The following is a 57671-nucleotide window of genomic DNA, read 5'->3' on the forward strand; positions in this document are numbered from 1 at the left end:
GCCACCGGCTCGGTGACGCTGTCGCGCATGGGCGGCGCCTCGATCGCCATTTCCATCTACGGCGCCATCATCGCCTCTGAGCTCGGCAAGGTCGGCGTCTCCATTCCCGGCGTCGCCGATATCAAGCAGCTGACGCCGAAAATGATGGCCGCCCTTCCCGAAGCGAGCCGCCAGGCCGTCGCCGATACCTATGCCGCCGCTTTCTCGCCGCTGTTCATGACCTCCTGCGCCATTGCTTTGATCGGCCTTGCGGCCGCCATCATGCTGAAGCCTGTGCAACTGCCCCGCGCCGGCGAGACGACGAAGCCGCAACCGACGGCGGCGGAAGCTGCGGAATAGTCGAATCACGACAGCGAGAGAATGCTTCATCAGAAGGCGCTCCTTCTCTCGATGGACATATCACGGGTTGCAATTTTCCCGCAGGACCGTCGCTATCGAGCCGGTTGCTTCAATCGGGCCGTTCTTTTTCCGCGCCGCCGACGAATCTCCGCTTTGTGACGGAACTTTCGCCATAATTTCATCCGAGCGAAGGGAGGCCTTAATGCCTGAGGCTTGCCAAAATGCAACGGCGCCACATTTAAACAGAGTCTCGCTATGCAACCGATGCGTAAATCAGCTACAGCAAGGACTTGTATCGGCCGATTGTGCAGTGCGAGATCAGGGGTGCGCACCTGTTGAATTCCCTTTGCCATGGTCGGTCCGAATCTGCGGCAAACCGGCAAAACAGCGACATGATGCGGAGAAACAGACTGGACAGCTTGACGACGTGGAAATCGCCCGCGCTTTCCAGTGATGGCATCTCCGCGCCGCAGCGTTTCGCCCGTCGCCTGATGCTGCTTTCGGCCGTCGCAATGGCGCTGAACGGCTGCCAAACGCTGATCGATCAATCCTATCAGCCGAGTGTTTCGCCTTCTTCCAATCCGCAGATCGTCGACGAGGTGCAGAAGAACGATCCGCGCGCGGCGATGGGCGCTCGTGAGCATCCGCGCATCGTGGCAAGCTACGGCGGCGAATACAAGGACGCCAAGACCGAGCGTCTCGTCGCCCGCATCGCCGGCGCGCTGACGGCGGTGTCGGAAAATCCGAGCCAGTCCTACCGCATCACCATCCTGAATTCGCCGGCGATCAACGCCTTCGCGCTGCCGGGCGGTTATCTCTACGTCACCCGCGGCCTGCTCGCCCTTGCCAACGACGCCTCGGAAGTCGCCGCCGTGCTGTCGCACGAAATGGGCCACGTGACCGCAAACCACGGCATCGAGCGGCAGAAGCGCGAAGAGGCTGAGGTCATCGCCAGCCGCGTCGTCGCCGAAGTCCTTTCCAGCGACATCGCCGGCAAGCAGGCGCTTGCCCGCGGCAAGCTGCGGCTCGCCGCCTTCTCCCGCCAACAGGAATTGCAGGCCGATGTCATCGGTGTGCGCATGCTCGGCGAAGCCGGCTACGACCCCTATTCCGCCGCCCGTTTCCTCGATTCGATGGCCGCTTACAGTCGCTTCATGTCGGTTGATCCCGAAGCCGACCAGAGCCTCGACTTCCTGTCGAGCCATCCGAATTCGGCGCAACGCATAGAGCTTGCCCGCACCCACGCCCGCGCCTTCGGCCAGGAAGGCTCGGTCGGCGACAAGGGCCGTGATTATTATCTCGACGGCATAGACGGACTGCTCTACGGCGACAGCCCGGAAGAAGGCTATGTGCGCGGCCAGACCTTCCTGCATGGCGGCCTCGGCATCCGCTTCGACGTGCCGCCGGATTTCCACATCGACAACAAGGTCGAGGCCGTGATGGCCACCGGCCCGAACGACATCGCCGTCCGCTTCGACGGCGTCGCCGACAATCAGAACCAGAGCCTCACCAACTATATCTCCAGCGGCTGGGTGACCGGCCTCGACCCGTCGACCATCCAGCCGATCACCATCAACGGCATGGAAGCAGCCACCGCGCGCGCCAGCGCCGACCGCTGGGATTTCGATGTCACCGTGATCCGCAACAATTCGCAGATCTTCCGTTTCCTGACCGCCGTGCCGAAAGGCAGCGACGCCCTTGAGCCAACGGCCAATGTCTTGCGCGCGAGTTTCCGCCGCATGACGCCGGCAGAGGCAGCCTCACTGAAGCCGCTGCGCATCCGCGTGGTCACCGTCCGGCCGGGTGAGAACATCTCGACGCTCGCCGCCCGCATGATGGGCACAGACCGCAAGCTCGATCTCTTCAAGCTCATCAACGCCCTGCCCACGGGTGCAGCCGTTTCCACAGGCGATCGCGTCAAGATCATCGCAGAATAAAAAAGGCCCGGCTTGCGCCGGGCCAGTCTGTGCTGCTGGAGGGGATATGTCGCGCAAAACAGTGCAGCGGTTTTGCGATAACGACGCGCTTTAGGTCAGGCGTAGGCCGCCATATGCGGATCGGCGCTGACGAGCGCGCTGCGAAGCTTCTCCATCGCCCGGCTTTCGATCTGACGCACACGTTCCTTGGAAATACCGAGATCGGCACCGAGTTCTTCAAGCGTGGCGCCGTCTTCCGCCAGACGCCGGGCGCTGATGATCTTCATCTCGCGTTCGTTGAGATGTTTCAGCGCCGAGGCGAGCCAGACGCGGCGGCGCTCGCCGTCGATCATGTTGGACACCTGCTCGTCCGGCAGGGGATCGTCGCTGACGAGGAAGTCCATCTTCTCCGCGCTCTCGGCATCGCCGGAGACCGAAGGCGCCTGCAGCGAAGCGTCGTTGCCGGAAAGCCTGGCATCCATCGTTTGCACATCGGAGAGGCTGACGCCGAGGGCCGCGGCGATTTCCTGGTGAATGGATTGCAGCGTCAGCTGCGTGTCGCCCTTGGCGAGCTTGGCGCGAAGACGGCGCAGATTGAAGAACAGCGCCTTCTGCGCCGAACTCGTACCGCCGCGCACGATCGACCAGTTGCGCAAAATATAGTCCTGGATCGAAGCCCTGATCCACCAGCTTGCATAAGTCGAAAAGCGCACGTCGCGCTCCGGCTCGAAGCGAGCGGCCGCTTCCAGCAGGCCAACATAGCCCTCCTGCACCAGATCGCTCATCGGCAGGCCGAAATTGCGGAATTTGCCGGCCATGGATATGACGAGGCGCATATGGGCCATGGCGATCTGGTTGCGCGCGCCGCGGTCGTCGTGATCCTTCCAACGGGTGGCGAGATCGTGCTCTTCCTGACGGGCGAGATAAGGGGCGGCCATCGCGATTTTGATCATGCGCCGATCTGCAGACATGTTCTTCATTTCGATCTCCCGAAACAGGCCTCTCGCCCTGAAATGAACAATAAAACTCATCTTCCGGAACATCGCTGTCCGGATTGAATGGTGTTCTGAATGCATAAAAGCCTCGCCCCTGGACTTTTCAGGGGGAGGCCCTATTTCTCATCATGTGCCGGTAAGACGGCTGGGCTGGACCTGTTTCTTCACCTTGCCGGATGGGCAATATAGAAAAGGCATGATCCGCTCCTCATCGAACATTGACGGAATAGCAGTTCGCTCGCTGAGGCATTGCCCGACGAGCAGTCCGCAATTACGTGTGTTAAACGCGGCAGTCGGGAAAAAGTTCCAATAAAAAAACCCGGCGCGAAGGCCGGGTTTTTTGATAGATAAACAGGGTCGCTTTATGCAGCTTCGTCCTGTGAATCGTCTTCTTCGATCGCCTTGCCGCGCTTCGGACCCTTGTTGAGATTGGTCTCGACGAGGCGGACGGCTTCGGTTTCCGACATCTTGTTGACGGCGGCGATTTCGCGCGCCATGCGGTCGAGCGCAGCCTCATAAAGCTGGCGCTCGGAATAGGACTGTTCGGGCTGGTTCTCGGCACGATAGAGATCGCGCACGACTTCAGCGATGGAAATCAGGTCGCCGGAATTGATCTTGGCATCATATTCCTGGGCGCGGCGGGACCACATAGTGCGCTTGACGCGCGCCTTGCCCTGCACAACCTTCAAAGCACGCTCGACGAAATCCGTTTCCGAAAGCTTGCGCATACCGATGCTCATGGCCTTGGCGACCGGAACCTTGAGACGCATCTTGTCCTTCTCGAAATCGATAACGAAAAGTTCGAGCTTCATGCCGGCAACTTCTTGCTCTTCGATAGCGGTGATGGTACCGACGCCATGAGCGGGGTAGACGATCGATTCACCGGTCTTGAAGCCGTGACGTGCTGTAGAAGGCTTTTTCTGCTGAGTCGTCATTCTATTCAAAAACTCCCTGTTACGCTTCCGGCGGCGGCCGGAGCCGGGTCAGTCAGGCCCGGGTGAGACGGTAGTATCCGTCGGGTGACTTCACTCTGGTCCCATCGGGCAAAAGCAAAGACTTCTTGCGCTCGATCTTGGGACCCGGCGCTCAAAGCGTTGATATGTCACGGAAACCGTGTACGGATTTGTTTTGCTTTCGTGATGGTTTTGGGCATGCGTCATGCCACAAATGGAACAGTAGCCGAAACCTATCATAAAAATATGAGGAAATCAATAATTTGCTTCGCTTGAGTCATGCGGGCAACACATGTCACCCATATGCCTCACGCAGCTTTTAAAACGTTTTGACCTACGGTCGCCCGAATCCGGAGGCCGAATGTGGGCACTGTCTCAATCGCCGGAACCGGGTTTGTCGGAGAAATATTTCTCGAATTTTCCGGTCTCGCCATCCATTTCCTTGGCCTCAGGCAATGGGTCCTTCTTGACCGTGATATTCGGCCAGATCGTGGCATATTCGGTGTTGATCTTCAGCCATTTGTCGAGGCCCGGCTCGGTATCGGGCTTGATCGCCTCGGCGGGACATTCCGGTTCGCAGACGCCGCAATCGATGCATTCGTCAGGATGGATGACGAGGAAATTCTCGCCCTCGTAGAAGCAGTCGACAGGGCAGACTTCCACGCAATCGGTGTATTTGCACTTGATGCAATTGTCGGTCACGACATAGGTCATGAAGAACTCCAGGATTTCCATGCGGATGGGGCCGGGCAACCTGGAACGTCGCGCCTATCCCCGTGCCGGAGGAAAAGCGTGAGCAGGCTTGGGAGGCAAGCACGCTTCCGGCAGGTTGTCAGTGACGTATCGGCTTTAGCGCCGGATTTCAAGGATAAACGATCTGCAAAAACCGCCGCCGCAGACAGAGTTTTCTAATCCTCGTCCGACATCAGCCTGTCGATTGCACGTCTTTCCTTTTTGGTCGGACGGCCGGCGCCGGTCGCCCGGATCGCCTGCTCATAGGGCGTGAGACGTTTTGCCTCATCGGGCGGCGGGGATTGGTCGTCGTAGAGCAGGCGCGCCTCCTCGTAAGGCCCCCGCCGCTCGCCGGCAAGGCGCACGACGAGAACGACATCGCGCCGCTCCAGCTTGAGCTCGATACGGTCGCCCGGCTTGACCATCTGGCTCGGATGGTTGCAACGCTCGCCGTTGATGCGCACATGGCCCGATTGGATATGGCTCTGCGCCAACGAGCGCGACTTCGCCATGCGCGCGAAGAACAGCCACTTGTCGATGCGCTGGCGCGAACCGCTTGTCGGCTGTGTCTCCCCGCTCATGATTACTTCTTCATCTGCTCCTTGAGAGCTGCGAGCTTGGCGAAAGGCGAATCCGGATCGATCGGCTTCTCCTTGCGCGGCGGCTTAGCCTCGAAGCGCAGCGGCTGTGAGCCGCCACGATTGTTATTGCGGTCGTTACGATCGTTACGCTCGCCGCGATCCTTGCGATCGCCACGATCCTGCCGGTCACCGCGCGGCTGGTCACCCCGTGGTTGATTATTGCGATCGCCTCTTGCCTGCTGTGGTCGGCCGCCATCGCGACCGGCGCCGTCCTTGCCCCGGTTCTGGCGATTGTTGTCGCGGCCGTCGCCACCGCGATTGCCCTCGCCGCCTTCACCGCCGCCCGGCCGGCGATTGCGGTCGCCGCGCTCCTGGTTTTGACCGCGCTCCGGGCCCTGGCCGCCACGGCGTTCGCCATGCCCGCCGCGCGCCTGGCGCTGATTGTCGTTGCGACCGCCGAGACGCCACAGAAGAACCGGCTTCGGTTCTACCGGCTCGCCGGCTTCCGCTTCCTCGGGAGCCGATACCGCTTCCGCAGGAGCGGAGGTTTCTTCGGCAGCTGAGGCTTCCGCAGGAGTGGATGTCTCGATCGGTTCGGCCGGAGCGGCGGTTTCGACAGCTTCCGTCACGGGCGCATCGGCGACTGCCGAAGCCGCCTCGGTTGCGGATGGCTCGGCAGCAGTCTCTTCCGCGGCGCCGTCGGCATCGTCGTGGTCGGCCTTTTCGGCTGTCTCTTCCACGGGCGTTTGCGCGCTGGCGGCAGGCGTTGAGGCTGCATCCTGCGTCGCAAGATGGACTGATGCTTCTTCCGCCTTCACGGCATCGGCGCGATAGCCAAGACCCTTGAGGATTTCTTCCATGTCTTCGAGTGTCGCACCGAGGATCGACAGCATCGCCGTCGTCGTCGTGAAGCGACGGCCGTCATAGGCGCCCTCCGGACGGTTGTTTTGACCAGGCTTCCACTGCAGCAACGGACGGATGATATCGGCAAGCCGTTCCAGGATGTCGATGCGCACGGCACGCTTGCCGAGGAAACGGAAGCCGGCCAGCTTGTAGAACATCCGCTCGAAGCTCGGATCGGTGACCACGGAGGTGCGGCCAGCGGCAAGCACGGGAATGAGATCGCCGTAGCCCGGCTTGTCCAAACCGTCATTCTTCAACGCCCAGAGCAGCGTGATGAGCTCGGCCGGCGCCGGCTTCAGAAGTGCGGGAACGAAGATATGATAGGCGCCGAAACGCACGCCGTAGCGGCGCATGGAAGCACGGGCCTCCTGGTCCAGCGACTTCACCTCCTCGGTCACGTCGCGGCGGAAGAGCACCCCGAGGTTCTCGACGAGCTGGAAGGCAAGCCCCTTGGCGAGACCCTGCAGGTCCTCGGCGCGCGACAGGTCGTCGAGCGGCTTCAGCACCGTGCTGATATGATGATTGACGAAGCGCTCGATGCGGGCGGCGACGTGATCGCGGGCATTGCCCGTCAGTTGCTCGTCAGCCAGCAGGATCACGCGCGGACGCATGATGTGATCGCTGCCCGAAAGCCGCGCCACCGGATCGCCCAGCCACCGGATCAAACCATCCGAGCCGATCGCCAGATCGCTGTTGCCGGCGGCATGCATCCGGGCCGCGCGGGCTTCGAACTCGAGCCCGAGCGCCTTCTGCGACGCAGCCTGAACCGCCTTGGCATCCGGTCCGTCCGTTCCCGCCACCGGCGTGAAGCGGAATCCGCTCAATTGCCCTACATGATGTCCTTCAACGAAGACATCGCCATTCACACTGATTTCAGCTTCCAGCATCGCATTCTCTCTCAGGCGCTTCATGAGCACAGATGTCCTGCGATCAACAAAGCGTTTCGTCAACCTTTCATGTAACGCGTCGGACAATCGATCTTCGATTTCCCGCGTCTTTTCCTGCCAGTGTGTCGGATCGGCAAGCCAACCGGGCCGATTCGAAACGTAGGTCCAGGTCCTTATCTGCGCGATTCGCGCCGAAAGCGTGTCAATTTCGCCATCTGTTCGATCGGAGCGATGAACCTGCTCCGCGAGAAACTGCTCGTTCACCGTGCCATAGCGGACGAGATCGGAAAAGAGGGTCGAGATAAGATCGGCATGTTGTGCTGGGGTGATACGCCGATAGTCGGGAAGCGCGCAAGCCTCCCAGAGTTTTTCGACGCGCGCCGGCCTGTCAGCAAGATCGATGACCTCGGGATAACGCGAAAGCTGTTCCAGCGCCTGCTGGTCGACTGCAGGCAGCGCCCGTGTCAGCCCCGGCACGCGCGGTGCCGCCTCAAGGCTGGCGCGCAGCGATGCGATCGAGGAGAAGTCCATCTCCGTCGTCCGCCACTGCAAAACCTTGACGTTGTCGAATTCGTGCCCCTCGATGCGCTGCACCAGCTCCTCGTCAAAAGGCGAGACCTGTCCGGTGACGCCAAAGGTCCCGTCTCGCACGTGCCGCCCGGCACGCCCGGCGACCTGGCCGAGTTCGCCCGGATTGAGATTGCGGAACTGGTAACCGTCGAATTTCCGGTCCTGGGCAAAGGCGACGTGATCGACATCGAGGTTGAGGCCCATGCCGATCGCATCGGTCGCCACCAGATATTCGACGTCGCCCGCCTGATAGAGCGCCACCTGCGCATTGCGGGTGCGCGGGCTGAGTGCACCGAGCACGACGGCCGCGCCGCCGCGCTGCCGGCGAATGAGCTCGGCGATGGCATAGACCTCGTCGGCGGAGAAGGCGACGATGGCCGAGCGCTGCGGCAGTCGGGTGATCTTCTTCTGCCCGGCATAAAAAAGATGCGAAAGCCGCGGCCGCTCGACGATATTGATACCGGGCAGGAGCTGTTGCAGGATCGGCCGCATTGTCGCCGCGCCGAGCAACAGCGTTTCCTCGCGGCCGCGAAGATGCAGGATGCGGTCGGTGAAGATATGGCCACGCTCGAGATCGCCGGCGAGTTGCACCTCGTCGATCGCGACGAAGGCGGCCTTGGTCTCGCGCGGCATCGCTTCGACGGTGCAGACGGAAAAACGCGCATTGGGCGGCGAAATCTTTTCCTCGCCGGTGACCAGCGCCACATTTTGCGCGCCGACCTTCTCCACCACCCGCGTATAGACCTCGCGCGCCAGCAGCCTGAGCGGCAGGCCGATCACGCCCGTACCGTGCGCGACCATGCGCTCGATGGCATAATGGGTCTTGCCGGTATTGGTCGGCCCGAGCACCGCGGTCACACCGCGCCCGCTCAGAATCATCGGCTGCGAAGTCAGAGTCATGAGTCCATGCAAATGAGGCGGGTGGCCTCAGGAAAATCTTGCTTCCTGGATGGAAGCAGAGAACACATGGACAGCTGCCGCCGCAAACGCAAGGGCAGATTTCAAAATGCCTCGGGGATTACGACCTTTGCGAGTCGTGCGGAATGCCCGAATTTCCGATTCGGAACAGCGTGAGAACGAATCAGCGACGAATCGCTGACTCCCGCTGATTCAGCTTTTGTTCACGGCTAAGTATTGATTTTGAATCACTTTTTCCCACTAGATGCTGAATCGCGAGACTCTCTCCCGTTTGCATTTTCGAGGTCGCGGGTGACGATTCCAGCCCCCATGTTGAACGGGCGAAAATCCGCCCGAAATTAACCTCTCGACCAAAGCCGGAACGAATCGGAGACGAATCGCTGACTCCACCATTTTCACCTTTCGTTCACGGCCACATCTGGTAGCGGCTTCAGGTCCGGGTGCTAGATGCGGATCGATGGCAGATCCCTTTACCCTGCCTCGTCGCATCGGCATTAATCTTTCGAGAGCTGGATTCAGACGGCGTTAAGTCAATGCGGCCCATATTGGGGCTCCGATCAAACACGGAACGAATCGCTGACGAATCGGCGACATCTCGATTTTCCCTCTTTGTTCACCGCAACATATTGTATTTACATGTCTTTTTAACCATAGTGGAAATTTTCCGAAATGACGGAAATTAAACCCTGAATCAGGGCTCCTCACAATTCGGAGCTCAACCGGGAACAAAAATCGCCAATGCGTGTTTCTCGTCCATCCAAATTGCCGATGAAATGAAGGAAACACACCATGCTTGGCACAATACTACTTGTTATCCTCATTCTGCTCTTGATCGGAGCCTTGCCGAATTGGGGTTATAGCCGTGGCTGGGGCTATGGACCTTCTGGCGGTTTGGGGCTAGTTCTCGTGATTATCATTATCCTTGTACTGATGGGCCGCGTCTAAAGGCCAACTAACCTGGGGAGTTACGACATGATGAAGAAGATTGTTCTTATTGGTGCGCTCGTCGGCGCACTCGCATCTTGCACAGCGACCGAACAAGGCACGGCGATCGGCGCCGGCACCGGGGCGGTCATCGGCGGTGTCGTCACCAACAGCTGGGGCGGCGCAGCCGTCGGCGCTGTTGCCGGTGGCCTGACCGGCGCTCTGATCGGTCACTCGGTCGAACGCCGCGGCTACTGCGTCTATCGCGACCGCTACGGCCGCCGCTACGAGGCCCGCTGCTGATCGGCAAAAGCATCTCGGACTCCCAACGGGCGCTTCGGCGCCCGTTTTCTTTGCTGGCCCATTCGTCAACGTGACGTTGACAATCGGTTGCGAAAGTCAAATCTACCACCGCCCAACGGGCAGGCACATATTTCTTTCACGAGTGCAGCGGCAGGCACAGCCGCCGAGCGCAGTTGAAAGGAACGCCCCCAGTGACCCAGATTTTTCTTGAACTCTCTCATCGTCGTTCTCATCGCGTCGGCTTTCCTGACGACCGCGATATCAGCCCTCAGCAGCGAAGACCGTTCGCTGCGCAAAGTGCCGGCCAGAGTTCGGACACATCGACATCCGAACACCGACCGCCGCTCTTGATCTTCCCGAAAACGCACCACCACTTCGGCCACAAGATCGCCGCCGGCATCACCGGGAGACGTCGATAAACAGCAATGGCGCGTCCTGCCGGACGCGCCATTGCCTTGAATCTAATCCGTACTGTTCACTCGAAGAAGCAATGTCTAGGCGAAGAACTGTCCGCCATTGGCCGTCAGCGTCGAACCGGTGATGAAGCCGGCATCGTCGGAGACGAGGAAGGTAACGCAGCGCGCGATCTCTTCCGGTTCGCCGAGACGACCGACGGGGATCTGCGGAATGATGCGTTCGTTCAGCACCTTCTCCGGCACGGCAAGCACCATTTCCGTTCCGATGTAACCGGGGCAAATGGCGTTGACGGTGATGTTCTTGTTCGCGCCTTCCTGAGCCAGCGCCTTGGTGAAGCCGAGATCGCCTGCCTTGGCCGCCGAATAGTTCACCTGGCCCATCTGGCCCTTCTGCCCGTTGATCGATGAGATATTGACGATACGGCCGAAGCTGCGGTCACGCATGCCGGTCCAGACCTGATGCGTCATGTTGAACAGGCCGGTGAGGTTGGTATTGATCACCTCGTGCCACTGCTGCTGCGTCATCTTGTGGAACATCGCGTCGCGGGTGATGCCGGCATTGTTGACGAGGATTTCGACCGGCCCGATCTCGCTTTCGACCCTGGCAATTCCCTCGCCGCAGGCGAGGTAATCCGAAACATCCCATTTGAATACCGGAACGCCGGTAACGTCGTGGAAGGCATTGGCCTTCTCGTCGTTGCCCGCATAGCTGGCCGCGACCCTGTATCCGGCATTTTTCAGTGCCATGGATATTGCCGCGCCGATGCCCCGTGTGCCCCCAGTGACCAAAGCCACTCTGCTCATGTTCCGCTCCCCTTTTGTTTATCGCCCCGCCATATGGCGGGATTTTCAATCAATTATGGATCGTATGCTATTTAAAGCGATTCAAAGCACATGGCCACACCCATGCCGCCGCCGATGCAAAGCGTTGCGAGACCCTTCTTCGCGCCGCGGCGCTTCATTTCAAACAGCAGCGTGTTGAGAACGCGCGCGCCGGAGGCGCCGATCGGATGGCCGATCGCAATCGCCCCGCCGTTGACGTTGACGATCGACGGATCCCACCCGAGATCCTTGGTGACGGCGCAGGCTTGCGCCGCGAAGGCCTCGTTGGCTTCGACGAGATCGAGATCGTTCACCGACCAGCCGGCCTTCTCGAGCGCCTTGCGCGAAGCCGGGATTGGTCCAGTGCCCATGATCTGCGGATCGACACCCGCCGTTGCCCAGGAAACGATGCGGGCGAGCGGCTGGATGCCGCGCCGGACCGCCTCCGCTTCGCTCATCAGCACCGCCACAGCGGCGCCATCGTTGAGGCCGGACGCGTTCGCGGCCGTGACCGTGCCGTCCTTGTCGAAGGCCGGGCGCAATTTCCCCATCGCCTCCAGCGTAGCGCCGTGACGGATATATTCGTCGGCATCGACCGTAACGTCGCCCTTACGTGTCTTGATGACGTAGGGGATGATCTCGTCGACGAAGCGACCGGCCTTCTGCGCTGCCTCCGCCTTGTTCTGCGAGCTGACGGCGAATTTATCCTGGTCATCGCGCGAAAGCTGCCACTGGCGCGCAACATTCTCGGCGGTGATGCCCATGTGGTAGCCGTGGAAAGCGTCGGTCAAGCCGTCCTTGATCATCGTGTCGATCATCTTCATGTCGCCCATCTTGACGCCGCCGCGTAAGTGCGCGGCATGCGGGGCCATCGACATGGATTCCTGGCCGCCGGCAACGATGATCTTGGCGTCGCCGGTGGCGATCTGCTGCATGCCGAGCGCAACCGCGCGCAGGCCCGAGCCGCAGAGCTGATTGACGCCCCAGGCCGTCGCTTCCTTCGGAATGCCGGCCTTCATCGCCGCCTGGCGGGCCGGGTTCTGGCCCTCGCCGGCGGAAAGCACCTGGCCGAGGATCACCTCGTCCACCTCGCCGGGATCGACGCCGGCGCGCTCGAGCGCACCCTTGACGACGGCCGCCCCGAGCTCATGCGCGAGAACCGTCGCGAAAGCGCCATTGAAGGCGCCGACTGCTGTTCGCCCGGCGCTGGCGATGACGATGGATGGATTGCTCATGGGGACGCTCCTCGTTTTCGTCTCACTTACATAAGTGGAAACTGGCAAAGCTTGGAGCACAAGTCAAACGCGAAGACCGGCAGCCTTCCGCGAAAGCCCGATTCATCTGCTCTGTGAAAGGTTTGCCGCATCGCACAAAGAGATTGTCACCGGCCTTCTTTTGCGTTTACAGTCTCAAGTGGAGGAATATCCATAAATCAGACGGGGGTTCAGGAGACTGATATGGCGAAGCATGAGGGTCAGATCGTTATCAAGAAATACGCCAATCGCCGCCTATACAACACGGGCACCAGCACCTACGTGACGCTGGAAGACCTGGCGGAGATGGTGAAGAAGGGCGAAGAATTTACCGTACAAGATGCAAAAAGCGGAGATGACATCACCCATTCGGTGCTGACCCAGATCATCTTCGAACAGGAATCGAAGACCGGCAACACGTTGCTCCCGATCTCCTTCCTGCGCCAGCTCATCACCTATTACGGCGACCAGATGCAGATGGTCGTGCCGAGCTTTCTCGAACATTCGATGCGCTCCTTCACCGAACAGCAGGCCCAGATGCGCGAGCAGGTGACCCGGGCTTTCGGCGAAACGCCGCTCGGCAAGAACCTGCAATTACCGATGCAGATGGTCGAGGACCATGTTCGCCGCAACACAGAGCTGTTTCAGCAGGCGATGCAGATGTTCTCGCCCTTCATGACGCCGCCTGCCAAGGAAAGCCGCAAGGCCGAGGCCAAGGATATCGACGAGCTGAAGGAACAGCTCCGCGCTCTTCAGAACAAGCTCGACAACCTATAATCCGATCGAGACATCCCGCCCGGCGCTCCGGATCGACACGGCAAAACCGCCGATGACATCGATCAGAGCGATCGTCATCAAAATGAAGAACACCTGCGTCGCAGCATCCCGGACGAGCAAAAACTCAACCAGGAAGGCGATGAACACCAGCATCGACAGCATGTGGTTGACGAGATTGCCGGGACCGGTTCTGGTCGCTTTGAGGATTTCGAAAAACAGCACGACAAGTGCGATGACGATGAAAAGATCGCCGAGCGCCATGCTCCAGATGGCGCCCGAGATCATCGACAGTACGATGATATCATGTTGCAGTGCCGGAATGCCGCCATCGCCCATCAGGCCCAGCATCGCAAGATTGTAAAGAATAAACGGGATAATCATTAGGGGCATGGCGGCTATCATCTGCAATCTCCCAGCGCATCATGGAAGAATACTGCCGCAAACCGTTGCCTGACTGCAAGTCATTGCAAATATTATATCGTCGAAATGCAAAAGGCCGGCGTGACGCCGGCCTTAAAACTTTGATCGGACAAGCCGGATCGGGAAATTATGCGCTTTCCTTCGGCGTCAGAACCTGGCGGCCGCGATACATACCGGTCTTCAGGTCGATATGATGCGGGCGACGCAGTTCGCCGGAGTTCTTGTCTTCGACGTAGGTCGGAGCCTTCAGGGCGTCTGCCGAACGGCGCATACCGCGCTTGGACGGGCTTGTTTTTCTCTTCGGTACAGCCATTTCTCTTACTCCACTTGCGGGCAAAACATTCCCACGGCCACACTGGCGGCCGAAACGGACATGTCGCGATTTCGGAATTTGGCGCGCTTATACATGCAAGGGGTGGCCTTGACCAGTCCCCATGCGTATTTTTTGCGAAGCCGATGATTCCAGGCTCAGACTTCGTCCTCCGGTACGATCCAAGGCTCGGCGCGGGCCGCCTCTTCCCATTTCCGCCAGGCCGGATGCGCCTTCATGGTCTCCATATAGGCCAGGATGTCGTTTCGGCTGACGAGATCATAGATGTCGAACCGGTTGACGACAGGCGCAAACATCGCATCCGCCCCGCTGAACGCGCCAAAGAGAAACGGTCCGCCGGATTGCTGCAGGAGGTCGCGCCAGATCGTCTCGATGCGGCTGATATCGGCGTCGACACCATCCGGCAACGCGATCTTGCCCTTCGTCCGGCGGATATTCATCGGGCAGGCGCTGCACAGCGCCCGAAAGCTCGAGAGCATTTCCATCGAAACCGAGCGGGCGAGCGCCCGCTCGGCCCGATCCCTCGGCAGAAGGCCGGCGTCCGGATAAAGTTCGGCGACATATTCGATGATCGCCAGCGATTCTCAGATCTTCAATGCGCCGTGCTTGAGAAGCGGCACCCGCCCGGTCGGCGATACCGCCTTGATATTGGGATTGCCACCCGCATCGTCGAAGGGGATCAAGACCTCCTCGAAATCGATTCCGGCAGCCGTCAGCGCCATCCACGGCCGGAACGACCAGGAGGAATAGTTCTTGTTGGCGATGTAAAGCGTCGGTTTGTCCATCAGGCTCTCCCGTTCAGGCTTCGAAATCGAAGATCAGCAATTCGTGGAAATGGTTCATATCCTCGAACATGCAGAATGCCGGCGGTGTCAGCTCGAAAACAGCGGCCTTGCGGCGGATATCGTCGGCCACGTCATCGAGCATCGCCTGCCAGCGCGGCAAGGCTTCGTCCTMCAGCCGTTCGATCGCATAGGCGAAGGTCATGTGGAACTTATAGTCCTCATGGTTCGGCTGGCGATAGCCGAGAAGATCGGCCAGTGCGCTGCGCCAGGCGCGCATGACCTTGCGGTCGTTCGCCGTGGCCCCGTCGACGAGCAGGCCTGACGGACGCGCTTCGGCGATGGCGACCTTGAAGGGGTCGAACATCGAGAAACCTTCCAGCCTGGCCGCCATCAGCGCGGTCATGTCGTCGATCGGCGTATCGAGCGGGAGATCGCCCGGCCAGCAATCCTGGCGGCRCCTGGTCTCGATGACACCTTCGAAAAGCGTCATGTGAATGCTTGAAATCGGCGTGAAGAGGAACTGCGGAGCCTCGGGCATCGCCAGATATTTCTCACGCGCCTCGATCAGTACTGACTGCGTCTGCGAGCCCTTTTCGAGATGGCAAACGATGGTGTTGCCGGCTTCCGGCAGAAAGCCGCCGACCTTGCGATAACGGCTGCCGAGATGGGCGGGCGGGGTTGGATTGTGCCTCTTCGAACAAAAGAGAAGCTCGGGCGAAAATGTCGTGATGGTCATGGGCGACTCGGGGGCTCTGGTTGGACTGCATTCGCCCATATGGCAGAACCAAGAATGTCAGATGACACTTGCCGCTCTAACTATATAATTTAGAACAGGATTCAGATTTTAGGCGGACCCGGCCTAAAATCATCCTGTTCTAGCGACAAGTTCTGATCTCAGTCATAGATGCACTTGATGTAATCGCCCGAACCTTGTGCGCGTCTCTCGATCACGCCGGCGAGCCGGCGAAGGCCTCGTCCGGGCTTGCCGGCATTGCGGTCGATCGGGTTTGGCAGCGAGACGGCAAGCAGCGATGCCTGGCGCCGCGTCAGCTTCGAGGCCGGTACCTTGAAATGATGCTGGGCCGCCGCCTCGATACCGTAGATGCCGGGACCCCATTCGGCGATGTTGAGATAGATTTCCATCAGCCGCCGTTTCGACAGGACGAAATCCGTGGTCACCGCGAGCGGAAGTTCCAGCGCCTTGCGCACGAACGAGCGGCTGTTCCAGAGGAAGAGGTTCTTCGCCGTCTGCATCGGGATGGTGCTGCCGCCGCGCGTCGCCTGGCCTTTCAGCGTATCCTCGACCAGCATGCGCATTTCCGCCCAGTCGACGCCGCCGTGAAAGCAATACTGCCCGTCCTCCGACATCATCACCGACTGCACCACAACCGGGGCGATTTTATCCAGCGACACCCACTGCCTGTCGTAACCACGCAGCAGCACGAGATCGCGCAGCATCAGCGTCGAGACGGGGTGAATAAAGGGCAGCAGATAGAAAAAGATCAGCGCATAGGGAAGGATCAGCACGATCAGCACGGCGAGAACAATGCGTTTCAACACACGCCGGTCTTCGAACCATCGCCGACGAGCCGGCATGTCGACGCTGTCCTCTCTCTCTGGCGCTATATCCAATGTCCCCAGTCCGATTTCGCTCCTGTCGTTCTCATAACGCCTGTGCAGAGCTTATGCCAGAGTGCGTGGCGAATCTTGCTGCCGCCATCGACAATTCCGTTGCAAGCCCGGGGGCGCTCATGCCAAACAGCGCCCATGGACGCGAACCGGGACACTTTCGAGACGAGGCTGAAGAACAACGCCCGCGAGATCGAGGCGCTGCTTGACGCATTGCTTTCACCAAATGCTCTTTCCGATGAAATCGCCAGGCCCGAGACGCTGCGCGATGCCATGCACTATGCCGTGTTGAACGGCGGCAAGCGGCTGCGCCCGTTTCTCGTCGTCGAAAGTGCAGCCCTTCTCGGCGGCGACGCTGAGGCGGCACTTCGCGTCGGCGCCGCACTCGAATGTGTCCACTGCTATTCTCTCGTACATGACGACTTGCCGGCCATGGACGATGACGACCTGCGCCGCGGTAAACCGACGGTGCACATAAAATTCGACGAAGCGACGGCAATCCTCGCGGGTGACAGCCTGCTGACCTATGCCTTCGACATCATCGCCGCGCCGGAAACGACCCTTCCCGATTCGAGCAAGGCATCGCTTGTGCTGGCCCTTGCCCGCGCAGCCGGTCTCGGCGGCATGGCCGGCGGCCAGGCGCTCGATCTCGCGGCGGAAAGGCAGGTCCCTGACGAGGCCGGCATCATCCGGCTGCAGGCGATGAAAACGGGCGCGCTGATCCGCTTCGCCTGCGAAGCCGGCGCCGTCATCTCGGCAAGCCTGCCGGAAGATCGCCGCCGGCTGCGCGCCTTCGGCGAAAAGATCGGCCTTGCCTTCCAGCTTGCCGACGACATTCTCGATCTGACCTCGGATGCGGCGACCATGGGCAAGGCAACCGGCAAGGATGCGGCCCGCGGCAAGGGAACGCTGGTGGCCCTGCGCGGCATGGAATGGGCCGAGGTCCAGCTCCGTGAGCATGTCCGCGATGCCGAGGCGCTGCTGGCCCCCTATGGCGCCCGCGCCTCGACCCTTACCGCCGCGGCGCATTTCATCGCCGACCGGAAGAACTAGAGCCTTTCCTGGTCAGGCGGCAAATATCTCCTCGAGGGCGGAAACCAGACGGGCACACTCCTCGTCCGCGCCGATGCTGATACGCAGGAAGTCCGAAATACGCGGCTTGGCAAAATGCCGGACGAGAATGCCGCGCTCCCGCAGGGCGGCTTGAAGCGCTGCTCCCGAACGGCTTTCGTGCCTCGCGAAAACGAAATTCGCCTGCGACGGCAAGACCTCGAAACCCAAAGCTTCAAGTTCAGAACCGAGGCTTTCCCGGCTGGCGATGATTTTCCTCCGGCATGTCTCGAACCACGCCTCGTCCTTGATCGCCGCCGTCGCGGCAAGCTGCGCCAGACGATCGAGCGGATAGGAATTGAAACTGTCCTTGACCCGCTCCAGCGCCTCGATCAGCGGCCGCTGTCCCAGCGCGAAGCCGATGCGCAGACCTGCAAGCGAACGGGATTTCGACAAGGTCTGGATTACCAGCAGATTGGGATGCGTGGATATCAGCGGGATGGCGCTTTCACCGCCGAAATCGACATAAGCCTCGTCTATGACGACGACCGCATCCGGATGGGCGGCAAGAAGTGCTTCGATACCGGCAAGCGGCAGGCCGATACCGGTCGGTGCATTCGGATTGGGGATGATGATCGCGCCGCATGGTCTGTCGTAATCTTCCAACCGGATGCGGAACCCATCATCAACAGGCACCTCGATCGCTTCGACGCCGTATAGCAGGCTATAGGTCGAATAGAAGGCATAGGTCACATCGGGGTAGAGAAGCGGCCGCTCATGTTTCAGCAGCGCCTGAAACACATGCGCAAGAACCTCGTCGGAGCCATTGCCGACGAATACCTCTTCCGCCGTCAGGCCGAAATGGGCCGCGATCGTCCCGCGCAATTCCATGGCGGAGGGATCGGGATAGAGCCGCAGACGATCGTCCGCCGCTTCCCTGATCGCCTCGAGCGCCTTCGGAGACGGCCCGTAAGGGCTCTCGTTGGTATTGAGCTTGACCATGTTCGGGATGCGGGGCTGCTCGCCCGCGACATAGGGCCGAAGCTTGCTGACGATTGGCGACCAGTACCGGCTCATGCGAACTTGCGGGCGCTCATTCCGCCGCCGTCCGCTGGCCGAAACGCTTCTCGATATAGTCGACGACAAGCGCTTCGAAGTCGGCGGCGATATTGGGACCACGCAGCGTCAACGCCTTCCGGCCGTCGATGAAGACGGGGGCCGCTGGCGTCTCGCCGGTACCCGGAAGCGAAATGCCGATATCGGCATGTTTGCTTTCGCCCGGCCCATTGACGATGCAGCCCATGACGGCGACGTTCAGTGCCTCGACGCCGGGATATTTCTCGCGCCAGACCGGCATGTTCTTGCGGATATCGTTCTGGATGTTCTGGGCGAGCTCCTGGAACACCGTCGACGTCGTGCGTCCGCAGCCCGGACAGGCCGCAACGACGGGTATGAACTGGCGGAAGCCCATGACCTGCAGGATTTCCTGCGCCACCTGGACTTCGCGCGTGCGGTCGCCGTTCGGCTCCGGCGTCAGCGACACGCGAATCGTATCGCCGATGCCGTGCTGCAGCACGAAGCCCATCGCCGCCGACGAGGCGACGATACCCTTGGTGCCCATGCCGGCTTCAGTCAGGCCGAGATGCAGCGCATGATTGGAGCGTTCGGCAAGCATGGAATTGACGGCGATCAGGTCCTGCACCTGGCTGACCTTGGCCGACAGGATGATGCGGTTGCGCGGCAGGCCGATCTCTTCGGCAAGGGCTGCCGAAAGCAGCGCCGACTGCACGATCGCCTCGCGCGTCACCTGCCGGGCCGAAAGCGGCGACCCGGCTTCGGCATTCTGGTCCATCAGCGCCGTCAGCAGATCCTGATCAAGCGAGCCCCAGTTGACGCCGATGCGCACCGGCTTGTCATAACGGATCGCCATCTCGATGATCTCGGCGAACTGCTTGTCCTTCTTGTCCTTGAAGCCGACATTGCCGGGGTTGATGCGGTATTTCGCCAGCGCCGCGGCACAATCAGGATGATCGGCGAGCAGCTTGTGGCCAATATAGTGGAAGTCGCCAATCAAAGGCACGTCCATGCCGAGGCGCAGCAGCCGCTCGCGGATCTTCGGCACGGCGGCCGCACTCTCGTCGCGATCGACGGTGATGCGCACCAACTCCGAGCCCGCCCGGTGGAGAGCGGCGACCTGCGCGACGGTGGAATCGACGTCGGCCGTATCGGTGTTCGTCATGGATTGCACGACGACCGGCGCCCCGCCGCCGACGATGACGCCGCCGACATCGACGGCAACGGAAGCGCGGCGTGGTTTCGGATCAAAATCGGCGGCTGACAACATGAAGAGTTCTTGCACCCCTAAAACATGTCGCGCAAAAGTGTGCAGCGGTTTTGCGATAACGACATGCGAAAAATAAAGACCTAAAGCGCGAGGAGCAAATCTGAAAGATTGCGACGCGCTTTAGAAACAGTGCCTTTCAGGTGGATCATGACCGCTTTCTTGTCAACCGCCCCTGATATCACTTTTGTTGGGGAGGCGGCTCAGTGACCGCCTCCGGTCGTGCCGTCGGCATAATGGGCCAGCTTGGAGAGCAGGAGAACGACGATGAGCAGCACCGGCAGCGCCATGAAAACGACGGCAAAGCCGATATGCTCGGCGACAAAGCCGATCAACGATGGCGCAACCAGCATGCCGGAATAGCCCATGGTCGTGACCACCGAGATGGCGATGCCGGGCTTGAGGCCGGGTATGTTGCCCGCCGCCGAGAAGGCGATCGGCACCATGTTGGAAATGCCGATACCGCAAAAGGCAAAGCCCAGGATGGCAATCTCGGCATTGGGTGCCAGGCCTGCAAGCAGCATGCCGACGATGGCAAACAGCGTGCAGATGCGCAGCGTCTTGACGCCGCCCAGACGGTCGCGCACCAGGTCGCCGCCAAAGCGCATGATTGCCATGGTCGCCGAAAAGGCTGCGAAGCCAAGACCGGATAGTGCCACGGATGCATCCATTTCCTGCCGGAGATAGAGTGCGCCCCAGTCGAGAACCGCACCTTCAGGCACCATGCTGAACAGCGCCATCAACCCGAGCAGCCACGGCAGCGGCACCATCGGCAGCTTCGTCTTTTCCTTCTTGGTGTCAGGATGCGGCGGATCCGCAAGGATCATCGGCCACGCGACGGCAAGGAAGATTGCCGCCAGCACCGTCGCCAGTTGCGCATGGCCGAGCACGCCGAGCTTGGAAATCACGATGCCGCCGAGACCGGAGCCGATCAGTCCGCCAAGGCTCCAGAAAGCGTGACAGGACGACATGATGGCGCGGCGCATGGATTTCTCGACCGACACCGCATTGGCATTCATCGCCACATCCATTGCGCCGATGAAGCCGCCGAACAGGAAGAGCGAGATTGCCCCGGTCGGCACATTTGGCGCGAGCGTCAATGCCAGCAGCAACGGCAGCAAGCAGACAGCCAGTACCTGAACGACGACACGCGAGCCGTGTTTGGCGATCTGCGCACCGGCGATCGGCATCATGACCAGCGAGCCGACGCCGAAGACGAGGATCATCAGCCCAAGCTCGAACTTGGTCAGCGCCAGACGCTCGGCAAAATCCGGGATCTTCGGCGCCCAGCAGCCGACGACAAAACCGTTCATGAGAAAGAGCAGGGAAACCGCCGCCCTGCTTCTGGTAATGAAGCCGCTCCGGGCTCCCGGCGTACTCACATGACTATCCATTTCCGGTCTTTCCTCATTGCCGGGCTTGCTTGGCCCGGTCTCCCTAAACTCTATGACGTCGCCTCAGTTCGTTTTCTCGGCGAGAACAGTCCTGCATCCGCGCTCGCGGTAACCGGCGAGAATGGCCGGATCGGCATCGTGCTCGACGACCAGGCATTCGCAATGCGCGACCGGCAGGATGCTATGGGGGGCCGCAGTGCCGAATTTCTCCGAGGTTGCAGCCACCAACACCCTTTTGCTCCTGGATGTCGCAAACCGCTTGAACTCCGCATCCTCGAAGCCGAACACCGTGATGCCGGCCTCGAGATCGACGCCGCAGGCGCCGAGAATGCAGAGATCGGGCGAGATCTGCTCCATATCCCGCAAGGCCTTGGCGCCGAGCGAACCGCCCGTCTGCCGGTCCACCATTCCGCCGATCAGGATGACGGCGACGGCAGGCTTGTCGATCAGCGCCGCGGCAATCGCCGGCGCATTCGTCGCAGCCGTCAGTGGTAGTTCGGCCGGCAACGCATTGGCAATCGCCAGATTGGTGCTACCGGCATCGAAGAACACGGTCGAGCCGGCGGCAATCTGCTTTGCCGCAGCGCGCCCCAGCGCCTGTTTCCGGTCAGCGGCAAAGCCGATACGCTGCGTCAGGCTTCCATGCGCCGGCGAGACCGGCAATGCGCCGCCATAGACCCGCTCACAGAGCCCTGCCGCCGCCATCTCGCGCAGATCCCGCCGCACCGTATCCTCGGAGACACCGAATTCGAGCGCAAGCTCCGTCGCCAGCACGCGGCCATTCAGCCGCAGCCTCTCGGAAATCACGCCTTGGCGCTCTCGCAACAAAAAATCCTGCATGTTCCTACCGGATCGAGATCTCATAAACCGAAAACGTGCATAAACGCTTATGATCATGCAGGCAATATGCACGGTTACACGTTTTCTGACGTTCGGAAACAAAGCTGCACTACCAGAGCGAATATGCCCTATTGACCGGTCTTGAAGGCGGGAATATCGATTGCTCAATCCCGATTCCCGCCGGCATATCCGCCACCTGGTGCTTTCTCCCCGTGAAAAACTCCGTCAGCCTGGGCATCCTGCTCACGACCGTCGCCTATATGGCGTTCACCTTCCATGACGCGATCATCAAGATCCTGGTTTCAAGCATTCCCGTCTGGCAGATCCTGTTTTTCCGCAGTCTCACCATCCTCGTCGGTTGTCTCGCCTATGGTCGCGGCAAGCTCGTCCGCCAGACGATGACATCGCCGATCATCAAGCCGATGGTCGCCCGCAGTATCCTTCTGCTCTGCGCCTGGCTTTCCTATTATTCCGCCGCAAGCCGCCTGCAGCTTGCCGAAGTGACCACGCTTTATTACGCCGCACCTGTCGTCGGCACCYTGCTGGCTTGGGTCATCCTGAAGGAGAAAGTCACGCCGGCGCGCTGGCTGGCCGTCGGCGTCGGCTTCGGAGGCGTTCTCATTGCCTGCAATCCGATCGGCCTCACCATCTCCTGGCCGGTCTATCTAGCGCTGCAGGCAGCCGTGCTCTGGGCCTCCGCCATGGTGCTGCTGCGCAAGACCTCGCTGCACGAGAAGACCATTATCCAGCTCACCGTTTCCAACGTCTTTTTTCTTGCCATGACCGGCATTGCCGTGATCTGGACATGGCAGACCCCCGATATGACGCAGCTCGCGCTCCTCATTGCCACCGGCGTCGTTGCCGGCTGCGCGCAGTTCGCTCTTTTCGAAGGCATGCGCCAGGCGCCCGTCTCCGTGCTTGCGCCATTCGAATATAGCTCTCTCGTCTGGGCCTTCCTCCTGGGTTATCTGATCTGGGCCGACATCCCGACACACAATGTGGTCGTCGGCGCAGCGATGATCCTCGGCGCCGGAGTGATCATCATCGTCAGCGAGAGGCTGCGCCGCCGCATCACCGCTTGATGCCTGTTTCTGCCGGATTCATGGTTCGAGCGGCCGTTTGAGAAAAATATTTGCAGTTGCTGCTTTTATTCGCAGTTTTCTACGCTTCCGGCGCCATAATTTTCTGCCAACTATCCTCATCCGAAGCACCTCCCAAGGATGGATGAAACAATGAACTGGTTGAAAACCGTCGCCGCCGCCGCCCTCATTCAGGCTGCGGCCCTCCTGCCTGCCCATGCCGGTGAAAACCTCGCCGCCATCAAATCGGCCGGCGTCTTCAAGATCGGCACCGAAGGCACCTATGCGCCCTTCACCTATCACGATGAAAGCGGCAAGCTCGTCGGCTTCGATGTCGAGATCGGCGAAGCGATAGCCGCCAAGCTCGGTGTCAAGGCCGAGTTCGTCGAAGGCAAGTGGGACGGCCTGATCGCCGGCCTCGACGCAAAGCGCTACGACACCGTCATCAACCAGGTCGGCATCACCGAAACCCGCAAGCAGAAATATGATTTCTCCGAACCCTATATCGCCTCCAAGGCCGTGCTGATCGCCCGCGACGGCGACGACAGCATCAAGTCCTTCGCCGATCTGAAGGGCAAGAAGGCCGCACAGTCGCTGACCAGCAACTTCGGCAAGCTCGCAACCGAAGCCGGTGCCGAGCTCGTCGGCACCGACGGTTTTGATCAGTCGATCCAGCTCGTGCTGACCAAACGCGCCGACGCCACGATCAACGACAGCCTCTCCTTCCTCGATTTCAAGAAGCACAAGCCGGACGCGCCGGTGAAGATCGTCGCCGAGCAGGAAAATGCCGACTACTCCGGCGTCATCATCCGCAAGAACGAGCCGGAGCTTCTCGCCGAAATCAACAAGGCGCTTGCCGACATCAAGGCCGACGGCACCTACAAGAAGATCGCCGACAAGTATTTCGGCCAGGACGTTTCCAAGTAATTTAAATTCCTCCCCATCCCCTCCCCACAAAGGGAGGGGTTTCGATGATGCTGCTCTCATCTCAAAACAGMCTCTCAGCCAACAGCGGGGTCGCTATTTGGTGCGTCCGGGCCTCCGATAAACCCTCCCCCTTGTGAGGAGGGGTTGGGGAGGGGTATTCCATTTCAACGTAGCAACCGACGAGAGGGAACTCCCTTGGCGCACTGGCTCCAACTGATGGCGGAATCGCTGCCCTCGCTCCTGTGGGCGGGGCTGATCTTCACCATTCCGCTGACCCTGATATCCTTCGTCTTCGGCCTGGCCCTCGGGCTCGCCACCGCGATCGCCCGGCTCTTCGGGCCGACGCCACTTTCCGCCATCGCGCGCTTCTATGTCTGGGTCATCCGCGGCACGCCGTTGCTCGTTCAGCTCTTTGTCATCTTCTACGGCCTGCCGAGCCTCGGCATCCTGCTCGATGCCTTCCCGGCCGCCCTCATCGGCTTCACGCTGAATATCGGCGCCTACAGCTCCGAGATCATCCGCGCCGTCATTTCCTCGGTGCCGAAGGGCCAATGGGAGGCCGCCTATTCGATCGGCATGAGCTGGCGCCAGGCGATGGGCCGCACCATCCTGCCGCAGGCCGCTCGCGTCGCCGTGCCGCCTTTGTCGAACACCTTCATCTCTCTGGTCAAAGACACCTCGCTTGCCGCGGCCATCACCGTGCCGGAGCTTTTCCAGGCGGCGCAACGCATCGTCGCCACCACCTATGAGCCGTTGATCCTCTATATAGAGGCGGCGCTGATCTATCTCGTCCTGAGCTCCGTCCTCTCGCAGCTGCAGGTGCGGCTGGAACGCCGCTTCGCGCGTTATGGCGGCATGCTGGAGGCAAATGCATGATCGAGCTTTCCAATATCGAAAAACGCTTCGGCGACGCCATCATCCTCAAGGATATCAGTATCCGCATCCCCGAAGGCAGCGTCACCGCGCTGGTCGGGCCTTCCGGCGGCGGCAAGAGCACGCTGCTGCGCTGCATCAACCTGCTCGAAATTCCGACCGCCGGCTCCATCCGCCTCGGAGAGGAGAAGCTGGCCTTTGCGCCGGGCAAACGAACGAGCTGGCAGGCGATCCAGAAGATCCGCCGCCAGACCGGCATGGTCTTCCAGAACTTCCAGCTATTCCCGCATCAGACCGCGATCGAGAATGTCATGGAAGGCCTGGTGACGGTGTTGAGATGGCCGAAGGAAAAAGCGCGCGTGCGTGCGATGGAATTGCTGACCAAGGTCGGCATGACGCACAAGGCCGATGCCTGGCCTTCGACGCTGTCGGGCGGCCAACAGCAGCGCGTCGCGATCGCCCGCGCACTGGCGCCGTCGCCGCGCGTGCTTCTCTGTGACGAGCCGACATCCGCCCTCGATCCCGAGCTTTCGGCCGAAGTGGTCGATGTGCTGGGCCAACTTGCCAGCGAAGGCACGACGATGGTGATGGCAACCCACGATCTCCGGCTCGCCTCCAAGATCGCCAATGACGTGGTTTTCCTGGAAGCCGGCAGCGTGGTGGAAACGGGCAGCGCCAGGGCGATCTTCAGTGCGCCGGAGCGCGAGCRCACCAAACGCTTCATCTCGACGATCAACGCCGCCCATACTTACGATATCTGAGCTAGAGCATGATGCCGAAAAGTGTGAGCGGTTTTCGGACGACATCATGCTCTATTTCTTTGATTTAGATCCGGATGATTTTAGGCCGACCTGGCCTAAAATCATCCGGATCTAATGCCGGGATGCGAACATCCCGGCATTGCTGGAACTCCAATCAGGAGGCGGTGACGACCGAGCGCGCCGCCTTCAGCGCATTGCCCCACCAGGTGAGCTGGTCGAGCTGGTTCTTCGCCGCTTCGTTGAGATGCGCGTAATCGCTGAGGCTCTTGCCTTCCTTGAGGATGCCAAGATATTCGCCAAGCGCGATATGTACGCCCGTTTTCACCGAAGCCGCCCCCATTTCCACGAAGATCAGGCGAAGATGCTCGACCGCACGTGCGCCGCCGACGCCGCCGTAACCGACGAAACCGACCGGCTTCTGGAGGAACTCGCCGAGGTCGATGGCGTTCTTCAGAACCGCCGTCGGAGCGTGATTGTACTCGGCGACGGTAAAAATGAAGCCGTCGAATTCACGCAGCTTCTTTTTCCAGCGCTCTGCCGTCTCGCTTTCAGCGGTCGTGGCACGCTGCTCACCGAAAAAATGCATGGGGTAGTCGAGCAGGTCGAGAACCTCGACCTCGATGTCATGGCGCTCGGCGGCGATAGCGGCAATCCACTTGGCCGGATGCTCGGCAAAACGGCCGATACGCGTGCTGCCGACGATGACGGCAATCTTCAACTTGCTCATGGATATTGTTTCCTGGGTTGGTCTTGGGGGCGGATGGCCAAGTTTATGAGAAAGCCTCCGCGCCGGGCAAGGCGCGGAGGCTGCTAACTCTCAGCTTTTTGACAGGCCGATCGTACACGATCGGGTGAATGGAGCCGGTTCGCAAAGGCGCTCAAGGGCGCTGTTCAACGACGGCCACTTGTTGTTCAACCTGCGTAGACGACGAGCAGGTCCTTGGCATCGATCTGGTCGCCGGCCCGCACCAGCACTTCGGAAATCGTGCCATCCTTTTCCGCATGCAGCGCCGTTTCCATCTTCATCGCTTCGATGGAGACGAGCACGTCGCCGGCATTGACCGCCTGGCCGGGCGAGACGAAGACGCGGCTGATGACACCCGGCATCGGCGCACCGACGTGAACGGCATTGCCCGGTTCGGCCTTGCGGCGGACGGCGGCCCCAGTCGCCCCATGGGCCCGGTCCGGCACCTTGATGCGGCGCGGCTGGCCGTTGAGCTCGAAGAAGATGGTCACCATGCCCTGGCTGTCGGTCGCGCTCATCGCCTGGTTGACGATGACGAGCGTCTTGCCGCGCTCGATATCGGCAAACAGTTCCTCGCCGTCCTTGAGACCGTAGAAATAGGCGGGCGTCGGCAGCACCGAGACCGGGCCGTAGGTATCGGAGGCGAGCGCGAAGTCGGTGAAGACCTTCGGATACATCAGGTAGGAAGCGAATTCGAAGTCGCTGATCTCGCGCTCGAGCTTTGTCTCGATGACTTTACGCTCCGCATCGAGATCGGCCTCCTTGAGCAGTGAGCCGGGACGCACGGTATAGGGCTTGTCGCCCTTCAGCGCCTTCTTCTGCAGCGCCTCAGGCCATCCTGACGGCGGCTGGCCGAGATCGCCCTTCAGCATCGAGACCACCGATTCCGGGAAGGAGACTTCCTTGTCGGGGCTGACGACATCGGCAACCGTCAAGTCCTGGGACACCATCATCAGCGCCATGTCGCCGACGACCTTGGAAGACGGYGTCACCTTGACGATATCGCCGAACATCTGGTTGGCGTCGGCATAGGCCTGCGCCACCTGGTGCCAGCGGGTCTCGAGGCCGAGCGAGCGGGCCTGTTCCTTGAGGTTGGTGAACTGGCCACCCGGCATTTCATGCAGATAGACTTCGGATGCCGGACCCTTCAGATCGCTTTCGAAGGCGGCATACTGGTTGCGCGCCGCTTCCCAATAGAAGGAAACGCGGCGGATCCATTCCGGATCGAGGCCCGGATCGCGCTCCGTACCGCGCAACGCCTCGACGATCGAGCCGAGACAGGGCTGCGAAGTATTGCCGGAAAGCGCATCCATGGCGGCATCGACGGCATCGACGCCGGCATCGACAGCGGCAAGAACGGTCGCGGCCGCAATCCCTGAGGTATCATGCGTGTGGAAATGGATCGGCAGGCTGGTCGCCTCGCGCAGCGCCTTGAACAGAACCTTCGCAGCCGCAGGCTTGAGGAGGCCTGCCATATCCTTGAGCGCGATGATATGCGCGCCGGCCTTCTCGAGCTCGACCGCAAGGTCGGTATAGTATTTCAGATCGTATTTCGGACGGGCCGAGTTCAGGATGTCGCCGGTATAGCAGATCGCCGCCTCGCAGAGCTTGTTCTCCTCGGCAATGGCATCCATCGAGACGCGCATGTTCTCGACCCAGTTCAGACAATCGAACACCCGGAAGAGATCGATGCCGCCCCTGGCCGCCTGGCGGACGAAATATTTGACGACATTGTCGGGATAATTGGTGTAGCCGACGCCGTTGGCGCCGCGCAGCAGCATCTGCAGCAGAAGGTTCGGCGCGCCCTCTCGGATCAGTGCCAGGCGCTCCCACGGGTCCTCGGTCAGAAAACGCATGGAGACGTCGAAGGTCGCTCCGCCCCAGCATTCGAGCGACAAAAGGCCTGGCAGCGCATGCGCATAGGTGCCTGCGATGCGGGCGATGTCATAGGTGCGCATGCGGGTGGCGAGCAGCGACTGATGGCCGTCGCGCATTGTCGTGTCGGTCAAAAGCACGCGCTTCTCGTTGCGCATCCATTCGCCGAATTTCTTCGGGCCGAGCGTGTCGAGGAGCTGCTTCGTACCATCCTTGACCGTATTGCCGTTGGCATAGGGAACCACCGGCTCGGCCGCGTTATCAAGCGGCCTCGGCCTGTCCTTGGCTTCGGGGTGACCATTGACGGTGACGTCGGCGAGATAGGTCAGGAGCTTCGTGGCGCGATCCTGGCGCTTCACCTGCTGGAAGAGTTCCGGCGTCGTGTCGATGAAGCGTGTCGTGTAGCTGTTGTCCATGAACTTTGGATGGCCGATGATCGCTTCGAGGAAGGTCAGGTTGGTTGCCACGCCGCGAATACGGAATTCGCGCAGCGCCCGATCCATGCGGGCGATAGCTTCGGATGGGTTGGGTGCCCATGCCGTAACCTTCACGAGAAGCGGATCATAAAAGCGGGTGATGATGGCGCCCGAATAGGAAGTGCCGCCATCGAGGCGGATGCCGAAACCAGACGCTGAGCGATAGGCGGTGATACGGCCGTAATCCGGAATGAAGTTATGCTCCGGATCTTCCGTGGTGATGCGGCATTGCAGCGCATGGCCGTTGAGACGGATATCTTCCTGGCGCGGCACGCCCGATTCCGGCGTGCCGATCGCAAAGCCATCGAGGATGTGGATCTGCGCCTTGACGATATCGATGCCGGTAACGACTTCGGTCACCGTATGCTCGACCTGGATGCGCGGATTGACCTCGATGAAATAGAATTTTCCGGTATCGGCATCCATCAGATATTCGACGGTACCCGCGCCGATATAATTGGTCGCGGCCGCGATCTTCAGCGAATAGGCGGCGAGTTCCTGGCGCTGCGCCTCCGAGAGATAGGGCGCCGGAGCGCGCTCGACGACCTTCTGGTTGCGGCGCTGGATCGAGCAGTCACGCTCGAAGAGATGCACGACATTGCCATGCGTATCGCCGAGAACCTGGCTTTCGACATGGCGGGCGCGCTCGACGAGCTTTTCCAGATAGACCTCGTCCTTGCCGAAGGCCGCCATCGCCTCGCGTTTGGCTTCCGTCACCTCGCGGGCGAGATCCTTTGGATCGCGGATCGCGCGCATGCCGCGCCCGCCGCCGCCCCAGGAGGCCTTCAGCATGACGGGATAACCGATCCCTTCCGCCATCTTCGCCACTTCGGCCATGTCTTCCGGCAGAGGCCCGGTGGCCGGCACCACAGGCACGCCGACCGAAATCGCCAGATTGCGCGCGGCGACCTTGTTGCCGAGCTGGCGCATCGTATCGCCCTTCGGGCCGATGAAGATGATGCCGGCCTCGTTGCAGGCATCGACGAATTCGGGGCTTTCCGACAGCAGGCCGTAGCCGGGATGAATGGCATCGGCGCCGGAGAGCTTCGCGACCCTGATCACCTCCGCGATCGACAGATAGCTTTCGATCGGACCCATGTCCTTGGAAAGATGCGGGCCGCGGCCGACCTGGTAGCTCTCGTCCGCCTTGAAGCGGTGCAGCGCCAGCTTGTCTTCTTCCGCCCAGATCGCCACCGTTTTTATTCCAAGTTCGTTGGCCGCACGGAACACGCGAATGGCAATTTCAGAGCGATTGGCAACGAGAATCTTGGAAATGGGCAAAACGGTCTCCTCAGACGTTCAGACGCGGGCATGCTGCACCCGCGAAGGAAATTCTTAACTTCTTGTCACAGAAAGTTCAATTTATCTTGCGACTGCGAAATGCAATTTTTCGACATTCTGGAGCAACTCCAGAAAAAGTGCGAAGCGGTTTTCCGTCCGGAGTTGCGTCAAAATAAAAAACCGGAGCAATTCCGCTTCGATGAGAAGTGGAATTGCTCTAACTTATCAGTCCATGACGGAAGGCAAGCGCCACCGCCTGCTGCCTGTTTTTCGCCTTCAGCTTGTCCTGCAGGCCGTTCATATACCAGTCGACCGTGTGGTTTGAGATCTTCAGCATCTTGCTGATCTCCATCGACGTCATGCCTTCGGCGAGATAATGCAGGATTTCCATCTCGCGCCGCGTCAGCGGCGTATCGGCCGGCAACACGGTTTCCAGCGCCGGCGCCTCGCCTTTCAGATCGAGCAGCCGCCAGAAGGCTTTGCGCGCCACCGCCTCCAACAGTGCGATCTCCACCGGCGACAGCTCGATCGGCTTGCCGGCGAGACTGAGGCTGGCGAGAATGCCGTTGCGTCCGTGGATCGGAAAGATGTAGCCATCCTCCATTCCATGCCCGAAGGCATCGACCATCATCTGCTCCATGCGGCGCTGATGCGCATCCTTGTGGAAGGCCGCCATCGCCTCCCGCCAGCGGAAAGGCCGCTGCGCGTGGGCGAGATAGCGCAGCATCGGATCGATCAGAGCATATTTTTTCGCGGCATATATCTGCGGCCATTGTTCCGGCCAGCGGCCGGCAAGCGCCGCAGCCCAGGGCTCTGGATTCTGCTGTACCGGATTCTGCTGCAGATGGCGTAGCAGGCCGTAATATTCGAAGCCGCAAGCATGGAGGAGCTGCTCCAACTCGGTAATGACGCCTGCAGGATTTGAACATTCTTCCAGAATTACAAGTAATTGAATTAACGAATTAATATTCACAAAAATGCCCCTTGCCCGGACCTGATGCCCGCCTGAGGCCGTCGGCGGCTTGTCAAACTGGTCGCGAAACGGTCTTCCTCAATAAATGCAGTCTGTAATTTAATGCTGTGCTAAACATTTAATAAAATGCAAGCGCAAATTGTTGCGAGATATGTCCGGACTGCAATTTCAGCGCCATGGCCATCTCGTCGCATCCTGCAATAGTGCGATCGTGTTAATCATCACATCGACTGAACCCTGAATGCTCCGTTAATCGCCCGTTCAGGTAGGCTTTTGTAGCATCGCATCATCCCGTTTTCGCAGATGCACAAGAGGTTCGACGTGACGCTATTCAAGGTCTATGCAAGGGCTCTGCGCTATCTTGGCGCCTACAAGCTGCGCGTATCCCTGGTCGTTGTCGCAAACATTGTTCTTGCGACGATTACCATCGCGGAGCCGATCCTGTTCGGTCGCATTATCGATGCGATTTCGGGCAAGGGTGAGGTCAAGCCCATCCTCTTCATGTGGGCGACTTTCGCCGTCTTCAACACTATTGCCTTCGTCCTAGTGGCCCGCGAGGCCGACCGGCTGGCCCATGGCCGGCGGGCGACGCTGTTGACGGAAGCCTTCGGCCGCATCATTTCCATGCCGCTTGGCTGGCACCATCAGCGCGGCACCTCCAACGCGCTGCATACATTGCTGCGCGCCTGCGAAACGCTGTTCGGCCTCTGGCTGGAATTCATGCGCAACCACCTGTCGACGGTCATCGCGCTTACGCTTCTGGTGCCGACCGCAATGTCGATGGACCTGCGCCTTTCCGCCGTGCTTATGGTGCTCGCCATCGCCTATTGGCTGATCGGCCGCGTCGTCATGAGCCGCACCAAGGACGGCCAGGCTTCGGTCGAGAACCATTATCACACCGTCTTCTCGCATGTCAGCGACTCGATCAGCAACGTTTCGGTCCTGCACAGCTACAATCGCATCGAGGCCGAAACCCGAGCGCTGAAATCCTTCGCCGACCGTCTGCTCGAAGCCCAATATCCGGTGCTCGACTGGTGGGCGATCGCCAGCGCACTGAACCGCATGGCGTCGACCATCGCGATGATGGTGGTCCTGATCATCGGCACCATGCTCGTCCAGGCCGGCCAGTTGCGCGTTGGCGACGTCATCGCCTTCATCGGCTTTGCCAACCTGTTGATCGGCCGTCTCGACTTGATGCGCCAGTTCGCGACGCAGATTTTCGAGGCCCGTTCCAAGCTCGAGGACTTCTATACGCTTGAAGACTCGGTGCGTGAACGTGAAGAGCCAGCCGGCAACGGCGAGATCAAGGACGTCAAGGGTGCGATCGAATTCCGCGACGTCTCCTTCGGCTTCGGCAACAGCTCACAGGGCCTGCACAATGTCTCCTTCTCGGTGAAGGCAGGCCAGACGGTCGCGATCGTCGGCCCGACCGGCGCCGGCAAGACGACGCTCGTCAACCTGCTGCAGCGTGTCTACGATGCCCAGGGCGGCAAGATCCTCGTCGACGGCACCGATATCACCAAGGTGACCCGCAAGTCGCTGCGTCGCCACATCGCCACCGTCTTCCAGGATGCGGGCCTGCTGAACCGTTCGATCAGCGACAATATCCGCCTTGGTCGCGAAGGCGCCAGTGAAGAGGAAATGCGCCGTGCGGCCGAAGCCGCCGCTGCCGCCGACTTCATCGAGACCCGTGAGGATCGCTACGATACGCATGTCGGTGAACGCGGCAACAAGCTCTCCGGCGGCGAGCGCCAGCGCATCGCGATCGCCCGCGCCATCCTCAAGGACGCGCCGATCCTGGTGCTCGACGAGGCGACCTCGGCGCTCGACGTCGAGACCGAAGCCCGCGTCAAGGCCGCGATCGACAATCTGCGTCAGAACCGCACCACCTTCATCATCGCCCACCGCCTGTCGACGGTCCGCGAAGCCGATATGGTGCTCTTCCTAGATGACGGCCGTGTGGTCGAACAGGGCAGCTTCGACGAACTCAGCCACAGCAACGGCCGCTTCGCCGCCCTGCTGCGCGCCAGCGGCATCCTGACGGACGAAGAGGTCCGGAAGGCCCACGCCACCGAAGCCGCCTGATCGGTTCGGGTTTCAAGATAAGGCCGGAAGGTAACTCCTTCCGGCCTTTTTTTTACTCTGGGACTGAGGACCAATCACGGAGGCCTTTGATGGGAGTGAAGCGATACGAGTTGAACGAGGCGCAATGGTCGAGAATTGCGCCTTTGTTGCCAGGTAAAGCCAACGATCCGGGTCGGACAGGGGTAGATAACCGGTTGTTTGTGAACGGGTGTTTGTGGATACTGCGCTCGGGCGCACACTGGCAGGACCTGCCGGAGCGCTACGGCAAGTGGAAGACGGTCCACCGCCGGTTCAGTCGCTGGTGCCATGCCGGCGTATGGGAGCGGGTCTTTGATGCACTCACTGCTGACCGGGACAATCAGTACTTAATGATCGACAGTACCATCATGCGCGCCCATCAACAGGCAGCGAGCGGAAAAGGTGGGCCAAGGATCAGGCGTTGGGGCGTTCCAGAGGTGGACTGACGACCAGATCCATATGCTGGCCAATGCGCTCGGACGTCCTCTGCGCTTCATCGTGACGGCCGGCCAGGTCGGCGAGATCACGCAAGCTCCCGCTCTTCTCAATGGCCAGACAGATCACGCATTCTGGGCGATAAAGCGTATGAACAGCAATGCGTTGTGCGCAACGATCGTCAGGATGGAGGCCGAGGCGGTCATATCCTCGAACCCTTCCCGAAAATCTAGAGACAGTGTCGTACCTGCCGGGCATCTCTCCGCCAGACCAGACCATACCGACCTCCCGAGAAATCATCACGGAAGTGTCAGGCATGTCTCCGAACATCTGTCAGCTATGTATCAAGGCCGTCGGGGAGATGCCCGGCATGGCCAAGGGGTATCCAACGCCGCAACCTCTCCGCAGGGCTTGGACGATTGATCACCTCACCGATCTTCCCTAACCTCCACCAGTCAAAGAGAACGGGGAGCGAAGCCATGAAGGTCCTGCGCATCGTCGCCAATATCCAGGCACCGGACATCACCCTGGCCCGGCGCTTCTATCGGGATATCCTCGGTCTTGACGTCATCATGGATCACGGCTGGATCACGACGTTCGGCACTGCGCGTTCGATGAACGTTCAGCTCAGTATCGCCAGTCAAGGCGGTTCCGGAACTGAGGTGCCCGACCTCTCGATCGAGGTCGACGACCTCGATGCTGCTTTCGCGGCGATGTCGGCCTCAGGCTTCCCGATCGAGTACGGCCCGACCGACGAGCCTTGGGGCGTCAGGCGCTTTTATGTGCGCGATCCCTTCGGCAAGCTCGTGAACATCCTCGTTCATAAAAATTGAGCCGGCGACCATCGGCCGCCGGCTCCTTTCTGTCAGGCAAATCCGAGCCCTATTTCCGATCGTTCTGGCGATAGGCATTTGCCGTCCCGCCAATGCGGACGGGAACGGGGATGGTGGCGGTATCGGCGACAAGTTTCCCCTTGACCTTTCCCTGCTGGCGCTTGCGCTCGAGATAATAGGCATAGGCGAATTGTGTCGCGACTCCAGCGATCACGAAGAGCGGACCGACCAGTTGGTCCTTGTTGGTGATGTAGAGCACCACCTGGCCGATCATGGCAAGGATGGTGCCGGCAACGAAAATGTTCAGCGAATGGCGGCCGAGGATCGTCAGCGGATGGTCCGCAGGACGGCGCAGGATACGCGAGAGTGCCGGGATGCTGATAACGAGATAGGTCAGCGCCAGCACATGCAGCAGCCGCGGCAGCGACAGGAAGGTCTTGTCGAAACCGGTGATGACAGGCGGCAGGCCAAGTGCTGCCAGCGAGTTGCCGAAAATCCAGAGATGGCCGGTCACCCAGATGAAGGACAAGATGACGTAACCGGCAGCGGCCGTCAGCAGCAACGGATGCTGCGGGATCGTGCCGCCGCGCTTGATATGCAGCATCGAGACGATGCCGATCGAAAACAGGAACTGCCAGGAGAGCGGATTGAGGAACCAGTAACCCTCGATCAGCATGTTGTGTGGTGCCACTTCGTAGATGCCCGCAAGCAGCCAGACCGTGCCCGAGACGCCGAGCGCCAGCCAAGGGCTGCGCGCATTCAACAGCAGGATGATCGGCACCATCAGCATCAGCGCCCCGTACATCGGCAGGATATTGTTGTAGCCGATCTGGTGGCCGAGCAGGAGCAGCGCCGGAATGCCTTCCTTCAGGTTCATCAGAACCGCCAGGATATTGATTTCGACCAGCAATCCCGGCCGATGGAACAGCCAGGCACCGCAGATGAAGAGCGCCAGCGTCATGAAGGTGGTGATCATATGGGCGAGATAGAGCGTGAAGGCGCGCTTTGCCGCCTTGATCGCCACCGTGAGCCGGTTGCCCGGCTGGAAGCGGCCCCCATAGGCAAGGCCGACGGCAATGCCCGAGATCAGCACGAAGGCCTCGGCGGCATCGGAGAAGCCGAAATTCTTCGTCGTCACATATTCGAAGATCTGTCCGGGAACATGATTGATGAAGATCATGATCAGGGCCACGCCGCGCAAGACGTCGAGCCTCGTATCACGCACTGGCGCAGCTGCGGATAGGGAACTGCGCCCCGTGACGATAGCGTGGGTCGGCGTGCTTGCCATTGGTCTCTCCTTATTATCCGATTTGCAAACGCGACGACGGCCAAAAGGGTTCCCTTTTGGCCGTCGCGAATCGCCGTGTTTTTCAGCGTGGAGAACGCTGTTATCCGAGCGGATATCCCTCTTCGGGATCGGTGACTTCGCAGCCGTTTATCGACAGAGTGTAGCCGCTGTCATTGGACGCTTTTGAGACCGAAATGCGGTATTTGCCGTCGCCCTGCTCCACCTCTGCCGCAAAACCGTCCCATTCCGACGGGAGCGACGGGCGCACATAGAGCCGGCCGTCCTTCAGCCGGATACCGAGGATGCCCTCGACGGCGGCGCGGTAGAGCCAGCCGGCAGACCCGGTATACCAGGTCCAGCCGCCGCGCGACGTATAAGGCTCGTTTCCGTAGACGTCGGCCGCCACGACATAGGGTTCGACGCGGTATTGCTCCGCTGAAGCCTTGTCGAGCGCATGGGTGATCGGGTTGAGGATCTGGAAGCAGCGGAAGGCATCGTCGCCCCGCTTCAGCTCCGCCAGCGCCATCACGACCCAGGTCGCGGCATGGGTATATTGCCCGCCGTTTTCGCGCACACCCGGCGGATAGGCCTTGATATAGCCGGGATCCCTGGCGGAATTGACGAAAGGCGGCGTGAACAGCCGGATGATGCGGGCATCCTCGTCGACCAGCTGATCGAGCACCGCATCCATCGCCGTGACGGCGCGGGCCGGATCGCCCTCGCCCGACAGCACGCTCCAGGACTGCGCGATCGAATCGATCCGGCATTCGGGGCTTTCCCTGGAGCCGAGCAGCGCACCGTCGTCGAACGTGCCGCGGCGATAGTAGCCGCCATCCCAGGCCGCAGTTTCCAGCGCCTTCTTCAGCTCGGTGAGATGCGCCGACCAGCGCTCTGCACGGGCCGTGTCGCCGCGCTCTTCGGCATAGGGAATGAAGGAGCGCAATGCGCCCGCCAGGAACCAGCCGAGCCAGACGCTGGTGCCGCGCCCGCCGATGCCGACGCGGTTCATGCCATCGTTCCAGTCGCCGCCAAGAAACAGCGGCAGGCCGTTAGCCCCCTTGCGAGCGATGGCGAGATCGAGCGCCAGGGCCGCGTGTTCGTAGACGCTCGCCTTGTCCTCGGAAATCTCCGGCTTGTAGAACGAGTCGTGCTGGCCTTCGAGCAGTGCCGGCCCTTCCAGGAAGGCGATCTCCTCGTCGAGGACGTTTTTGTCGCCGGTGACGTTGCAATAGTGATGGATCGCGTAAGCGAGCCAGACGACGTCGTCCGAAATCAGCGTGCGCACGCCCGCACCCGTTCCCGGCAGCCACCAATGTTGCACGTCGCCTTCGCGGAACTGGCGCGAAGCGGCATTCAGGATCTGCCGGCGGGCAAGCGAGGGTTCGTGCAGCACGAAGGCCAGCGTGTCCTGCAGCTGGTCGCGGAAGCCGAAGGCACCGCTTGCCTGGTAGAAGGCAGTGCGGGCCATGATGCGGCAGCCGAGACTCTGATAAGGCAGCCAGGTATTGACGAGATTGTTCATCCCGCGATCCGGCGTCGATATCTGCAGCCTGCCGGTGAAATCCCGCCAGAAGGCGCGGTTCGCCTCGACGGCATCGTCGAACGAAGCCTTGCGAATATCGGCGATGACAGTGCGCGCTTCTTCTTCCGTCGGCGTATCGCCGAGGAAGAAGGTGAAGTCGCGCTCCTCGCCGGCGCTAAGTTCGATGTCGATCGCAAGAGCCGCGGCCGGATCACCATCGAGTTCGGTCGCGCCGGAAAGGGCGGCGGCGGAGATGACGGACTGCGGCGCCTGGATCGTTCCCGCCTTGCCGATGAATTCGCGCCGGCTTGCCGAGAAGCTAGAAAGCGTCTCGCTCGCCGCGAAGAACGCAGTGCGGTTGGAAAAATCGATGCTGTAGGGATTGGTCGCAAACAGCGCCCCCGTCTCCTCGTCATGGCTCGACAGGATGAAAGGCACCGTGCGTCCCGGATTGCTGCCGAGGATCCATTCGACATAGCCGTAGAGACGCAGCCTGCGGCCGGTCGAACCGGTGTTGCGCAGGCGCAGGCGCTGCAGTTTCACCGGCTTTTCGCGGTCGATCGTCTGCGTCAGCTCGAGCGCGATCTCATGCTGAACACTGGAGAAGACGGAATAGCCGAGCCCGTGGCGGGCTTCGAAACGGATGTCCGGGCGGCGGGAAAGCGCTGCGAACGGCGTCATGACGGCACCGCTGTCGAGATCGGCGAGATAGAACGCCTCGCCCGAACGGTTGACCACGGTGTCGTTTGACCAGGAGGTCAGCTGATAGTCGCGTGAATTGGCGCTCCAGGTGAATCCGGCGCCCTCCGCCGACACGTGGAAGCCGAATCTGTCATTGGAGATGACATTGATCCAGGGCTGCGGCGTCGCATGACCTCCGGGCAGGCGTACGACATATTCACGCCCATCGCGGGCAAAGCCGCCGATGCCGTTCCAGAAGTCGAGATCGCCTTCCTCCTCGATGACGACAGCAGGCACGACAGGCGGTGGCACAGGTGCAACACGCTTGACGGGGGGCTTGTTGCGCTCGGCCCGTTCGTTCTCCTGCAGTTCCTCCTTGGAGGGTGCAAACAGCGCCACGGCGCGGTTGATCTGGTCGACCACCTTGCCGTTCTTGGTATGCAGCGTGACACGCGAAGCCGCGATCAGCGCGCGATAGGTGCTCTCCTCCATCAAGTCCTTGCGAACCGCAAAGATATGCTGGCGCAATCCGTCTGCCTGACCCATGCGACGGACGTTCTCGCACATGGCGTCGAGTGCATGCTGCATGTCCTGCGCATAGGAAGAAGCGCGTTCGTTCATGATGACGAGATCGGCGGTGACGCCGCGCGAGCGCAGATATTCCTGCGCCAGCAGCGCCTCGCGGGCGATGTCGAGATCCATGTCGTCGTTGATGCGCAGCGTGAAGATCGGGAAGTCGCCGGAGATTGCCAGCGGCCAGAGCGCCGATTGCGACTGCAAGCCGGCCTCGACGGTCGCCTCGTCCTTGCGCAGTTGCATATCGGGATAGACGAGATAGCGTCCGAGATGCTGGAAGGCCGCCGCCTGCTGCGAGGTGACGCCGACATGGCGCATCTGCACCTGCGTGCGTGTCCAGGCCTGAACGAGCTCGTGGGTGAAGGCGTCGGGATGACGGTAGCGATTGACCGCCTTGTCGACCTCGTCGCGGGTCGGCGCCGCGATCGTCCAGAAGATCACGCTGACTTTCTTGCCAGCCGGCACGCGGACGGTGCGACGCAGCGACATGACGGCATCGAGCATGAAACCGTCGCTGCCGGAAAGCGTAGCGCCCGGATCGAAGGCCGCCGCATCGGCAAGGCTGCGGCCACGGCCGATGAACTTGCGCCGGTCGGTCTCGAATTCGGTATGGCGGGTGTCGCCGGCATTGTCGACGATCAGATGTGCGATGCTGATGTTCGGCTCGTTCGGGTCGCGTTTGTTGCGTTCGGCGCGGATGACGTCGCCGCGCTTGCCGATCTCGGTCTTGACGAACATGCGGGCGAATGCCGGATGCGCATTGTCGGTATCGTCGGAGGTGATCACCGGTTCGAGATAGGAGGTGACCTCGATGAAACGGTCTTCCGTGCCCATGTTGAGCAGGGTGACGCGGCGGGCCTCGGCATCATGCTCGGTCGCGATGATGCATTCCACCTCGCTTGTCAGGTCACCGACCGTCTTGGTGAACTGCGCCTTCTCGTCGGCAAATTCGACCTTGATCTTTTCGCCTTCCACACCCTTCGGCTCTGATGTCGTCGACCACCATTCGTTGGTGGCGGTATCGCGCAGGAAGATGAAGCTGCCCCAGCGGTCTTCGGTCGGATCGGCTTTCCAGCGGGAAACGGAAAGGCCGTTCCAGCGGGAATAACCAGCACCCGTCGCCGTCAGCATCAGCGAATAATGACCGTTCGACAGGAACACCAGCTCGCGGTCGCGCGAAGCCGGATCGCTGATCTTCCTGAGCTCCGGCCGCAACAGATCATCCTGGATGCTGGCCGGCGTGTCGGATTCATGCTTGCCGCTCATGACCGGAATGTCGCGCGGCGCCTTTTCCTGCAGCAGCAGCTCTGCTGCCTCGATGACGGGATCGGAGTGGAAGAGCTCGCGCAGATGACCGTTGAAGGCGACGTTGGCGACCGCCGCGATCGACATGCCGTGATGGTGGGCATAATAGTTGTATACCACCGCGCATTTCTTGCCTTCCGGCACGCGCGTCGGCGTGAAGTCGACGGCGTCGTGGAAGCCGAACTTGCCGAGCGCCCCGACCTTGCGCAGCCTCTGCAGGTTTTCGAGCGCGGCCGGCGGGTCGTACTGGCTGGCAAGCAACGATGCGTAAGGCGCGATGACGGCATTGTGGCCGAGGCCGCGCTTCAGGCCGAGCGTCGGCACGCCGAAATTCGTGTACTGATAATTGAGGTTGTGGTCGCGGGCATTGAAGGCCGCTTCCGAAATGCCCCAGGGAATACCGAGCTTGCGGGCATAGTTCATCTGTTCGATGACGACCAGATTGTTGGTCTGGTTGAGGATACCCCCGCCGCGTTCCTGCATGACGAGCGGCGGCATCAGATATTCGAACATTGAGCCGGACCAGGAGACCAGCGCGCCGCGTGACCCCACAGGCACGACCTGGCGGCCGAGGCGATACCAGTGTTCCGTCGGCAGGTCGCCCTTGGCGATGCCGAAGAGACTGGTCAGGCGGCATTCCGAGGCGAGAAGATCATAACAGGCCTGGTCGAGTTCGCCGCTTTCGACGCGGTAGCCGATCGACAGCAGGCGCCGCTCCGGCCGGAACAGGAAGCCGAAATCCATCGAGAAGGCGAGATCGCGCGCCTTGTCGCGCAGCGCCACCAGGCGCGGCCTCAGCGCATCGACTTTGGAAAGATCGAAGGTGCTGTCTGATATATGCGCCTCGCAGACCTTCACCAGCGATGCCGCCCACAGGGTGACCTCTTCGCTCTGCTTCGACTTGACCTCATGGTCGAGATTGGCGGCGAGTTTCTCGATGTCGCGTGCGAGAACGGCGAGGTTGATGATGCGGATCGAAGCGAATTCGTGCTCGCGCTTGACGGCGGCAAGCGCGTTCTGGAAGCCGACGATGCGCTCCTCCAGGCGCCGGCGCAGCGGGCGCACGGTCTTGCGGTCATCGGGCAGGTCCGCCAGCACTTCGCCGAGAATGCCGGCCGTGTCGCCGACGCCGTCGAGATTGCCCTGCATATGGGCGGACGGCGCCTCGGCCCAGTTGCGACAGGCCGACGAAATCGCGATCAGATGACCGGCGAGATTGCCGCTGTCGACGGCCGAGACATAACGGGGCCCAAGCGTCTGCAGCGTATCGGTGTGATACCAGTTGAACAGATGGCCGCGGAATTTCTCCATTTTGTCGATCGTCGCGATCGTCTGCTCCAGCCGCTCGAGCGTCTCCTCGAAGGAGAACCAGCCGAAATGCCGGCCGGAAACGACGGAAAGCAGATAGACGCCGATATTGGTCGGCGAGGTGCGCGCCGCAACGATCACATGCGGCGTTTCCTGGATATTGTCCGGCGGCAGATAATTCTGCTCGGCCGTCGTGAAGGTTTCGAAATAGCGCCAGGTGCGCCGGGCGATCTTGCGCAGTTCGCTCGACACGGAATCGGCAACCTCGAGCCGATCCTCGGTCTCAGCCGACTGGCTGACATACCAGGCCACCACCGGCGAGAACATCCACAGCAGCGCGAAGGGAATGCCGACGAGGAAGGCGTTGTCGCCGGGAAGGGCTGCAAAACCGAGCGCCAGCAGCGCCAACGCCGGCGCATGCCACATCGCCTTGTAGTAGGAAATCAACGTGCCCTGGCCGCCGGCCTGAACGCTGGCGGCGGTCCGCCACTGCAGCATCAGCTTGCGGCTGACGAAGAGGCGATAGAGCGAACGGCCGATCGCATCCGCCATCATGCAAGCCGAATCGGCGATGAAGACGATGCGCAACGCAACCTGCGCATTGGCGGCCGTGATATCGGACCAGACCGTATAGAGATGGGCGCGGGCGATGATATCGCTGGTGCGCGGGATGATGCCGTTGATGAGCGACAGCGTCGGCGCAACGAAGAGGCAGAAGATCAGCAGAATCTGCCAGATAAGCGCGCCGAGCGGACCCATGAAATACCAGCCGAGCACGGAGGCGAAGAACCAGGCGATCGGCGTCAGCGAACGGCGCAGATTGTCGAACATCTTCCAGCGGCCGAGTGCCGTGACGCCGTAATTCGGATTGAACATGTAGGGGAGAAGCTGCCAGTCGCCGCGCGCCCAGCGATGTTGGCGCGAGGTTTCCACCTCGTACCGGATCGGGAAATCCTCCACCAGCTCGAGATCGGTGACGAGCGCGCAACGCGCCATCGAGCCTTCAAGAAGATCGTGGCTGAGCACGGAGTTCTCGTCGATCCGGCCCTTCAGAGACGCTTCGAAGGCATCGACTTGATAAAGGCCCTTGCCGGTGAATGTGCCTTCGCCCGCGAGATCCTGATAGACGTCGGAAACGGTGAAGACATAAGGATCGAGGCCGCGGTTGATCGAAAAGACGCGCTGGAAGACCGACGCGTCCTTTCCCGTCGTCAGCGACGGAGTAACCCGCGGCTGCAGTACGCCATAACCACTTTCGACGCGGCCGGTTTTCGGGTTGATGACCGGGCGGTTGATCGGATGATAGAGCTTGCCGACGAGCTTGGTGACGGCATCGCGCATCAGGCGCGTATCGGCATCGAGCGTCATGACATATTGCACATTGGCCGGCACCGCATTGGCGCCCGGCAGATAGGTCGTGTCGCGGTCGCCGCGCAGAAGCATGTTCAGCTCGTGCAGCTTGCCGCGCTTGCGCTCCCAGCCCATCCAGACGCCTTCCGAGGGATTATAGAGGCGACGGCGATGCAACAGATAGAAACGCGTCTTGCCATCATAGGCATAGCGGGCGGAGAGATTGGCGATCTCGCGCCTGGCATAATCGAGGACCTCGAGATCGGCGGGCGTTTCCTCGGCCTCGCTATCCGGCCAGTCGCTGAGCATCGCGAAATAGATCTCGCCGCGCGGATTGGCGAGATAATGAACCTCGAGATTGCGCACGTGGTCGTCGACGCTGTCGCGGTTCGAGATCAGGCAGGGCACGACGAGCAGCGTGCGCGCATCCTCCGGAATGCCTTCCTTGAATTCGTAGCCGACGAGGCGCGCCGGTGTCACGAAGAAGGACAGCACGGTGTTGAAGAGACCTGTCGCCCCCTCCGATGCCGGCACTGAGAACATGATCAGCAGCAGGGCGATTTCGATCGCACCCATGCCGGCATTCGCCATGAATTTGCCGACGATCGCCATGGCGATGACCGTCAGCAGCATGACGGGCACGGCAATCGCCAGCCAGTTGAACCGGCGCACGGCACGCACGAAATGCTGGATGACCGTCGGGCGATAGTTCGCCCGTGCTTCGAGTTTCGGCCGCTGCGCGCCCGACAGGAAGCCACCGACATTCGGTTCATGCGGCTGCGGCTCGCCGGAGGCCTTGGCGGCATCGGTCATGTCGAGCGCCAGCTGGGCGATTTCCATTTCCGACAGCGGCGAGCGCTTGGCCAGCTTCTCGATCTGTTTGCGATATTTGTTGCGCGAGCCGGAATCGAGGATGCCATAATCCGAATGCTCCCAGAGGAGCTTGTCGACATGGCTGACCTGCTCGACCCAGACCGACCATTCGGCATCATCGATCTCGCGAAGGCTGCGGATGATGTTGCCCATCGTCACGTTGCCGGAAGAGAGCCGGCTGTGTTCGGCCGTCGTCGCCTCTTCGGTGTTGCGGCCGAGCTCTTCCAGCCGCTCGTCGAGCCAGGTGATCGCCAGGCTCGACGTCTGCGAGCCGTCGCGCAGGCGATAGAGGAACTGCGTCGAAAAGGTATTGTCCTCGGCAAGCGGTTCCAGCGTCTTCAGATAGGCCGCCGCCCCGGCTGGGTCGGTCAGGCGCACCAATTCGTCGGCCGCCTCGTTGGCGCGGCGGCGCAGGCGGCGACTGGCTTCGACACGGCTCGAAATACGGCGAAGGTTTTCCACKAGCACATAGCGCACGAGGGAGGGCAACGCCCAGAGTTCGCCGATCCTGAGCGTCTCGCTGGCCTGGAAGCCATCGACCAGCGCCGTCAGACTTTCCTGCGAGATCGTGCTGTGGGTATGGGCGACATAGAGCCAGGCAAGCACGAGGGTGCGCGGTACTTCGACGCCGCCGACGACCATGGTCGGCAATTCGCGATAGAAACGGCGGGGGAAGTCGCGCCGCACCTCTTGGATCGCCTCTTCGACGATATAGTGATTATCCAGCAGCCATTCTGCCGCCGGCGTGATGGTCTCGCCAGCCTCGACATCGGTCGCCGTGGTCCGGTAGACGCGCAGGATTTCCTTCTCGTTTTCCTTATGACGCGCAAAGAAATCGAAGGGGGCGAAAGCCGGCAGCTTGTCGACGCCGTTGCGGGCGACCGCATCGCCCATCGCCTTGATGTCCTCGATTGAAAGATAGGTCGAGCGGATCGAATCGTTATGATCGATCTGCTTCGTCTCGGGTTCGCGCGAAAGGCTCGGAGAAAGATTTGAAATAGACATGGGTTCGGTTCTGGATCCAAACGAAGTTATGGCTGTTTTGCTCAGCCTTTTGCACTGCTTATCATGACTGCTACATGAACGGAGCCCTATTCTTCAAAGATCGATGAAGCCGGGGTGACGACACTTGGCAAGCGATGCAAACGGGCTAAGCCCTGATCAGGACGCGGCCCGACGGGTGATCGAGACCATCGATACCCTCTCCGCGAAAGCCATGTCGAAAATTTGGACATCCTTTGGAAAATTCAAGTCGGGAGGCATGCGCCGCCGCCCAGCGAGCTTGTCTGGGCAGTGGAAATGACGAAAATGCCGGCACCTGGTTCCGGCAACGCAGGAACTGTTCGATTTCAGAAAAACGAAAGACGCATGATTACCTGCCATCCGCCTGGCGGCGGTTTGGGCGGCTGGCGGCCCACGCCACTTGCGCTCGAGATCAAGGCCGCCGTGGGACGCTTCAGATGGCGTGAAAAAATAGAGAAAGAATGATGACGGAGATCGGAATGCCGATCAGCCATAACAAAAGTCATCTCGTGAGCACTCTCCTTTTCACATTGGAGTGTCAGGAGAATGCCGAGACAATTTAAATGTTCCAGAATTCAATAGAGGCGGAAACCGCCGCAGCGCCAGCATCTGCCGACGCCTATCATCCACCGATTATCCGACGACGCCGCAAACCATGGCGACGACGAACAGAAATGCCGCGGTGAAGATCGCGCCGTGGAGCATCGTCTGAAGCCTGTGGCGCGTGGTGAGCGGCTTCTTGGTCGGTACGGAACCATATTGGTTCACGTGAGCATGCGAAATACCCAGATCTGCCATATGTCGCCTCCGTTGTTTCTCGTGCGGCCGGTTGTGCGGCTCGCGCTTATATTCTTATTTTCTCTATCAAGTAGGTAGAGATAAATTTCCGTCCAGAGCGTACGGAAGAGAAAATTCAACCAGCCCTTTTAGCAGAGCGTGCGCCATGCCCAGATCAGCGAGCGCTCGACGGCACTCTCATTCTGCGGCGGGTTGGAGGAAGTCTCGATCATCCGACGGTCCTTTTCCGGAGGAATGGAAGCGGAAATCTGTTCCCGGCGATCGGCTCTCACAGGAGGATCGAGGTAACCCATGGTCATCCCACCGAGAAAGAACATGCATCAACCTCCATCGATCACGAAAGCTAACAATCGTTAACAGGATCATGACAGAAGCGAGGCAGCTGTCAATAGTCTAGTTGAATGGTCGTCTTTTAGGAAAACATTATCCTTAACGCCGCCGCCAATCTTTTCTTTTCAAAGGTTTGAAAAGATTGGCTTTCAGGCTTTGACAAAACCCTTGCTCGCGATCATCAAATTTCTCGTGTAGTCCTCATGAACCGCGCCCTTGGCCAGTTCCTGCGAGCTCAGCCGCTCGACAACGGCGCCGTTGCGCATCACGGCGAGCCTTTCACACATGTGGGTGACGACACCGAGATCGTGGCTCACCATCACGAAGGTGAGCTTGCGGTCGCGTTGGATCTGCTCCAGCAGGTTCAGCACCTCGGCCTGCACCGAGGCGTCGAGCGCCGATGTCGGCTCGTCGAGCAGCAGGATCGACGGCTCCACGATCAGCGCCCGAGCGATCGCCACGCGCTGGCGCTGACCGCCGGAGAGCTGGTGCGGGTATCGGAAGCGGAAACCATTGCCGAGGCCGACCTCGTCAAGCGCGCGGGCGATGCGCCTCTCGCCGTCGTCGATACCGTGGATTGCAAGCGGCTCGAGCAAAAGCCGGTCGATCGTCTGGCGCGGATGCAGCGAACCATAAGGATCCTGGAAGACCATTTGCACGCGCCGGTAGAAGCCTTTGCTGCGCTTCGAACCCTTCAACACCTCACCGTCGATGTTGATCGTGCCGCCGCTCACCGGCGCAAGTCCGGCAACGGCGCGCAGCAAGGTCGATTTTCCCGAACCGGACTCGCCGACAAGGCCAAAGGATTCGCCGCGTTCGACGGCGATGCTGACATCCTTCAGGGCATGAAAATGGTCGTAGATGACGCTGAGATTGTCGACTTGGAGAGCTGCGCTCATGCCGCCCACTCCGGCTTGCGGTCGAGCACCGGCAGAGGATGGCGGTTCGCACCGATCTCGGGCATGCAATTCAGCAGTCCCTGCGTATAGGGATGCTGCGCATGTTTGAGATCGGCCGCCGCGAGCTCCTCGACGATCTTTCCGGCATACATCACAATGACGCGGTCGCAGAAGGAGGAGACCAGCCTCAGATCATGGGAGACGAAGATCAGCCCCATGCCACGCTCGGACACCAGCCTGTCCATGATCCTCAGCACGTCGAGCTGCACCGTGACGTCGAGCGCCGAGGTCGGCTCGTCGGCAATCAACAGTTCAGGCCCGGCAATCAGCATCATGGCGATCATCGCCCGCTGCCCCATGCCGCCCGAGACCTCGTGCGGATGCAGGTCGAAGACACGTTTCGGATCGCGGATCTGCACCGCTTCCAGCATGGCGAGCGCACGCTCGCGCGCCTCCGCCTTGCCGACCTTCTCATGCGTGCGCAGCGTCTCGCAGATCTGCCGTCCGATCGACATGACGGGATCGAGCGAATATTTCGGATCCTGCAGGATCATGGCGATGCGCTTGCCGCGCAGCCTGCGCCTTTCGCCGGCGGACGCATTGATGAGATCGATGCCGTTGAAATTGAGCCTGTCGGCCGTGACGATGCCGTGTTTCGGCGTCAGGCCCATGATCGCCCGTCCGGTCTGCGACTTGCCGGAACCGGATTCGCCGACGATGCCGAGCCTTTCCTTGCCGAGCGTGAAGGAGACGCCGCGCACGGCCTCGATTACGCCGGTGCGTGTGGGGTAGCTGACCTTGAGCTTGTCCACCGTCAGAAGTGTCGTCATTGGCCGCTCTCCTTCGGGTCGAGCGCGTCGCGCAGGCCGTCGCCGAGGAGATTGAAGCCGAGGCTGACGATGAGGATGGCGATGCCGGGCATCGCCGCGACCCACCATTGATCGAGGATGAAGCGCCGTCCCGAGGCGATCATCGCACCCCATTCCGGCAGCGGCGGCTGCGCGCCCAGACCGAGGAAACCGAGACCGGCGGCCGTCAGGATGATGCCCGCCATGTCGAGCGTCACACGCACGATCAGCGAGGAAATGCAGAGCGGCATGACATGGCGCACGACAATGCGAAGCGGCGAGGCGCCCATCAGCTTCACCGCCGAAATATAGTCGGAACGCCGCACCGTCAGCGTCTCGGCGCGCGCGATTCGGGCATAGGGCGGCCAGGAGGTGATCGCAATCGCGATGATCGCATTCTGGATGCCGGGACCGAGTGCTGCGACGAAGGCGAGCGCCAGCACCAACTTCGGAAAGGCAAGGAAAATATCGGTGATGCGCATCAGCGCCGCATCCACCCAGCCTCCGGCATAACCGGAGAYGGTGCCGACGATCAACCCGATCGGCGCCGAGATGACGGCGACGAGCGCAACGACAAGCAGCGTCAATCGCGATCCGTAGATCAGCCGGGAATAGATATCACGGCCCTGGTCATCCGAACCGAGCCAGAATTCCCCCGTGCCGGGCGGCAGCAGCCGGGCATTGCGCAGATCGCCGACCACCGGATTATGTGTGGCGAGCACATCGGCAAAGGCGGCGATGAAAAGCAGCGCCACGATGATCAGCAGACCAACGACGGCAAGTCGGTTTGCCGTGAACTGCCGCCAGGTGACATAGGTGCGGCCGAGGCGGGCCTGCAGGCGCGATTGCGGCCGGTCGGAGAGCAGCCATTCGCGGCGGCTCATCGGCTGGGATGGGCTGGCGGTAACCGTCATCGGTTTCGCGTCCTCGGGTCGAGTGTCCGGTAGAGAAGATCGGACAGAAGGTTGATGCCGATGAAGACCGTACCGATGACGATCGTGCCGCCGAGCACAGCATTCATGTCGGCATTCTGCAGCGAATTGGTGATGTAGAGCCCGATGCCCGGCCAGGAAAAGACAGTCTCGGTCAGCACCGATCCCTCCAGCAGGCCGGCATAGGAAAGCGCAATGACGGTAACGAGCGGCACGGCTGCATTGCGCAGCGCATGGCCCCAGATCACCCGCGTTTCCGAAAGCCCCTTGGCGCGCACGGCGACGATATATTCCTGGGAAAGCTCGTTCAGCATGAAGCTGCGTGTCATCCGGCTGATATAGGCGAGCGAGAAATAGCCGAGCAGGGAGGCGGGCAGGATGATGTGGCGGAAGACATCATAGAAGACATCCCACTGCCCCTGCCAGGCGCTGTCCAACAGATAGAAGCCGGTGATCGGCGTGAACGTGTATTCGAAGACGATGTCGATGCGGCCGGGAAAGGCCACCCAGCGTAATTGTGCATAGAAAATGACGAGCGAAATCAGCGCCAGCCAGAAGATCGGCACCGAATAGCCGATCAGGCCGATGACGCGCACCACCTGGTCGACGATGCTGCCGCGACGCACCGCGGCGAGAACGCCGAGCGGCACGCCGACGAAGGCACCGATGAGCGTTCCGAGCGTCGCAAGCTCGACCGTCGCCGGAAATGCACGGCGAATATCGACCATGACGGGATTGGTCGTCAGGACCGAATTACCGAAATCGCCGGACAGGATGCCTTTGATATAGATGAAGAACTGCTGATAGAGCGGCAGGTTGAAACCCATTTCCTGTCGTACGCGTTCGACGACATGGTTGGGCGCGCGGTCGCCGAGGATGGCGAGCACGGGATCGATCGGCACGACGCGGCCGATGAAAAAGGTGACGGCCAGCAGGCCAAGATAGGTGGTGACGGCGGCAAACAGGAACCGCCCTAACGCCTTCGCAAAGGCCCTAGCACGGCCCTTTCGGGGCCGCGCCTCCTGCGTTGTTTCGACGGTGCTCAAGTCACTCAATCCTGCCGGACTATTCCTTGGCGATCGGACCGACGAAATTGGTGTCGAAGCTCGGACCCAGCTTGAAGTCCTTCACGCTCTTGCGGTAACCGGCCACCTCGGTCTGCTGGAAGATGAAGACGAAGGGGCTGTTTGCCAGATACTTCTTCTGGATGTCCTGATATATGGCGGCGCGCTTGGCGGCGTCGCGTTCGAGAAGTGCGGCCTTGGCTTGCTTGTCGAGCTCCGGCGCTTCCCAGGTGTTGCGCCATGCGAGCGTCTTCACCGTGCCAGCATCGGAATTGTCGGGATTGCCGGTAAAGGTGTCGGCATTAGAATTCGGATCGAAATAGTCCGAACCCCACTGGCCGATATACATGTCGTGAGTGCGGGCGCGGTACTTGGTCAGCGTCTGCTTGCCGTCGCCGGGAATAATTTCCATCTTCACACCGGCTTGCGCCAGCGTCTGCTGCATGGATTCGGCAATACCGGTTACCGGCTGGTTGTTGCGCACGTCCATGGTGATTGAGAAACCATCGGGTACGCCGGCCTTGGCGAGCAGTTCCTTGGCCTTGGCGACATCGAGCTTGTAGGGATTCTCGTCGAGCGCGCCGAGCTGGCCCTTCGGCAGGAAGGTCTGGTGGATCTCGCCGATACCCTTGATCAGCGTTGCGCCGATCGCATCGTAATCGACCAGATATTTGAAGGCTTCCTGGACTTCCGGCTTTTTTAAGTTCTCGTTCTTGTTGTTAAGGCTGACATAATAGATCGTGCCCTTCGGCGCACTCGTTGTCGCCAGATCGGCATTCTTCGAAACGGCGTCGATGTCGCCCGGCTCGAGGTTGCGGGCGATATCRATATCGCCGGCTTCGAGCGCCAGCCGCTGCGCCGAGCTTTCCTTCATGTAGCGATAGATGACGCGGTTGAGCTTCGCCTTGTCGCCGTAATAATTGTCGTTGCGCTCCAGCACGACGACTTCGTTTGCGCGCCATTCGCGCAGCTTGTAGGCCCCGGATCCGGCATAGCCGGTCTTCAGCCATTCATTGCCGAAATCATTGTCGTATTTGTGCTCGGCATCCGGCGTCACCGCCTTCACATGCTCCAACACCAGCTTCTTGTCGACGACGGAAGCGACGGTTGCCGTCAGGCAGTTGAGCACGAAGCTCGGCGCGTAGGCCTTGTCGACCGTGAAGACGAAGGTATTGGCATCGGCCGCCTTAGCCTTTTCCGTGACGTTGTCGCCGGTCAGGCCGAACTGGGTGAGGATGAAGGCCGGGCTCTTGTCGAGCTTGACGGCACGCTCGAACGACCAGGCGACGTCTTCGGCGGTGACCGGGTTGCCGGAGGCAAATTTCAGGCCTGGTTTCAGCTTGAACGTATAGGTGAGGCCGTCATCGGAAACGCTCCAGCTCTCGGCCAGATCGCCCTTCACCTTCGACGTATCGTCCATGTCAAGACGAACAAGCAGGCTGTAGCTGTTGGTGGTGATTTCAGCCGTCGAAAGCTCGAAAGCCTMGCCAGGATCCATCGTGATGATATCGTCGATGGCAAATCCTTCGACCAGCGTATCCTTCGGCGTCTCGGCGAAAGCGGAGGGTGCCGCCATCATCAGGAGCGAAAGAGCGGCTCCCGCGGAAAGCATGCGAAAATTGCGGCTGAGTTTGGTCATCATCATGGTCTGTTCCCCTGTTTTTTGATTGGATACGAAAGGCTTAGGCGTGGTCCTCCCACCAAGCTTGGGCCAGAATGCGAAGCCAGTTTTCGCGGGCAAGTTTTGCCAGGTCGGCGTCAGCATAGCCAACCTCTCTGAGAGCGGCAATCAGCTTCTGATTGCCGGCTGCATCACCGATTTCCTCAGGAATGGTGGCCCCGTCGAAGTCCGATCCGAGCGCCACGCAGTCGATGCCGATGCGGTTCACGAGATAGTCAATATGGCGGATCATGTCGGCAAGCGGCGTATCGCTGTCCGAGCGGCCGTCGGCACGCAGCATGGCGGTGGCATAATTGATACCGACGAGTCCGCGGCTTTCGCGGATCGCATCGAGCTGCCTGTCCGTCAGGTTGCGCGCGACCGGGGTCAGCGCATGAGCATTGGAGTGGCTGGCGACCAGCGGCTGGTCCGTCGTCTTCGCCACGTCCCAGAAACCCTTCTCGGTGATATGGGCGAGGTCGATCAGGACGCCGAGGCGATTGCATTCCCTGACCAGCGCGAAGCCGGCATCGGTGAGGCCGGGCGCCGTGTCCGGCGACATCGGGAAGGCGAAGGGCACGCCATGACCGAAGACATTGTGCCGGCTCCAGACCGGCCCGAGCGACCGCAGCCCCGCCGCATAGAATACCTCGAGCGCCGAGAGATCCGCGCCGATCGCCTCGCAGCCTTCCATATGCATGACGGCGGCGAAAATGCCGTCCGCCATGGCGCCGCGGATATCCTTTACCGTCCGGCAAAGCCGCCAGGCGCCAGCGCGGTCGAGCCGCAGCGCGATCGCCGCCATTTCATTGGCGATGGCAAGGGAAGGCAGCGGATCAAGAGGGGCCGCCATCGGCGTGATATAGCGACCGCTGGCATCCGGATCGGCGAAGACGAGATCGCCTGAGGGAATGTAGATGGCGCAGAGACCGCCCGAAAGACCGCCCTCTCTGGCGCGATGCGCATCGATATGGCCGACCGTCGTGCCGTCTACGAATTCCGCGATCGGGTCGCTGCCGTCTTTTGAATGTGTCCAGAGTCGAAGGAGAACGTCGTTGTGACCGTCAAATACGAATTGCATCTGTCTTCCTGCGCTGCCCGAGCGGGCGAATGAAGCGGCAGAATAGAAAAGCTGACGGAATTCGCCACTTCTTTTTTTAGAAATTCGTCGGTGGTGAAAACGAAACGGGGGCCGAAGCCCCCGCAAGAAAACCATCGCATGCCGGAGATCAGTGCTTGCGGCGTTTTTTCTGTCTGTAGACGTCGATGACAACAGCCGCGATGATAATGAGACCCTTGACGATCTCCTGGTAATAGGCGTCGATCCTGAGGAACGTGAAGCCGGAGGTCATGACACCGAGAATGATGGTGCCAATGACGGTGCCGGTGATGCGCCCGACGCCGCCGGTGAGCGAGGTGCCGCCGATGACGGTCGCGGCGATCGCATCGAGTTCATATCCGACACCCATGCTGGCCTGTGCGGTTTCCGCACGTGCCGCTGTGACGATACCGGCAAGGCCGGCAAGCAATCCGGCAATCACATAGACCTTGACGAGATGCGCCTCGATGTTGATGCCGGAAACACGCGCAGCCTGCGGATTCGCGCCGATGGCATAGGTGAACTTTCCGTAACGGGTATAGCGCAGCGCAATATGAAAGATCAGCGCGACGACCAGGAAGACGACAACCGGCCAGGCTTTCGTTCCGATGAAATGAAACTGCTCGGTGATCCCGGAAACCGGCTGTCCCTTCGTATACCACTTCGCCACGCCTCTGGCCGAAACGAACATGCCAAGCGTGGCGATGAACGGAGGGATTTTCGTGTAGGCGATGAGTGCGCCGTTCGCGAGGCCGGCGGCCGCCCCGATCAGCAGACCAACGACGATAGGCACGAAAGCCGGCAGGTCGGTCAGCGAGGGAAAGACGGCCCGTCCCCAGGTCGACGACTGGGCGAAGCTTGTTGCGATCATCGCCGTCATGCCGACGACCGAACCCGACGAAAGGTCGATGCCGCCGGTGATGATGACCTGCGTAACGCCGACGGCGATGATGCCGATGACGGAGACCTGCAGGATCATGATCGTCAGACGCTGCGAATTCATGAGGAAGCTCTGGCCGATGAACATCCAGCCGAGCACTTCGTAGATGAGCGCGATGCCGACGAGCACAAGGAAAATGCTGAGTTCCGTCGGTATGCGCCGCCGCCTTTGCCGGGTTGCGAGCGGAGCCGCGCCCTCTGCTGCCTTGGTAGTCATGTCAAACCTCCCTTGGGCAATCGCCGTCAACGCATCACTGCGCTGCCAGCTCCATCACCTTGATCTGCGTTGCTTCGTCGCGATTGAGGAAACCGGTCACGCGTCCCTCGTGCATGACCATGATGCGGTCGCTCATCCCGAGAACTTCGGGCATCTCGGACGAGATCATGACCACCGCCACACCATCTCGCGCCATTTCCGTGACCAATCGGTGGATTTCCGCCTTGGCGCCGACATCGATACCGCGCGTCGGCTCGTCGAGGATAAGGATGCGCGGCTCGGTGAGCAGCCAGCGCCCGATCAGCACCTTCTGCTGATTGCCGCCCGAAAGATTTTCCACCCGCTCGTAAAGATTGGGCGTTTTCACGCGCAGCTTTTTTGCCATGTCTTCGCAGGTTGCCTCGACTGCGCCCTGCTGCACGAAGCCGCCCTTGACGTATTTGTCCTGCAGAACGGCGATCTGCATATTCTCGAGAATATCGAGGATCAGCAGGCAGCCCGTATCTTTCCGGTCCTCGGTCAGAAATGCCATCCGATTGCGGATGGCCTCGGTCGGCGAAGAAATGGTCACCGGCTTGCCGTAGAGCTCGATCGAGCCGGAGCTTGCCGGCGTCACCCCGAACAGCGTTTCGGCGACATTCGACCGGCCGGAGCCGACGAGGCCGGCCACGCCGAGGATTTCGCCGGCTCTCACTTCGAAGGAGACGTTGGTGAAGACGCCCTTGAGACAAAGATCCTTGACGGAGAGCACGACCTCGCCGATCGGCACCTCTTCCTTGGGAAACATCTGGGTGATCTCGCGCCCGACCATCATGCGGATGATGTCGTCGCGGGTGACGTCGGTCGAGGCATGCGTGCCGATATATCGGCCGTCGCGGAAGACGGAGAACTCGTCGGCGATCTCGAAAAGCTCGTTCATCTTGTGGGTGATGTAGACGATGCCGATGCCCTGGGCCCTGAGGTCGCGGATAATACGGAAAAGATGCTCGACCTCGCGCTCCGTCAGCGCCGAAGTCGGCTCGTCCATGATCAGCACGTCGGAATTGTAGGAAACCGCTTTGGCGATCTCGACCATCTGCCGGTTGGCGACCGACAGGAACCGGACCTCGATATCGGGATCGATTGATATATTGAGCCGAGTAAACAATTCCTCGGTCATGCGGTGCATCACGCCGTGATCGATGAAGCCGAAGCGGTTCTTCGGTTCCCGGCGAATCCAGATATTTTCGGCGACCGTCATGAACGGCATCAGGTTGAGTTCCTGATGGATCATGGCAATGCCGTTTTCCAGTGCGTCGAGTGGAGATTTCAGCTGGATCTCGATCCCTTTCAGGCGAATATCGCCCTTGTCGGGCGTATAGATGCCGGCGAGGATCTTCATCAACGTCGATTTGCCGGCGCCGTTTTCGCCCATCAGCGCATGCACGGAGGCGCGCTTCAGCCGGAACTGCACGTCGTCAAGTGCGACGACCCCAGGAAATTCCTTGCGGACACCCTCGGCGCTCAAGAGATATTCCGCATTCGGGACGGCGCCGCTTGCACGAACGGCGGCCATGGTTGTCGGGCTGACGGCCATATCATCTCCTCCAGATACGGGTAGGCGAAAAGGATGCGGGCAAAGCCCGCATCCTGCTTGGCATTCGTCTCAGTTCTTGGTGACGAAGTCCTTGACGTTGGCAGGCGTCACGAGCTGGAAGGGAATGTAGACCTTCTTGTCGATCTTTTCGCCCTTGGCGAGCTTGAGCGCTGCATCGAGCGAGCCCTTGCCTTGGCCGGCGGCATCCTGGAACACCGTGACGTCGAGATCACCGGCCTGCATGGCGGCAAGCGCGTCCTGCGTGGCGTCGACACCGCCGACGACAACCTTGCTCATATCCTTGCCGGCTGCCTTCAGCGCCTGGAGGGCGCCGATGGCCATTTCGTCGTTGTTGGAGATCACGGCGTCGAATTCGATACCGCTGGAGAGCCAGTTGGTCATCAGGTCGGCGCCCTGGGTGCGGTCCCAGTTGGCCGTCTGCTCTTCGACGATCTCCAGGCCCTTGCATTCATCCGTCTTGATGACGTCGTGAACGTCCTGGGTCCGCATGCGCGCAGCCTGGTTGGAAAGCTCGCCCATGATGACGACGGCCTTGCCCTTGCCGCCGAGAATGCGGCAGATTTCCTTGGTTTCCAGCGTGCCGGATTCCTGCTCGTTGGACGCAACGAAAGCCTGCTTCTCCGGCAGCGTGTCGACGTTGACCGGCTGGCGGTTGACGTAAACCAGCGGAATGCCGGCATCGGCGGCGAGCTTCGACATTGCCGTGGTCGCATCGGTATCAACAGGGTTGACGATGATTGCATCGACCTTGGAGGCGATGAAATTCTGGATCTGGCTCTGCTGCTTGGAAACGTCGTTCTGCGCGTCTTCGACCTGCAGCGTCACGCCGCTCAGTGTCTTTGCATAATCGGTCATGCCATTGCGCAGAACCGTCAGGAAATTGTCGTCGAATTTCGCCATCGAGACGCCGACGGTTTCTGCGTGAGCGGCCGTCGACATGACGAGCGCCATCGCAGTGCCCAGGATAAACTTTTTCATTTTACTTCCTCCACAAAGCGGTGCCCGGCTGCACCCTCCTCACGCCGGAGCTCCAGGCATTTGCTCTGAAGCCGCATTCCCCTGCGCCACCTCTCCCGCGGCGCTCCGCAAAACGGAACAAACAAACCGTTAAATCTGCTCTGCGGAATATTTATTCCATTTTCTGGGAACGACGTCAAGTATCTTTAGCGGCGACGAGATATGGATGAGGGCGCAATGCCATGCGGGCGTCAGGACCGACACCCGCATTGTCGGTGTTGTGAAAGGCGAAACGAGCATCCATCTATGGGAGGGTCGAAGGCAGGCTCACGGCCGCAGGCGCCTTCGACCTCTCGCCGCGACCCAATCATTTGAAGATTTTGGAGACAGGACAAATGTCCATTTCGATGTATCGCCTCACCGTTCCGATGTTCCAGCGCGGCCTCGCCAGCCTGAAAACCTACCTCGACAAGGCCGAAGCCTATGCGAAGGAAAAGAATATCGATCCTGCCATATTGGTCGCCGCCCGCCTCGCGCCCGACATGCTGCCGCTCTCCGGCCAGTATCAGCGCGCCAGCGACACCGCCAAATTTGCGCTCGCTCGCCTGACGGCGACCGACGCCCCGAAGTTCGAGGATAACGAAACGACGTTCGACGACCTGCGTGAGCGCCTGGCAAAGACCGAAGCCTATCTCGCCGGCTTCTCGGTGGAAGCACTGGAAGGCACGGAAACCCGCCAGATCACCCTGCCGGGAAAGAGTGGTATCGTGCTGCCGGGTGGTGAATATATCGCCACCTTCGCCCTGCCGAACTTCTATTTCCACGTCGCGACGGCCCACGCCATCCTGCGTAGCCAGGGCGCTCCGATCGGCAAGCGCGATTATCTCGGCTGAACCCTGGTTCGGCTCGGCTAGACCACTGCACCATTCCTTAAATCGGAATCGATGTAAGGACAAAATTATGCGGTGATTCAAAGTGTTACAGCGTCCTTTGCGCGTCTGAAAGAGACGCGCGGCGCTGTATTATCAGGGCCGGTGCGTCACCGGCCCTCTTTCCGTCAGTTCGGTATAGGCGAGCGTCTGATCGAGATGCCGTGCTCGGAGCGACAGCAGCTTCTCGGCATAGTCGAGCCGTATCGCCGCATAGGCCGGACCCGCCGCGATATTGTCGAGTTCCATCGGATCGTCGGCAAGATTGAAGAGCAGCGGCGGCAAAGCGGTAAAATGCACATATTTGAACCGCGCGTCGCGGATCACCGCGAGATTGCATTCGTTGGACCGCAGCCGGAAATGCTGCTCGGCCTCGCCATGCGCAATGTCGCGGAAATCGAATTCCCAGAATGCCGCGTCCCGCCAGCCCTGTCCGCTCCCACCCCTGACAAACGGCATGAGCGACCGGCCATCGAGCCCGTTCTTCGCGTCGATGCCGAGCCTTTGGCAAAGTGTCGGAAAAATATCGGCCGCGCTGGTGAATTTGTCGACGACCCCACCCGCAGCACTGCTTGCGGGATCGCGAATGACAAGCGGAATATGATAGCTGCCATCGAAGAAACCGCCCTTGCCGAGCATCCAGTGATCGCCCGCCATCTCGGCGTGGTCCGAGGTGAAGACAATAAGCGTGTTGTCCCAGGCGCCCGCATCCTTGAGGGCCTGCCAGATGCGGCCGAGCTGTGCATCGACCTCTGATATCATGCCGTAATAGATCGCCCGGATCGCGGCAAAATCCTCGGCGTTCCAGCCGCTGAGCGGCCCCGTTGCACCGTGGATAAAGTTGCCCTTGTCAGAGCGTGGCATGGCATAGGCGAGATAGGGGTGACTGTTCTGTTCCGCTTCGCGGTTTGCCGCGCGCGCAAAAGCTGGTCCCTCGCCCGGCGTGAACATTCGGTTGAACGGCTCCGGCACCGAGAATGGCGGATGCGGACGTAAGAAAGAGACATGCGCAAACCACGGCCTGTCCTGTTCGCCC

At 60.7% G+C, this 57671-nt stretch carries 47 protein-coding genes and 2 pseudogenes (2 of these 49 cut by a window edge); 16 read left to right on the forward strand and 33 right to left on the reverse strand.

Annotated elements, in window-relative coordinates:
- Positions 1 to 339, forward strand: partial view of an MDR family MFS transporter gene (locus tag AC1ECN_RS07425; protein ID WP_130673276.1) — the 3' portion only. 1200 nt of this gene lie to the left of the window's left edge; 339 of the gene's 1539 nt are visible here — the last part of the coding sequence; its start codon lies beyond the left edge, outside the window; it ends in the stop codon at positions 337 to 339.
- A 392-nt stretch (positions 340 to 731) separates the two neighbouring features.
- Complete coding sequence (locus AC1ECN_RS07430) at positions 732 to 2276, forward strand: M48 family metalloprotease (RefSeq protein ID WP_130656636.1); 1545 nt, start codon at positions 732 to 734, stop codon at positions 2274 to 2276.
- A gap of 95 nt (positions 2277 to 2371) precedes the next feature.
- Here the strand turns inward: AC1ECN_RS07430 and AC1ECN_RS07435 are convergent, their stop codons facing one another.
- From AC1ECN_RS07435 to AC1ECN_RS07455, 5 genes are all read right to left on the reverse strand, one after another.
- Entirely contained in the window at positions 2372 to 3235 is an 864-nt protein-coding gene (locus AC1ECN_RS07435) for an RNA polymerase factor sigma-32 (protein ID WP_012759432.1), read from the reverse strand.
- A gap of 377 nt (positions 3236 to 3612) precedes the next feature.
- Positions 3613 to 4185 carry a CarD family transcriptional regulator gene (locus tag AC1ECN_RS07440; protein ID WP_003543775.1) on the reverse strand — a complete coding sequence of 191 codons (573 nt, stop codon included), beginning with the start codon at positions 4183 to 4185 and terminating at the stop codon, positions 3613 to 3615.
- Positions 4186 to 4578: 393 nt separating this feature from the next.
- Positions 4579 to 4917, reverse strand: a complete 339-nt coding sequence (gene fdxA, locus AC1ECN_RS07445; protein WP_024320484.1) for a ferredoxin FdxA — start codon at positions 4915 to 4917, stop codon at positions 4579 to 4581.
- A 194-nt stretch (positions 4918 to 5111) separates the two neighbouring features.
- Positions 5112 to 5516: an RNA-binding S4 domain-containing protein gene (locus tag AC1ECN_RS07450; protein WP_130673277.1), complete on the reverse strand. Its 405-nt coding sequence runs from the start codon at positions 5514 to 5516 to the stop codon at positions 5112 to 5114.
- Between the two features lie 2 nt (positions 5517 to 5518).
- Positions 5519 to 8776: a helicase-related protein gene (locus tag AC1ECN_RS07455; protein WP_024320485.1), complete on the reverse strand. Its 3258-nt coding sequence runs from the start codon at positions 8774 to 8776 to the stop codon at positions 5519 to 5521.
- An 807-nt stretch (positions 8777 to 9583) separates the two neighbouring features.
- Here AC1ECN_RS07455 and AC1ECN_RS07460 point away from each other — a divergent pair.
- From AC1ECN_RS07460 to AC1ECN_RS07470, 3 genes are all read left to right on the forward strand, one after another.
- Complete coding sequence (locus AC1ECN_RS07460) at positions 9584 to 9739, forward strand: DUF3309 family protein (RefSeq protein ID WP_007632343.1); 156 nt, start codon at positions 9584 to 9586, stop codon at positions 9737 to 9739.
- A 27-nt stretch (positions 9740 to 9766) separates the two neighbouring features.
- The gene (locus AC1ECN_RS07465; RefSeq protein WP_018071981.1) at positions 9767 to 10021 is read left to right on the forward strand and encodes a YMGG-like glycine zipper-containing protein; all 255 of its coding nucleotides are present in this window, start codon (positions 9767 to 9769) and stop codon (positions 10019 to 10021) included.
- A 191-nt stretch (positions 10022 to 10212) separates the two neighbouring features.
- On the forward strand, positions 10213 to 10440 hold the full coding sequence (locus AC1ECN_RS07470) for a hypothetical protein (protein ID WP_163861921.1): 228 nt from the start codon (positions 10213 to 10215) through the stop codon (positions 10438 to 10440).
- Positions 10441 to 10515: 75 nt separating this feature from the next.
- Here the strand turns inward: AC1ECN_RS07470 and phbB are convergent, their stop codons facing one another.
- Both phbB and AC1ECN_RS07480 read right to left on the reverse strand, forming a co-directional pair.
- The gene (gene phbB, locus AC1ECN_RS07475) at positions 10516 to 11241 is read right to left on the reverse strand and encodes a beta-ketoacyl-ACP reductase (protein WP_024320486.1); all 726 of its coding nucleotides are present in this window, start codon (positions 11239 to 11241) and stop codon (positions 10516 to 10518) included.
- A 71-nt stretch (positions 11242 to 11312) separates the two neighbouring features.
- Positions 11313 to 12494 carry an acetyl-CoA C-acetyltransferase gene (locus tag AC1ECN_RS07480; protein WP_024320487.1) on the reverse strand — a complete coding sequence of 394 codons (1182 nt, stop codon included), beginning with the start codon at positions 12492 to 12494 and terminating at the stop codon, positions 11313 to 11315.
- A gap of 222 nt (positions 12495 to 12716) precedes the next feature.
- Here AC1ECN_RS07480 and phaR point away from each other — a divergent pair, with 222 nt between their 5' ends.
- Complete coding sequence (gene phaR, locus AC1ECN_RS07485) at positions 12717 to 13289, forward strand: polyhydroxyalkanoate synthesis repressor PhaR (RefSeq protein WP_003543798.1); 573 nt, start codon at positions 12717 to 12719, stop codon at positions 13287 to 13289.
- On the opposite strand, the gene AC1ECN_RS07490 is transcribed toward phaR, so the two are convergent.
- The 5 genes and pseudogenes from AC1ECN_RS07490 to mtgA form a co-directional block, all read right to left on the reverse strand.
- Positions 13284 to 13691, reverse strand: a complete 408-nt coding sequence (locus AC1ECN_RS07490; RefSeq protein WP_003543801.1) for a hypothetical protein — start codon at positions 13689 to 13691, stop codon at positions 13284 to 13286. The genes phaR and AC1ECN_RS07490 overlap by 6 nt on opposite strands.
- 145 nt (positions 13692 to 13836) lie before the next feature.
- Positions 13837 to 14022, reverse strand: coding sequence for a 50S ribosomal protein L32 (rpmF, locus tag AC1ECN_RS07495; RefSeq protein ID WP_003543812.1), 186 nt, complete (start codon positions 14020 to 14022; stop codon positions 13837 to 13839).
- A gap of 155 nt (positions 14023 to 14177) precedes the next feature.
- A pseudogene (locus AC1ECN_RS07500) lies at positions 14178 to 14825 on the reverse strand (glutathione S-transferase family protein).
- Between the two features lie 13 nt (positions 14826 to 14838).
- A complete protein-coding gene (locus AC1ECN_RS07505; protein WP_477952631.1) occupies positions 14839 to 15561 on the reverse strand; it encodes a DUF1868 domain-containing protein in 723 nt (240 codons plus the stop codon).
- A 158-nt stretch (positions 15562 to 15719) separates the two neighbouring features.
- A complete protein-coding gene (gene mtgA / locus AC1ECN_RS07510) occupies positions 15720 to 16457 on the reverse strand; it encodes a monofunctional biosynthetic peptidoglycan transglycosylase (protein ID WP_018071975.1) in 738 nt (245 codons plus the stop codon).
- Positions 16458 to 16592: 135 nt separating this feature from the next.
- On the opposite strand from mtgA, the gene AC1ECN_RS07515 reads away from it, so the two are divergent.
- Positions 16593 to 17507, forward strand: coding sequence for a polyprenyl synthetase family protein (locus AC1ECN_RS07515; RefSeq protein ID WP_130673279.1), 915 nt, complete (start codon positions 16593 to 16595; stop codon positions 17505 to 17507).
- A 12-nt stretch (positions 17508 to 17519) separates the two neighbouring features.
- Here the strand turns inward: AC1ECN_RS07515 and hisC are convergent, their stop codons facing one another.
- From hisC to AC1ECN_RS07535, 4 genes are all read right to left on the reverse strand, one after another.
- Complete coding sequence (gene hisC / locus AC1ECN_RS07520) at positions 17520 to 18581, reverse strand: histidinol-phosphate transaminase (protein WP_130673280.1); 1062 nt, start codon at positions 18579 to 18581, stop codon at positions 17520 to 17522.
- A 16-nt stretch (positions 18582 to 18597) separates the two neighbouring features.
- The gene (gene ispG, locus AC1ECN_RS07525) at positions 18598 to 19848 is read right to left on the reverse strand and encodes a flavodoxin-dependent (E)-4-hydroxy-3-methylbut-2-enyl-diphosphate synthase (RefSeq protein WP_018071972.1); all 1251 of its coding nucleotides are present in this window, start codon (positions 19846 to 19848) and stop codon (positions 18598 to 18600) included.
- Positions 19849 to 20048: 200 nt separating this feature from the next.
- The gene (locus AC1ECN_RS07530; RefSeq protein ID WP_130673281.1) at positions 20049 to 21239 is read right to left on the reverse strand and encodes an MFS transporter; all 1191 of its coding nucleotides are present in this window, start codon (positions 21237 to 21239) and stop codon (positions 20049 to 20051) included.
- Positions 21240 to 21302: 63 nt separating this feature from the next.
- Entirely contained in the window at positions 21303 to 22079 is a 777-nt protein-coding gene (locus AC1ECN_RS07535) for a DeoR/GlpR family DNA-binding transcription regulator (protein WP_026170897.1), read from the reverse strand.
- A gap of 131 nt (positions 22080 to 22210) precedes the next feature.
- Between AC1ECN_RS07535 and AC1ECN_RS07540 the strand changes: the two genes are divergently transcribed.
- From AC1ECN_RS07540 to AC1ECN_RS07555, 4 genes are all read left to right on the forward strand, one after another.
- The gene (locus tag AC1ECN_RS07540) at positions 22211 to 23161 is read left to right on the forward strand and encodes a DMT family transporter (RefSeq protein WP_018071969.1); all 951 of its coding nucleotides are present in this window, start codon (positions 22211 to 22213) and stop codon (positions 23159 to 23161) included.
- Between the two features lie 150 nt (positions 23162 to 23311).
- Entirely contained in the window at positions 23312 to 24085 is a 774-nt protein-coding gene (locus tag AC1ECN_RS07545; RefSeq protein WP_017995516.1) for an amino acid ABC transporter substrate-binding protein, read from the forward strand.
- A 195-nt stretch (positions 24086 to 24280) separates the two neighbouring features.
- Entirely contained in the window at positions 24281 to 24961 is a 681-nt protein-coding gene (locus AC1ECN_RS07550; protein ID WP_130673282.1) for an amino acid ABC transporter permease, read from the forward strand.
- Positions 24958 to 25719, forward strand: a complete 762-nt coding sequence (locus AC1ECN_RS07555; protein WP_477952635.1) for an amino acid ABC transporter ATP-binding protein — start codon at positions 24958 to 24960, stop codon at positions 25717 to 25719. Before AC1ECN_RS07550 ends, AC1ECN_RS07555 begins: the two co-directional genes overlap by 4 nt.
- Before the next feature lie 154 nt (positions 25720 to 25873).
- On the opposite strand, the gene AC1ECN_RS07560 is transcribed toward AC1ECN_RS07555, so the two are convergent.
- The 3 genes from AC1ECN_RS07560 to AC1ECN_RS07570 form a co-directional block, all read right to left on the reverse strand.
- Positions 25874 to 26446 (reverse strand): NADPH-dependent FMN reductase, encoded by a 573-nt coding sequence (locus tag AC1ECN_RS07560; RefSeq protein WP_018071966.1) that lies wholly within the window; start codon positions 26444 to 26446, stop codon positions 25874 to 25876.
- 185 nt (positions 26447 to 26631) lie between these two features.
- On the reverse strand, positions 26632 to 30096 hold the full coding sequence (pyc, locus tag AC1ECN_RS07565) for a pyruvate carboxylase (RefSeq protein ID WP_130673283.1): 3465 nt from the start codon (positions 30094 to 30096) through the stop codon (positions 26632 to 26634).
- A 217-nt stretch (positions 30097 to 30313) separates the two neighbouring features.
- The gene (locus AC1ECN_RS07570; RefSeq protein WP_130662477.1) at positions 30314 to 31069 is read right to left on the reverse strand and encodes a helix-turn-helix transcriptional regulator; all 756 of its coding nucleotides are present in this window, start codon (positions 31067 to 31069) and stop codon (positions 30314 to 30316) included.
- Between the two features lie 321 nt (positions 31070 to 31390).
- Here AC1ECN_RS07570 and AC1ECN_RS07575 point away from each other — a divergent pair, with 321 nt between their 5' ends.
- From AC1ECN_RS07575 to AC1ECN_RS07585, 3 genes and pseudogenes are all read left to right on the forward strand, one after another.
- Positions 31391 to 33154 (forward strand): glucan ABC transporter ATP-binding protein/ permease, encoded by a 1764-nt coding sequence (locus AC1ECN_RS07575; RefSeq protein WP_024320501.1) that lies wholly within the window; start codon positions 31391 to 31393, stop codon positions 33152 to 33154.
- A 95-nt stretch (positions 33155 to 33249) separates the two neighbouring features.
- Positions 33250 to 33841: pseudogene (locus tag AC1ECN_RS07580) on the forward strand (IS5 family transposase); the annotation flags it as partial.
- 245 nt (positions 33842 to 34086) lie between these two features.
- Positions 34087 to 34440, forward strand: coding sequence for a VOC family protein (locus tag AC1ECN_RS07585; RefSeq protein WP_018071962.1), 354 nt, complete (start codon positions 34087 to 34089; stop codon positions 34438 to 34440).
- A 49-nt stretch (positions 34441 to 34489) separates the two neighbouring features.
- On the opposite strand, the gene AC1ECN_RS07590 is transcribed toward AC1ECN_RS07585, so the two are convergent.
- The gene (locus tag AC1ECN_RS07590; protein WP_130662480.1) at positions 34490 to 35728 is read right to left on the reverse strand and encodes an OpgC family protein; all 1239 of its coding nucleotides are present in this window, start codon (positions 35726 to 35728) and stop codon (positions 34490 to 34492) included.
- Positions 35729 to 35828: 100 nt separating this feature from the next.
- Entirely contained in the window at positions 35829 to 44348 is an 8520-nt protein-coding gene (locus AC1ECN_RS07595) for a glycoside hydrolase family 94 protein (RefSeq protein ID WP_018071960.1), read from the reverse strand.
- 294 nt (positions 44349 to 44642) lie between these two features.
- On the opposite strand from AC1ECN_RS07595, the gene AC1ECN_RS07600 reads away from it, so the two are divergent.
- On the forward strand, positions 44643 to 44831 hold the full coding sequence (locus AC1ECN_RS07600; RefSeq protein WP_130673285.1) for a hypothetical protein: 189 nt from the start codon (positions 44643 to 44645) through the stop codon (positions 44829 to 44831).
- A gap of 168 nt (positions 44832 to 44999) precedes the next feature.
- Here the strand turns inward: AC1ECN_RS07600 and AC1ECN_RS07605 are convergent, their stop codons facing one another.
- The 11 genes from AC1ECN_RS07605 to AC1ECN_RS07655 form a co-directional block, all read right to left on the reverse strand.
- Positions 45000 to 45164, reverse strand: a complete 165-nt coding sequence (locus tag AC1ECN_RS07605) for a hypothetical protein (RefSeq protein ID WP_003543858.1) — start codon at positions 45162 to 45164, stop codon at positions 45000 to 45002.
- A gap of 128 nt (positions 45165 to 45292) precedes the next feature.
- A complete protein-coding gene (locus AC1ECN_RS07610) occupies positions 45293 to 45481 on the reverse strand; it encodes a hypothetical protein (protein WP_130662482.1) in 189 nt (62 codons plus the stop codon).
- Between the two features lie 162 nt (positions 45482 to 45643).
- Positions 45644 to 46393: an ABC transporter ATP-binding protein gene (locus tag AC1ECN_RS07615; RefSeq protein WP_130662483.1), complete on the reverse strand. Its 750-nt coding sequence runs from the start codon at positions 46391 to 46393 to the stop codon at positions 45644 to 45646.
- Complete coding sequence (locus AC1ECN_RS07620) at positions 46390 to 47223, reverse strand: ABC transporter ATP-binding protein (protein WP_020052145.1); 834 nt, start codon at positions 47221 to 47223, stop codon at positions 46390 to 46392. Before AC1ECN_RS07620 ends, AC1ECN_RS07615 begins: the two co-directional genes overlap by 4 nt.
- The gene (locus AC1ECN_RS07625) at positions 47220 to 48155 is read right to left on the reverse strand and encodes an ABC transporter permease (RefSeq protein WP_477952640.1); all 936 of its coding nucleotides are present in this window, start codon (positions 48153 to 48155) and stop codon (positions 47220 to 47222) included. Before AC1ECN_RS07625 ends, AC1ECN_RS07620 begins: the two co-directional genes overlap by 4 nt.
- Positions 48152 to 49219, reverse strand: a complete 1068-nt coding sequence (locus AC1ECN_RS07630; protein WP_033181959.1) for an ABC transporter permease — start codon at positions 49217 to 49219, stop codon at positions 48152 to 48154. The genes AC1ECN_RS07625 and AC1ECN_RS07630 overlap by 4 nt, the downstream gene beginning before the upstream one ends.
- A 19-nt stretch (positions 49220 to 49238) precedes the next feature.
- The gene (locus AC1ECN_RS07635) at positions 49239 to 50882 is read right to left on the reverse strand and encodes an ABC transporter substrate-binding protein (RefSeq protein ID WP_477952641.1); all 1644 of its coding nucleotides are present in this window, start codon (positions 50880 to 50882) and stop codon (positions 49239 to 49241) included.
- 37 nt (positions 50883 to 50919) lie between these two features.
- A complete protein-coding gene (locus AC1ECN_RS07640; protein ID WP_130662486.1) occupies positions 50920 to 51978 on the reverse strand; it encodes a dipeptidase in 1059 nt (352 codons plus the stop codon).
- 148 nt (positions 51979 to 52126) lie between these two features.
- Positions 52127 to 53152 (reverse strand): ABC transporter permease, encoded by a 1026-nt coding sequence (locus AC1ECN_RS07645; protein ID WP_012759467.1) that lies wholly within the window; start codon positions 53150 to 53152, stop codon positions 52127 to 52129.
- 34 nt (positions 53153 to 53186) lie between these two features.
- Entirely contained in the window at positions 53187 to 54728 is a 1542-nt protein-coding gene (locus AC1ECN_RS07650; protein WP_130662488.1) for a sugar ABC transporter ATP-binding protein, read from the reverse strand.
- A 69-nt stretch (positions 54729 to 54797) separates the two neighbouring features.
- Complete coding sequence (locus tag AC1ECN_RS07655) at positions 54798 to 55727, reverse strand: sugar ABC transporter substrate-binding protein (protein ID WP_130662489.1); 930 nt, start codon at positions 55725 to 55727, stop codon at positions 54798 to 54800.
- A gap of 374 nt (positions 55728 to 56101) precedes the next feature.
- Here AC1ECN_RS07655 and AC1ECN_RS07660 point away from each other — a divergent pair, with 374 nt between their 5' ends.
- Positions 56102 to 56599, forward strand: coding sequence for a DUF1993 domain-containing protein (locus tag AC1ECN_RS07660; protein ID WP_130662490.1), 498 nt, complete (start codon positions 56102 to 56104; stop codon positions 56597 to 56599).
- A gap of 132 nt (positions 56600 to 56731) precedes the next feature.
- Here the strand turns inward: AC1ECN_RS07660 and AC1ECN_RS07665 are convergent, their stop codons facing one another.
- Positions 56732 to 57671, reverse strand: the 3' portion of a protein-coding gene (locus AC1ECN_RS07665) for an alkaline phosphatase family protein (RefSeq protein ID WP_130673286.1). It continues 620 nt past the right edge of the window; 940 of the gene's 1560 nt are visible here — the last part of the coding sequence; its start codon lies off the right edge, out of view; its stop codon occupies positions 56732 to 56734.

It is taken from the genome of Rhizobium sp. 01N447_2 (assembly GCF_056399245.1).

Coding starts and splice junctions, on each gene's coding strand:
- AC1ECN_RS07430 (WP_130656636.1), top strand. CDS start 732: ATGATGCGGAGAAACAGACTGGACAGCTTGACGACGTGGAAATCGCCC.
- AC1ECN_RS07435 (WP_012759432.1), bottom strand. CDS start 3,235: ATGAAGAACATGTCTGCAGATCGGCGCATGATCAAAATCGCGATGGCC.
- AC1ECN_RS07440 (WP_003543775.1), bottom strand. CDS start 4,185: ATGACGACTCAGCAGAAAAAGCCTTCTACAGCACGTCACGGCTTCAAG.
- fdxA (WP_024320484.1), bottom strand. CDS start 4,917: ATGACCTATGTCGTGACCGACAATTGCATCAAGTGCAAATACACCGAT.
- AC1ECN_RS07450 (WP_130673277.1), bottom strand. CDS start 5,516: ATGAGCGGGGAGACACAGCCGACAAGCGGTTCGCGCCAGCGCATCGAC.
- AC1ECN_RS07455 (WP_024320485.1), bottom strand. CDS start 8,776: ATGACTCTGACTTCGCAGCCGATGATTCTGAGCGGGCGCGGTGTGACC.
- AC1ECN_RS07460 (WP_007632343.1), top strand. CDS start 9,584: ATGCTTGGCACAATACTACTTGTTATCCTCATTCTGCTCTTGATCGGA.
- AC1ECN_RS07465 (WP_018071981.1), top strand. CDS start 9,767: ATGATGAAGAAGATTGTTCTTATTGGTGCGCTCGTCGGCGCACTCGCA.
- phbB (WP_024320486.1), bottom strand. CDS start 11,241: ATGAGCAGAGTGGCTTTGGTCACTGGGGGCACACGGGGCATCGGCGCG.
- AC1ECN_RS07480 (WP_024320487.1), bottom strand. CDS start 12,494: ATGAGCAATCCATCCATCGTCATCGCCAGCGCCGGGCGAACAGCAGTC.
- phaR (WP_003543798.1), top strand. CDS start 12,717: ATGGCGAAGCATGAGGGTCAGATCGTTATCAAGAAATACGCCAATCGC.
- AC1ECN_RS07490 (WP_003543801.1), bottom strand. CDS start 13,691: ATGATAGCCGCCATGCCCCTAATGATTATCCCGTTTATTCTTTACAAT.
- rpmF (WP_003543812.1), bottom strand. CDS start 14,022: ATGGCTGTACCGAAGAGAAAAACAAGCCCGTCCAAGCGCGGTATGCGC.
- AC1ECN_RS07515 (WP_130673279.1), top strand. CDS start 16,593: ATGGACGCGAACCGGGACACTTTCGAGACGAGGCTGAAGAACAACGCC.
- hisC (WP_130673280.1), bottom strand. CDS start 18,581: ATGAGCCGGTACTGGTCGCCAATCGTCAGCAAGCTTCGGCCCTATGTC.
- ispG (WP_018071972.1), bottom strand. CDS start 19,848: ATGTTGTCAGCCGCCGATTTTGATCCGAAACCACGCCGCGCTTCCGTT.
- AC1ECN_RS07530 (WP_130673281.1), bottom strand. CDS start 21,239: ATGGATAGTCATGTGAGTACGCCGGGAGCCCGGAGCGGCTTCATTACC.
- AC1ECN_RS07535 (WP_026170897.1), bottom strand. CDS start 22,079: ATGCAGGATTTTTTGTTGCGAGAGCGCCAAGGCGTGATTTCCGAGAGG.
- AC1ECN_RS07545 (WP_017995516.1), top strand. CDS start 23,312: ATGAACTGGTTGAAAACCGTCGCCGCCGCCGCCCTCATTCAGGCTGCG.
- AC1ECN_RS07560 (WP_018071966.1), bottom strand. CDS start 26,446: ATGAGCAAGTTGAAGATTGCCGTCATCGTCGGCAGCACGCGTATCGGC.
- AC1ECN_RS07585 (WP_018071962.1), top strand. CDS start 34,087: ATGAAGGTCCTGCGCATCGTCGCCAATATCCAGGCACCGGACATCACC.
- AC1ECN_RS07590 (WP_130662480.1), bottom strand. CDS start 35,728: ATGGCAAGCACGCCGACCCACGCTATCGTCACGGGGCGCAGTTCCCTA.
- AC1ECN_RS07600 (WP_130673285.1), top strand. CDS start 44,643: ATGACGAAAATGCCGGCACCTGGTTCCGGCAACGCAGGAACTGTTCGA.
- AC1ECN_RS07605 (WP_003543858.1), bottom strand. CDS start 45,164: ATGGCAGATCTGGGTATTTCGCATGCTCACGTGAACCAATATGGTTCC.
- AC1ECN_RS07610 (WP_130662482.1), bottom strand. CDS start 45,481: ATGTTCTTTCTCGGTGGGATGACCATGGGTTACCTCGATCCTCCTGTG.
- AC1ECN_RS07615 (WP_130662483.1), bottom strand. CDS start 46,393: ATGAGCGCAGCTCTCCAAGTCGACAATCTCAGCGTCATCTACGACCAT.
- AC1ECN_RS07620 (WP_020052145.1), bottom strand. CDS start 47,223: ATGACGACACTTCTGACGGTGGACAAGCTCAAGGTCAGCTACCCCACA.
- AC1ECN_RS07640 (WP_130662486.1), bottom strand. CDS start 51,978: ATGCAATTCGTATTTGACGGTCACAACGACGTTCTCCTTCGACTCTGG.
- AC1ECN_RS07645 (WP_012759467.1), bottom strand. CDS start 53,152: ATGACTACCAAGGCAGCAGAGGGCGCGGCTCCGCTCGCAACCCGGCAA.
- AC1ECN_RS07650 (WP_130662488.1), bottom strand. CDS start 54,728: ATGGCCGTCAGCCCGACAACCATGGCCGCCGTTCGTGCAAGCGGCGCC.
- AC1ECN_RS07655 (WP_130662489.1), bottom strand. CDS start 55,727: ATGAAAAAGTTTATCCTGGGCACTGCGATGGCGCTCGTCATGTCGACG.
- AC1ECN_RS07660 (WP_130662490.1), top strand. CDS start 56,102: ATGTCCATTTCGATGTATCGCCTCACCGTTCCGATGTTCCAGCGCGGC.